Source organism: Kocuria sp. CPCC 204721 (assembly GCF_040980945.1).
Taxonomy (GTDB): Bacteria; Actinomycetota; Actinomycetes; order Actinomycetales; family Micrococcaceae; genus Kocuria; species Kocuria marina.
This window is the reverse complement of sequence record NZ_JAVKPO010000009.1, coordinates 1-57,509: the sequence shown is the minus strand read 5'-3', so window position 1 is coordinate 57,509 and position 57,509 is coordinate 1. Positions and strand designations below refer to the sequence as shown.

At 69.3% G+C, this 57,509-nt stretch carries 54 protein-coding genes (1 of these 54 running past the window's edge); 47 read left to right on the top strand and 7 right to left on the bottom strand.

Going from position 1 to position 57,509, the window contains the following annotated elements; all coding sequences use genetic code 11:
• Positions 1–316 carry the beginning of a 5'-methylthioadenosine/adenosylhomocysteine nucleosidase gene (locus tag RF637_RS09565; protein WP_368844708.1) on the bottom strand. The gene continues 461 nt to the left of window position 1, outside the view, so 316 of the gene's 777 nt are visible here — the first part of the coding sequence; the start codon lies at positions 314–316; the stop codon falls past the left edge of the window.
• The gene (locus RF637_RS09560) at positions 313–771 is read right to left on the bottom strand and encodes an S-ribosylhomocysteine lyase (protein WP_035963447.1); all 459 of its coding nucleotides are present in this window, start codon (positions 769–771) and stop codon (positions 313–315) included. The genes RF637_RS09565 and RF637_RS09560 overlap by 4 nt, the downstream gene beginning before the upstream one ends.
• A gap of 326 nt (positions 772–1,097) precedes the next feature.
• Between RF637_RS09560 and rpsO the strand changes: the two genes are divergently transcribed.
• The 17 genes from rpsO to dapF all read left to right on the top strand — a co-directional run bounded on the left by rpsO (position 1,098) and on the right by dapF (position 20,008).
• A complete protein-coding gene (gene rpsO, locus RF637_RS09555; protein ID WP_035963435.1) occupies positions 1,098–1,367 on the top strand; it encodes a 30S ribosomal protein S15 in 270 nt (89 codons plus the stop codon).
• Between the two features lie 245 nt (positions 1,368–1,612).
• Positions 1,613–3,871 (top strand): polyribonucleotide nucleotidyltransferase, encoded by a 2,259-nt coding sequence (locus tag RF637_RS09550; RefSeq protein WP_368844707.1) that lies wholly within the window; start codon positions 1,613–1,615, stop codon positions 3,869–3,871.
• 21 nt (positions 3,872–3,892) lie between these two features.
• Positions 3,893–5,296: a M16 family metallopeptidase gene (locus RF637_RS09545; RefSeq protein WP_368844706.1), complete on the top strand. Its 1,404-nt coding sequence runs from the start codon at positions 3,893–3,895 to the stop codon at positions 5,294–5,296.
• An 11-nt stretch (positions 5,297–5,307) separates the two neighbouring features.
• Positions 5,308–6,066 carry a 4-hydroxy-tetrahydrodipicolinate reductase gene (gene dapB, locus RF637_RS09540; RefSeq protein WP_368844705.1) on the top strand — a complete coding sequence of 253 codons (759 nt, stop codon included), beginning with the start codon at positions 5,308–5,310 and terminating at the stop codon, positions 6,064–6,066.
• Complete coding sequence (locus tag RF637_RS09535) at positions 6,063–6,698, top strand: hypothetical protein (protein ID WP_368844704.1); 636 nt, start codon at positions 6,063–6,065, stop codon at positions 6,696–6,698. The genes dapB and RF637_RS09535 overlap by 4 nt, the downstream gene beginning before the upstream one ends.
• Positions 6,699–6,707: 9 nt before the next feature.
• Complete coding sequence (gene dapA / locus RF637_RS09530; protein ID WP_167318654.1) at positions 6,708–7,643, top strand: 4-hydroxy-tetrahydrodipicolinate synthase; 936 nt, start codon at positions 6,708–6,710, stop codon at positions 7,641–7,643.
• A 15-nt stretch (positions 7,644–7,658) separates the two neighbouring features.
• On the top strand, positions 7,659–9,353 hold the full coding sequence (locus RF637_RS09525; RefSeq protein ID WP_368844703.1) for a ribonuclease J: 1,695 nt from the start codon (positions 7,659–7,661) through the stop codon (positions 9,351–9,353).
• A gap of 82 nt (positions 9,354–9,435) precedes the next feature.
• Positions 9,436–12,375 carry a DNA translocase FtsK 4TM domain-containing protein gene (locus tag RF637_RS09520; protein ID WP_368844702.1) on the top strand — a complete coding sequence of 980 codons (2,940 nt, stop codon included), beginning with the start codon at positions 9,436–9,438 and terminating at the stop codon, positions 12,373–12,375.
• Positions 12,372–13,004 carry a CDP-diacylglycerol--glycerol-3-phosphate 3-phosphatidyltransferase gene (gene pgsA, locus RF637_RS09515; RefSeq protein ID WP_064845955.1) on the top strand — a complete coding sequence of 211 codons (633 nt, stop codon included), beginning with the start codon at positions 12,372–12,374 and terminating at the stop codon, positions 13,002–13,004. Before RF637_RS09520 ends, pgsA begins: the two co-directional genes overlap by 4 nt.
• Positions 13,001–13,498, top strand: coding sequence for a CinA family protein (locus RF637_RS09510; protein ID WP_064845954.1), 498 nt, complete (start codon positions 13,001–13,003; stop codon positions 13,496–13,498). The genes pgsA and RF637_RS09510 overlap by 4 nt, the downstream gene beginning before the upstream one ends.
• A gap of 149 nt (positions 13,499–13,647) precedes the next feature.
• Positions 13,648–14,073 carry a helix-turn-helix domain-containing protein gene (locus RF637_RS09505; protein ID WP_064845953.1) on the top strand — a complete coding sequence of 142 codons (426 nt, stop codon included), beginning with the start codon at positions 13,648–13,650 and terminating at the stop codon, positions 14,071–14,073.
• 170 nt (positions 14,074–14,243) lie between these two features.
• The gene (locus RF637_RS09500) at positions 14,244–14,465 is read left to right on the top strand and encodes a DUF3046 domain-containing protein (RefSeq protein ID WP_035963868.1); all 222 of its coding nucleotides are present in this window, start codon (positions 14,244–14,246) and stop codon (positions 14,463–14,465) included.
• 167 nt (positions 14,466–14,632) lie between these two features.
• Positions 14,633–15,778: a recombinase RecA gene (recA, locus tag RF637_RS09495; RefSeq protein ID WP_368844701.1), complete on the top strand. Its 1,146-nt coding sequence runs from the start codon at positions 14,633–14,635 to the stop codon at positions 15,776–15,778.
• Positions 15,779–15,795: 17 nt separating this feature from the next.
• Positions 15,796–16,545 (top strand): regulatory protein RecX, encoded by a 750-nt coding sequence (locus RF637_RS09490; RefSeq protein ID WP_167318650.1) that lies wholly within the window; start codon positions 15,796–15,798, stop codon positions 16,543–16,545.
• A 74-nt stretch (positions 16,546–16,619) separates the two neighbouring features.
• Positions 16,620–18,122, top strand: a complete 1,503-nt coding sequence (miaB, locus tag RF637_RS09485; protein ID WP_368844725.1) for a tRNA (N6-isopentenyl adenosine(37)-C2)-methylthiotransferase MiaB — start codon at positions 16,620–16,622, stop codon at positions 18,120–18,122.
• Between the two features lie 7 nt (positions 18,123–18,129).
• Positions 18,130–19,071 carry a tRNA (adenosine(37)-N6)-dimethylallyltransferase MiaA gene (gene miaA, locus RF637_RS09480; protein WP_368844700.1) on the top strand — a complete coding sequence of 314 codons (942 nt, stop codon included), beginning with the start codon at positions 18,130–18,132 and terminating at the stop codon, positions 19,069–19,071.
• Positions 19,064–20,008 (top strand): diaminopimelate epimerase, encoded by a 945-nt coding sequence (gene dapF / locus RF637_RS09475; protein ID WP_260849419.1) that lies wholly within the window; start codon positions 19,064–19,066, stop codon positions 20,006–20,008. The genes miaA and dapF overlap by 8 nt, the downstream gene beginning before the upstream one ends.
• A gap of 208 nt (positions 20,009–20,216) precedes the next feature.
• Here the strand turns inward: dapF and RF637_RS09470 are convergent, their stop codons facing one another.
• Positions 20,217–20,834 (bottom strand): class I SAM-dependent methyltransferase, encoded by a 618-nt coding sequence (locus RF637_RS09470; protein WP_144932636.1) that lies wholly within the window; start codon positions 20,832–20,834, stop codon positions 20,217–20,219.
• An 86-nt stretch (positions 20,835–20,920) separates the two neighbouring features.
• Between RF637_RS09470 and hflX the strand changes: the two genes are divergently transcribed.
• Complete coding sequence (gene hflX / locus RF637_RS09465; RefSeq protein WP_368844699.1) at positions 20,921–22,624, top strand: GTPase HflX; 1,704 nt, start codon at positions 20,921–20,923, stop codon at positions 22,622–22,624.
• Entirely contained in the window at positions 22,621–24,675 is a 2,055-nt protein-coding gene (locus RF637_RS09460; protein WP_368844698.1) for an ATP-dependent DNA helicase, read from the top strand. Before hflX ends, RF637_RS09460 begins: the two co-directional genes overlap by 4 nt.
• Before the next feature lie 237 nt (positions 24,676–24,912).
• Here RF637_RS09460 and lexA read toward each other — a convergent pair whose 3' ends face one another.
• Positions 24,913–25,686 (bottom strand): transcriptional repressor LexA, encoded by a 774-nt coding sequence (gene lexA / locus RF637_RS09455; protein WP_085106694.1) that lies wholly within the window; start codon positions 25,684–25,686, stop codon positions 24,913–24,915.
• Positions 25,687–25,966: 280 nt separating this feature from the next.
• Between lexA and RF637_RS09450 the strand changes: the two genes are divergently transcribed.
• The 7 genes from RF637_RS09450 to RF637_RS09420 all read left to right on the top strand — a co-directional run bounded on the left by RF637_RS09450 (position 25,967) and on the right by RF637_RS09420 (position 31,077).
• Entirely contained in the window at positions 25,967–26,398 is a 432-nt protein-coding gene (locus RF637_RS09450) for a LysM peptidoglycan-binding domain-containing protein (RefSeq protein ID WP_144932640.1), read from the top strand.
• Positions 26,399–26,549: 151 nt separating this feature from the next.
• Positions 26,550–27,653 carry a histidinol-phosphate transaminase gene (locus RF637_RS09445; protein WP_085106696.1) on the top strand — a complete coding sequence of 368 codons (1,104 nt, stop codon included), beginning with the start codon at positions 26,550–26,552 and terminating at the stop codon, positions 27,651–27,653.
• A gap of 156 nt (positions 27,654–27,809) precedes the next feature.
• On the top strand, positions 27,810–28,427 hold the full coding sequence (gene hisB, locus RF637_RS09440; RefSeq protein ID WP_144932642.1) for an imidazoleglycerol-phosphate dehydratase HisB: 618 nt from the start codon (positions 27,810–27,812) through the stop codon (positions 28,425–28,427).
• A gap of 17 nt (positions 28,428–28,444) precedes the next feature.
• Positions 28,445–29,140, top strand: coding sequence for an imidazole glycerol phosphate synthase subunit HisH (gene hisH, locus RF637_RS09435; RefSeq protein WP_144932644.1), 696 nt, complete (start codon positions 28,445–28,447; stop codon positions 29,138–29,140).
• On the top strand, positions 29,137–29,298 hold the full coding sequence (locus RF637_RS09430; RefSeq protein WP_165489804.1) for a hypothetical protein: 162 nt from the start codon (positions 29,137–29,139) through the stop codon (positions 29,296–29,298). Before hisH ends, RF637_RS09430 begins: the two co-directional genes overlap by 4 nt.
• 107 nt (positions 29,299–29,405) lie before the next feature.
• Positions 29,406–30,155, top strand: a complete 750-nt coding sequence (gene priA, locus RF637_RS09425) for a bifunctional 1-(5-phosphoribosyl)-5-((5-phosphoribosylamino)methylideneamino)imidazole-4-carboxamide isomerase/phosphoribosylanthranilate isomerase PriA (RefSeq protein ID WP_085106698.1) — start codon at positions 29,406–29,408, stop codon at positions 30,153–30,155.
• Positions 30,148–31,077 carry an SseB family protein gene (locus RF637_RS09420; RefSeq protein WP_368844697.1) on the top strand — a complete coding sequence of 310 codons (930 nt, stop codon included), beginning with the start codon at positions 30,148–30,150 and terminating at the stop codon, positions 31,075–31,077. Before priA ends, RF637_RS09420 begins: the two co-directional genes overlap by 8 nt.
• A 116-nt stretch (positions 31,078–31,193) precedes the next feature.
• Here RF637_RS09420 and RF637_RS09415 read toward each other — a convergent pair whose 3' ends face one another.
• A complete protein-coding gene (locus tag RF637_RS09415; protein ID WP_131333187.1) occupies positions 31,194–31,664 on the bottom strand; it encodes a DUF1844 domain-containing protein in 471 nt (156 codons plus the stop codon).
• 362 nt (positions 31,665–32,026) lie between these two features.
• Here RF637_RS09415 and infC point away from each other — a divergent pair, with 362 nt between their 5' ends.
• The 8 genes from infC to RF637_RS09375 all read left to right on the top strand — a co-directional run bounded on the left by infC (position 32,027) and on the right by RF637_RS09375 (position 39,638).
• Positions 32,027–32,977, top strand: coding sequence for a translation initiation factor IF-3 (infC, locus tag RF637_RS09410; RefSeq protein ID WP_368844696.1), 951 nt, complete (start codon positions 32,027–32,029; stop codon positions 32,975–32,977).
• 118 nt (positions 32,978–33,095) lie between these two features.
• The gene (gene rpmI, locus RF637_RS09405) at positions 33,096–33,293 is read left to right on the top strand and encodes a 50S ribosomal protein L35 (protein WP_035963278.1); all 198 of its coding nucleotides are present in this window, start codon (positions 33,096–33,098) and stop codon (positions 33,291–33,293) included.
• Positions 33,294–33,385: 92 nt separating this feature from the next.
• Entirely contained in the window at positions 33,386–33,772 is a 387-nt protein-coding gene (gene rplT / locus RF637_RS09400; RefSeq protein WP_035963276.1) for a 50S ribosomal protein L20, read from the top strand.
• A gap of 8 nt (positions 33,773–33,780) precedes the next feature.
• The gene (locus RF637_RS09395) at positions 33,781–34,737 is read left to right on the top strand and encodes an RNA methyltransferase (RefSeq protein ID WP_239318169.1); all 957 of its coding nucleotides are present in this window, start codon (positions 33,781–33,783) and stop codon (positions 34,735–34,737) included.
• A gap of 48 nt (positions 34,738–34,785) precedes the next feature.
• On the top strand, positions 34,786–35,229 hold the full coding sequence (locus RF637_RS09390) for a (deoxy)nucleoside triphosphate pyrophosphohydrolase (protein WP_368844695.1): 444 nt from the start codon (positions 34,786–34,788) through the stop codon (positions 35,227–35,229).
• Between the two features lie 149 nt (positions 35,230–35,378).
• Positions 35,379–36,437: a phenylalanine--tRNA ligase subunit alpha gene (pheS, locus tag RF637_RS09385; RefSeq protein ID WP_064845938.1), complete on the top strand. Its 1,059-nt coding sequence runs from the start codon at positions 35,379–35,381 to the stop codon at positions 36,435–36,437.
• 4 nt (positions 36,438–36,441) lie between these two features.
• Positions 36,442–38,994, top strand: coding sequence for a phenylalanine--tRNA ligase subunit beta (pheT, locus tag RF637_RS09380; protein ID WP_368844694.1), 2,553 nt, complete (start codon positions 36,442–36,444; stop codon positions 38,992–38,994).
• A gap of 32 nt (positions 38,995–39,026) precedes the next feature.
• A complete protein-coding gene (locus tag RF637_RS09375) occupies positions 39,027–39,638 on the top strand; it encodes a hypothetical protein (RefSeq protein ID WP_368844693.1) in 612 nt (203 codons plus the stop codon).
• 69 nt (positions 39,639–39,707) lie between these two features.
• Here RF637_RS09375 and RF637_RS09370 read toward each other — a convergent pair whose 3' ends face one another.
• Entirely contained in the window at positions 39,708–40,685 is a 978-nt protein-coding gene (locus RF637_RS09370) for a quinone oxidoreductase (RefSeq protein ID WP_368844692.1), read from the bottom strand.
• A gap of 192 nt (positions 40,686–40,877) precedes the next feature.
• On the opposite strand from RF637_RS09370, the gene argC reads away from it, so the two are divergent.
• The 6 genes from argC to RF637_RS09340 are packed head-to-tail and all read left to right on the top strand — an operon-like array spanning position 40,878 to position 46,896.
• The gene (gene argC, locus RF637_RS09365; protein ID WP_368844691.1) at positions 40,878–41,927 is read left to right on the top strand and encodes an N-acetyl-gamma-glutamyl-phosphate reductase; all 1,050 of its coding nucleotides are present in this window, start codon (positions 40,878–40,880) and stop codon (positions 41,925–41,927) included.
• A gap of 44 nt (positions 41,928–41,971) precedes the next feature.
• Positions 41,972–43,177 (top strand): bifunctional glutamate N-acetyltransferase/amino-acid acetyltransferase ArgJ, encoded by a 1,206-nt coding sequence (argJ, locus tag RF637_RS09360; RefSeq protein WP_368844690.1) that lies wholly within the window; start codon positions 41,972–41,974, stop codon positions 43,175–43,177.
• A 10-nt stretch (positions 43,178–43,187) separates the two neighbouring features.
• On the top strand, positions 43,188–44,138 hold the full coding sequence (argB, locus tag RF637_RS09355; protein ID WP_368844689.1) for an acetylglutamate kinase: 951 nt from the start codon (positions 43,188–43,190) through the stop codon (positions 44,136–44,138).
• Positions 44,135–45,397 (top strand): acetylornithine transaminase, encoded by a 1,263-nt coding sequence (locus RF637_RS09350; RefSeq protein WP_368844688.1) that lies wholly within the window; start codon positions 44,135–44,137, stop codon positions 45,395–45,397. Before argB ends, RF637_RS09350 begins: the two co-directional genes overlap by 4 nt.
• Before the next feature lie 36 nt (positions 45,398–45,433).
• A complete protein-coding gene (argF, locus tag RF637_RS09345) occupies positions 45,434–46,405 on the top strand; it encodes an ornithine carbamoyltransferase (RefSeq protein ID WP_085106709.1) in 972 nt (323 codons plus the stop codon).
• On the top strand, positions 46,402–46,896 hold the full coding sequence (locus tag RF637_RS09340) for an arginine repressor (protein WP_064845925.1): 495 nt from the start codon (positions 46,402–46,404) through the stop codon (positions 46,894–46,896). Before argF ends, RF637_RS09340 begins: the two co-directional genes overlap by 4 nt.
• 109 nt (positions 46,897–47,005) lie before the next feature.
• On the opposite strand, the gene RF637_RS09335 is transcribed toward RF637_RS09340, so the two are convergent.
• On the bottom strand, positions 47,006–47,437 hold the full coding sequence (locus RF637_RS09335) for an ankyrin repeat domain-containing protein (protein WP_085106711.1): 432 nt from the start codon (positions 47,435–47,437) through the stop codon (positions 47,006–47,008).
• A 199-nt stretch (positions 47,438–47,636) separates the two neighbouring features.
• Between RF637_RS09335 and RF637_RS09330 the strand changes: the two genes are divergently transcribed.
• The 7 genes from RF637_RS09330 (at position 47,637) to tyrS (ending at position 57,010) form a co-directional block, all read left to right on the top strand.
• Positions 47,637–49,151: a long-chain fatty acid--CoA ligase gene (locus tag RF637_RS09330; protein ID WP_144932667.1), complete on the top strand. Its 1,515-nt coding sequence runs from the start codon at positions 47,637–47,639 to the stop codon at positions 49,149–49,151.
• A gap of 86 nt (positions 49,152–49,237) precedes the next feature.
• Positions 49,238–50,443 (top strand): argininosuccinate synthase, encoded by a 1,206-nt coding sequence (locus tag RF637_RS09325; protein WP_368844687.1) that lies wholly within the window; start codon positions 49,238–49,240, stop codon positions 50,441–50,443.
• Between the two features lie 140 nt (positions 50,444–50,583).
• Positions 50,584–52,029 (top strand): argininosuccinate lyase, encoded by a 1,446-nt coding sequence (argH, locus tag RF637_RS09320; RefSeq protein ID WP_368844686.1) that lies wholly within the window; start codon positions 50,584–50,586, stop codon positions 52,027–52,029.
• Positions 52,026–52,736 carry a DNA-3-methyladenine glycosylase gene (locus RF637_RS09315; protein WP_368844685.1) on the top strand — a complete coding sequence of 237 codons (711 nt, stop codon included), beginning with the start codon at positions 52,026–52,028 and terminating at the stop codon, positions 52,734–52,736. Before argH ends, RF637_RS09315 begins: the two co-directional genes overlap by 4 nt.
• A 40-nt stretch (positions 52,737–52,776) precedes the next feature.
• Entirely contained in the window at positions 52,777–53,304 is a 528-nt protein-coding gene (locus tag RF637_RS09310; RefSeq protein WP_064845919.1) for an adenine phosphoribosyltransferase, read from the top strand.
• An 87-nt stretch (positions 53,305–53,391) separates the two neighbouring features.
• Positions 53,392–55,689: an AAA family ATPase gene (locus RF637_RS09305; RefSeq protein WP_368844684.1), complete on the top strand. Its 2,298-nt coding sequence runs from the start codon at positions 53,392–53,394 to the stop codon at positions 55,687–55,689.
• Positions 55,690–55,702: 13 nt separating this feature from the next.
• On the top strand, positions 55,703–57,010 hold the full coding sequence (gene tyrS, locus RF637_RS09300) for a tyrosine--tRNA ligase (protein WP_085106716.1): 1,308 nt from the start codon (positions 55,703–55,705) through the stop codon (positions 57,008–57,010).
• Positions 57,011–57,509: the final 499 nt, after the last annotated feature.

Genomic DNA, 57,509 nt, shown 5'->3' with positions numbered 1-57,509 from the left:
CGATCACCAGGTCACCGACGTTGACGTCCGCGCGCAGGCCCCCGGCGGAACCGGCGGAGATCACGGCGCTCGGTTCGAACCGTTCCAGCATCGCGCTCAGGGTCGACGCGGCATTGACCAATCCGATCCCGGTGCGCACCACGAGCACGGGGCGCCCCGCGGCCTCGACGGCATACAGCTCGGCACCGCCGATCACGTGGGGGTTCTCGCAGCGGGAGTCGGCGTCCGCGAGGAACGGTTCGGCCTCCTCCGCCATGGCGACCACGACGGCCGGCGCGCCCACGCACGCGGCGAACCGTGCGGCGTCGTCCGTCACCGCGTGACCTCGTCCCAGTGCTCGCGCTCGGCCAGGAATCCGCGCACCGCGTCCTGGGCGGCCTCGAGGCTGTGGTTGGCGCCCCAGCCGCACTGCACCTCGTTCGCGGCCGGGACTTCGTCCGCCTCGAGGATGTCCCGGAAGGTGCGCTCGAGCAGGCGCTCGAACTCCTCGGTCTCCACTCCCAGCATGAGCGCGTAGAAACCGGTCTGGCAGCCCATGGGGGAGAAGTCGATCAGGGCGTCCGTGTGATTACGCATGTGCTCCGCGGTGAGGTGCTCGATCGAATGTACCGCCGGCATCTCCAGGTGCGCCTGGTTGGGCTGGGTGAAGCGGACGTCGTACTTCACGAGGGTGTCACCACCCGGCAGTTCCTTCCGATCCGCGATCCGCACGTAGGGAGCGGCCACGCTGCGGTGGTCCAGGTTGAATGATTCGACGTTCATCTTCTGCATGCCCCCATTGTTCCAGGTCGGTCCCGCTTCGCACGTCCGGGGCGCTCCCGCGGGGCGGCGACGTCGCTCCCGTTGGACGGCGCTGGCGCTCCCGCGGGGCGGCGACGGCGCTGCCGCACCGTGTAGGTGCGGGGCCCTGCAGCGGTGCGCCGCGCCGTCGTCCGCCGAGTGGTGACGGCCCTTACGGTGCCCCGGCGGAGGATCGGTTAGGATGGACGCTGGTCTGACTGCGGTCCGTGGCGGTCCGACCCCGGGAGCTCGCTCCCGGACCCCGGGCGAGAATCTCACGCACCGGGCGGTCACGGTACTGACTCGAGGAGTTACACATGGCCCTGGATGCCACGATCAAGAACCAGATCATCACCGAGTACGCGACGCACGAGGGTGACACCGGTTCGCCCGAGGTGCAGATCGCGGTGCTGTCCCGTCGGATCTCCGATCTGACCGAGCACCTGAAGATGCACAAGCACGACCACCACACCCGCCGTGGCCTCATGGCCCTGGTGGGACGGCGTCGTCGCATGCTGGACTACCTGCGTCGCACCGACATCGCCCGCTACCGTGCGCTCATCGAGCGCCTCGGCCTGCGCAAGTGATGTGACCGGTTCCCCGTGCCCCTGTCGGAGCGCGGGGAACCGCCGCAACCGGCGCTGTTCGTGACGAACACCGCCACCCGGACCGCGTGTCCGGACAATCCAACGAGAAATCACGTCATGGCGTGACCGCGCTGCATGTCGCGGTCCTCGACAGTGGCCTTCGCAACGCTCACGCGCTGCGAGCGCCTCGATCGAAGACCGGTGTGTCGCGCGGATCGCGCACCACGAAGAAACGGAGGTGACCCTTGGAGGGTCCCGAAATCCAGAGTGCAGAAGCCGTTATCGACAACGGCTCGTACGGCAAGCGCGTCGTGCGCTTCGAAACCGGCCGACTCGCCCGCCAGGCCGCGGGTTCGGCCATGGTCTACATCGACGAAGAGACCTCCATGCTCTCGGCCACGGCCGTGGGCAAGCACCCGCGGGAGGGCTTCGACTTCTTCCCGCTCACGGTGGACGTCGAGGAGCGGATGTACGCCGCGGGTCGCATCCCCGGTTCGTTCTTCCGCCGTGAGGGTCGCCCGTCCACGGACGCGATCCTGACGTGCCGTCTGATCGACCGCCCGCTGCGTCCCGCGTTCGGCAAGGGCCTGCGCAACGAGGTGCAGGTGGTCGTGACCGTCACGTCCATCGCCCCGGACGAGATCTACAACACCGTGGCGATCAACGCCGCGTCCATGTCCACGACCCTGTCCGGGCTGCCCTTCCAGGGCCCCGTGGGCGGCGTGCGCATGGCGCTCATGGCCCAGGAGAACGGTTCCCATCAGTGGATCGCGTTCCCTAAGCACTCGCAGCTGGAGAACGCCGTGTTCGACATGGCCGTGGCCGGCCGCGTGGTGAGCACCAAGGACGGCGGCTCGGACGTCGCGATCATGATGGTCGAGGCCGAGGCCACCGACAACGCCTGGGAGCTCATCAAGGGCCAGGGCGCGGTCGCACCGACCGAGGAGCTCGTGGCCGAGGGCCTCGAGGCCTCCAAGCCGTTCATTAAGGCCCTGTGCGACGCCCAGGCGGATCTCGCCTCCCGCACCGCCAAGCCCGAGCTGGACCTGCCTCGCTTCGGCGGGTACGGGGACGACGCCGCCGAGGCCGTCAAGGACTTCGTGGGCGAGCGCATGGCGGAGGTCTACTCGATCGCCGGCAAGCAGGAGCGCGAGGCCGCGACCGACGAACTGCACCAGTCCACGCTGGCCGAGCTCACGGGCGAGGGCAAGGCCTTCGAGGGCCGCGCGGACGAGGTCAACGGTGCCTACCAGGCTCTGACCAAGCAGACCGTGCGCCAGCGCATCCTCAAGGACAAGGTGCGCATCGACGGCCGCGGTCTCACGGACATCCGTCAGCTCAGCGCCGAGGTGGACGTGCTCCCGCGCGTGCACGGTTCCGCGCTGTTCGAGCGCGGCGAGACCCAGATCATGGGTGTCACCACGCTGAACATGCTCAAGCTGGAGCAGCAGATCGACTCGCTGTCCCCGGTCAAGCACAAGCGTTACATCCACCACTACAACTTCCCTCCGTACTCCACGGGTGAGACCGGCCGCGTGGGTTCGCCCAAGCGCCGCGAGATCGGTCACGGCGCGCTCGCCGAGCGTGCGATCACGCCCGTGCTGCCCTCCCGGGAGGAGTTCCCGTACGCGATCCGTCAGGTCTCCGAGGCGCTGGGCTCCAACGGCTCCACGTCCATGGGTTCCGTGTGCGCGTCCACGCTGTCGCTGTACAACGCCGGTGTGCCGCTGCGCGCTCCCGTGGCCGGTATCGCCATGGGCCTGGTCTCCGACACCGTCAACGGCGAGGTCCAGTACGCGGCCCTGACCGACATCCTCGGTGCGGAGGACGCGCTGGGTGATATGGATTTCAAGGTCGCCGGTACGTCCGAGTTCGTGACCGCGATCCAGCTGGACACCAAGCTGGACGGTATCCCCGCCTCGGTCCTGGCCTCGGCCCTGACCCAGGCCCGCGAGGCCCGGCTCTACATCCTGGACGTGCTGACCTCCGCGATCGACGCCCCGGACGAGATGAGCGAGTTCGCGCCGCGCGTGATCTCGGTGAACGTGCCCGTGTCCAAGATCGGTGAGGTGATCGGCCCCAAGGGCAAGATGATCAACCAGATCCAGGAGGACACCGGCACCGACATCTCCATCGAGGACGACGGCACCGTGTACATCGGCGCCACGGACGGCCCCTCCGCGGAGGCCGCGCGCTCGGCGATCAACGCGATCGCCAACCCGCAGGTCCCCGAGGTGGGCGAGCGCTACCTGGGCACCGTGGTCAAGACCACCACGTTCGGTGCGTTCGTGTCCCTGACCCCGGGCAAGGATGGTCTGCTCCACATTTCCGAGATGCGCAAGCTCAACGACAGCAAGCGCGTCAACGAGGTCGACGACGTCGTGTCCGTGGGCCAGAAGGTCCAGGTGGAGATCACCAAGGTGGACGACCGCGGCAAGCTGTCCCTCGCGCCCGTCGTGGCCGAGTCCGAGGCCCCGGCCGAGTCCTCCGACGACGAGAACTGAGCAGAGGGTGTTCGTTACTAGATGACAGTTGTTCACCTTCCCCTGAGGGCGGGCGATCCCGCGGAGCACGTCTCCGGCGGGGCCGCCCGCCTTCGGGCCTATTCGGCCACAGCGCAGGCGCCGGGCTTCACCCACGTGGTGCACGACGACGCCGAGGGCGCCGTGATCATGCGCACCGTCCTGCCGTGCGGGACCAGGGTGCTCACCGAGAAGATGCCCGGGCAGCGTTCGGTGTCCGTGGGGTTCTGGGTGAGCCTGGGCTCGCGTGACGAGGCCCCGGGCATGCTCGGTTCCACGCACTTCCTGGAGCACCTGCTGTTCAAGGGCACCTCCCGGCGCAGTTCGCTCGAGATCGCGGAGGCCTTCGACCGCGTGGGCGGGGAGTCCAACGCGTTCACGGCCCACGAACACACGTGCTACCACGCACGGGTGCTCTCCGAGCAGTTGCCCATGGCGGTGGACGTGCTCGCGGACATGTTCACCGGTGCCGTCCTGGACCCCGAGGAGTTCGACCGCGAACGCGGTGTGATCCTCGAGGAGATCGCCATGGACCGGGACGATCCCACGGACTTCGCGTTCGAACAGTTCAACGCCGAGGTGCTCCACGGGTCCGCGCTCGCGCGGCCCATCGCGGGCACCCCCGAGGAGATCCGCTCCGTGACCCGTGACGCGGTGTGGCAGCACTACCGCGGCTCCTACCGCCCCGAGAACCTCGTGGTCACGGTGGCCGGGGGTCTCGACCACGACCGCGTCGTCGAACTCGTGCGCGAGTCCTTGGCCCGCGCGGGCTGGGACCCGGACGCGACCGGTCACGCCGGTGCCCGGCGGGACTCCTCGCCGGCGCAGCTGACGCCCCTGGTGGGGACCCACACGTTCGAGCGCCCGGTCGAGCAGGCCCACGTGGTGCTGGGCGGCGCCGGACTGCAGTCGGGGGACGAGCGTCGCTTCGCGATGACCGTGCTCAACGCCGCCCTGGGTGGCGGGATGTCCTCGCGGTTGTTCCACACCATCCGGGAGCAGAAGGGGCTCGCGTACTCCACGTTCTCCTTCTCGGGCTCCTACTCGAACGCCGGGTTCTTCGGGATGTACGCGGGGTGCACGGGCGAGCGCGTGGACCAGGTCAGCGAGCTCATGCGCGCCGAGCTGGACAGGCTCGCCCAGGACGGGATGGATGCGGCAGAACTCGCGAAGGTCGAGGGCCAACTCAGCGGTGCCACGGTCCTCGCCCTCGAGGACACAGGGTCACGGATGTCCCGGCTGGGGTCCGCGGAACTGAAGACGGGCATCTTCATGGACGTGGACGAGTCCCTGCGGCGCATCCGCGCCGTGACGTCCGAGGACGTGCAGGCACTGGCAGCGCAATTGTCCGCGGACGCCACGGTGCGCACCGTGGTGGGGCCGCACGTCGAGCAGAACCAGGAATGAGGCGGGATCACATGAACGAGCAGATCAAGGTGGCCGTACTGGGCCGCAACGGACGCATGGGCTCCGAGGCAGTGAAGGCCATCACGGACGCCTCGGACATGGAACTCGTCGCGGCGCTCGGTCGCGGTGACGACCTGCAGGAGATCGTGAGCTCCGGCGCCCAGGTGGTCGTGGACCTAACGGTCCCGAGCGCCACGCGGGAGAACGTGCGCTTCGCCGTGGAACACGGTATCCACGCGGTCGTGGGGACCACGGGCTGGGACGACGCCACTCTGGCCGAGCTCGGGTCGTGGCTCGCCGATTCCCCGGACACGGGTGTGCTGATCGCCCCCAATTTCGCGGTGGGTGCGGTGCTCGCCATGAAGTTCTCCGAGATGGCCGCGGCGTTCTTCGAGTCCGTGGAGATCGTGGAGCTGCACCACCCCCAGAAGCTCGACGCCCCGTCCGGTACCGCGGCGCGAACCGCCGCGCTCGTGGCCGCCGCGCGCGAACGGGCCGGTGTGGCGCCGTCGCCGGATGCCACGGAATCCGATCCGCACGGCGCACGCGGTGCGGACCTGGACGGTGTGCACGTGCACTCGGTGCGGTTACGCGGGCTCGTGGCCCACCAGGAGACCCTGCTGGGCAACACGGGGGAGCAGCTGACCGTGCGCCACGATTCCTTCGACCGCGTGTCCTTCATGACGGGTGTGCTGTTGGGCGTGCGCTCGGTCGCGAAGCACCCGGGGCTGACCCACGGCTTGGACGGCTACATGGACCTGGGGCTGTGAGCCGCGCCCGTTCCTTCTCCGGTCTGCGCTGGTGGGCCACGGCCGTGATCGTGCTGCTCGTGATCACGGTGCTTATCCTGCCGATCTCCGTGGGCTCCAAGATCTGGCTCGTCGCCATGCTCGCGTTCGCCGCGGTGTTCACCGTGCTCGAGGTGGGTGCGAAGGGTCGTATCCTGGCCGCGCTCATGATCGGGCTGCTGGCCCTGTACCTCGCCTTGGCCTTCCACCGGGCGGTCCTGTTGCTCGGCGCGGGGGGCTGGCTGCCCACCCTGCTGGGCGTGGCCATGCTCGTGATCCCCGCGGTGGGCACGTGGGCCATGGTGCGCGAGATCGTCTTCGGCGCCCGCACAGAACGCCTCGGCCGGGAACTCGCCGCGCGCGGTGAGCTTCCCGCGGACGATCTGCCGAGGACCCCGTCCGGACGGTACGTGCGGGCCGCCGCGGACGAGCACTTCGACGTCGTGCGCCGCGAGGTCGAGGCGTTCCCCGCAGACTGGGGCGGGTGGTACCGACTGAGCCTCGCGTACTCCGCGAGCGGCGACGGCCGGCGGGCCCGCAGGTCCATGCGCACCGCCATAGCCCTACATCGGGGGACGGATCCGGAAACGGTGCTCGCCCGCTCTGGGCGGTAACCTGTGGATATGACACACGACAGCGCACCTGCGCGGACGCAGCGGTCCGCGCCCATGTTCGGGTCCCTGCTCACCGCCATGGTCACGGTCTTCCACGACGACGGCTCGGTGGATCTCGAGGCCACGGGTCGCCTCGCCGAGCAACTCGTGGACGACGGTTGTGACGGTCTGGTGGTGTGCGGCACCACCGGTGAGTACTCCACTATGACCGACCAGGAGAACCTTTCGGTCTTCCGTGCCGTCAAGGACGCCGTGGGCGGGCGCGTGCCGCTGCTCGCGGGGACCGGTTCGAACGACACCGAGCACTCTCGCTTCCTGTGCCTCGAGGCGCAGAAGATCGGGATGGACGGCCTGCTGATCGTCACCCCGTACTACAACAAGCCCAGCCAGGCGGGGGTCGAGGCGCACTTCCGTTCGCTTGCGGACTCCGTGGACACGCCCGTCATGGTGTACGACATCCCCGGGCGCTCGGGAATCCCGATCGAGCCCGAGACCATGATCTCCCTGGCCTCCCACCCGAACATCGTGGCCGTCAAGGACGCCAAGGCGGACTTCATGGCCGCCGCCCGGGTCATGGCCGAGACAGACCTGCTCTTCTACTCCGGCGACGATGGTCTCACCCTCCCGTGGATCGCGCTCGGCGCGTCCGGGCTCGTGGGTGTGACCACCCACATCGACACCCCGCGCTACCGCCAACTCGTGGACGCCTCCCTGGCGGGGGACCTCGAGACCGCGCAGCGGCTCAACGAGGAGTTGTTGCCGCTCGTGCGTGCCACCATGACCCGGATCCCCGGGGCCGTGGCCGCGAAGACCATTCTTCATTGGCAGGGCCGCCTGCCGAACAACACGGTGCGCTTGCCGCACGTGACACCCACACAGGCCGAACTGGAGCAGATCCGCTCGGACCTGAGCACGTCGGTCATCGCCGACACGCTGACCACCTGAGATGAAAGGGGTCTCATGACCCATTGGAACACCACCGACCTCTCCGAACCGTCGGCACTCGCGAAGGACACCCTGCGAGTCATTCCCCTGGGCGGTCTGGGCGAGGTCGGTCGGAACATGACCGTGTTCGAGATCAACGGGCAGCTGCTCGTGGTCGACTGCGGTGTCCTGTTCCCCGAGGAAACCCAGCCCGGCGTGGACCTGATCCTGCCGGACATCAACCACATCCGTGAGCGCCTCGACGACATCGTCGCGATCGTGCTCACCCACGGGCACGAGGACCACATCGGCGCGGTCCCGTACCTGCTCAAGCGCCGCCCGGACATCCCCATCCTGGGCTCGCAGCTCACGCTCGCGTTGATCGAGGCCAAGCTGCAGGAGCACCGGATCAAGCCCTTCACCATGGCCGTGCGTGAGGGCCAGGTGGAGCGCCTCGGTGAGTTCGAGTGCGAATTCGTGGCCGTGAACCACTCCATCCCGGACGCCCTGGCAGTGTTCCTGCGGACCAAGGCCGGGACCGTGCTGCACACCGGTGACTTCAAGATGGACCAGCTGCCCCTGGACGGGCGGATCACGGACCTGCGTCACTTCGCCCGCCTGGGCGAGGAGGGTGTGGACCTGTTCCTCACGGACTCCACCAACGCCGAGGTTCCCGGGTTCATCTCGTCCGAGAAGGCCATCGGTCCCGTGCTCGCAGACGTGGTCGCCCGCGCCAAGCAGCGCGTGATCGTGGCGTCGTTCTCCTCCCACGTCCACCGCGTGCAGCAGGTGCTCGACGCCGCTGTGGCCAGTGGTCGCAAGGTCGTCCTGATGGGCCGATCCATGATCCGCAACATGGCGATCGCCGAGAAGCTCGGGTACCTGGACGTGCCGCCCAACGTGCTCGTGGACCAGAAGAAGGTGGGCGACTACCGGGACGACCAGATCGTCATCATGTGCACCGGTTCCCAGGGTGAGCCCATGGCCGCGCTGTCCCGCATGGCCAACGGGGACCACAAGGTCCAGGTCAACGCGGGGGACACCGTGATCCTGGCGTCCTCCCTGATCCCGGGCAACGAGAACTCCGTGTTCCGCGTGATCAACGGGCTCATGCGCCTGGGCGCGGAGGTGGTGCACAAGGGCAACGCCAAGGTCCACGTCTCGGGTCACGCCGGGGCGGGCGAGTTGCTGTACTGCTACAACATCGTGGAACCCGAGTACGTCATGCCGGTCCACGGCGAGATCCGGCACCTGATCGCCAACGGCAACCTGGCCCAGGAAACCGGCGTCCCCGCGGACCACGTGCTGCTCGCGGAGAACGGCACCGTGGTGGACATGCATTCCGGCGCGGCCAAGATCACCGGGCAGGTGGAGTGCGGGTTCATCTACGTGGACGGCTCCTCCGTGGGTGAGATCACGGACGCGGACCTCAAGGACCGCATGACCCTCGGTGAGGAGGGCTTCATCTCCGTGATCACCGTGGTCAACCGGGACACCGGCAAGATCGTCTCCGGCCCGGACATCCACGCGCGCGGCGTGGCCGAGGAGGACACCGTGTTCAACGAGATCCGCCCCCGGATCTCCGCGGCCCTTGAGGACGCGCTCGGCGAGAGCGGCAAAAACCACACGACCCACCAGTTGCAGCAGATCGTGCGGCGCACCGTGGGCTCGTGGGTCTCCCGCAAGCTGCGGCGCAAGCCCATGATTGTGCCCGTGGTCGTCGAGGCCTGACGCCCCGAACCACCGCACTGCGCAGCGGCCCGCCCGGATCCGACTCCGGGCGGGCCGCTGCGCGTCCGGGTACCCTGGGGGCATGGCGTCTCGAACTTCCCCCGCGCGCTCCTCGAAGGCCTCCGGCAGGTCCTCGAGTTCCGCGCGTTCCCCTAAGAACGGCAAGAAGGCCCCCGCACGGTCCACATCCGCACGCTCCGGATCCACGGGGCCCTCGGCCGGTTCCACCGCCCTGCACGGGGTGGTCAACGCGTGGTCCGGCGCCGGACACGTGGTGGGGGCCGCGGTGCGCCGCGTGGGGACCGTGCGCACGGACATGGCTCCCGAACAGCGCCGCGACGGTGGTGCGCTCGTGTGGCTCGTGCTCGCCGTCGTGATCGCCGCGGTCGAGTGGTGGAACCTGCGCGGCGTGGACCTCGCGCTCGTGGCGATCCCCGCGTCCTGGGTGCACGCGATCGTGGGCGGGACCTTCGGGTTCATGGCCCTCGTGCTGCCCATCTTCTGCTTCTTCTTCGCGATCCGCGTCTTCCGTCACCCCGAGACCACGCAGGCCAACAACCGCATCGCGATCGGTCTGCTCGCGCTGTCTGTCGCCGGCGCGGGCACCGCGCACCTGCTGGGCGGCGCGCCCGGTCTGGGTGACGGGTTCGACGCCGTGTGGCGCGCGGGTGGTTTCGTGGGCTTCCTGGCCGCGGACCCGTTGGCGTCCCTGATCACCCGATGGGGCGCGCTCGCGGTGTTCGTGCTGCTCGCGGCGTTGGCCGTGCTCGTCATGACCGCCACGCCCGTGGGGGAGATCGGGCCGCGCTTGCGCGAGCTCTACCGCCGTCTCACGGGCCAGTACGAGCCTCGCGCGACCGACGTCACCGATCCCGCGCACGACCGCTCCTACCTCGATCCCACCCGGCCCACACGCGAGAAGCGCTCCCGTCGCTCCGAGCGACGCAAGCAGCGCCACGAGCTGGAACGCTACGACGGTGACGAGGCGTTCGAGCGCGCTGTCGTGGGCGAGGCCAACCGCCGCGAGGCACGGGACGCGGGATCGACGAGCGTGTTCGACGTCGGCTCGCACGCGGAGCGCTCCGCGCGCCGGGGTTCTGCGGGTGGGTCCTCCTCCGTGCGCGACGCCGCGCAGGCGGCGGGCTCCACCGCGGCGTCCGAGGTCCAGGACACCGACGCGATCCCGAACCCGGTGGCCGCCTTGCGCCCCGGCGAGAAGCGTCCCACCAAGTCCCAGCGCGCCGCCCAGAAATTACGCGAGGAGCAGGGGATCGCGCCCGCGGCGGACACCGCGGCGGCGTCGGACGCGCCCGCCCTCAAGGTGGACGATGACGCCCAGCCCCGCACCCACACGCCCGCGACCCCCATCCCGGCCCGCTCCGAGCAGCTCAAGCTGCAGGGCGACGTCGCCTACAGCCTCCCGCCCGTGGCGGACCTCGTGCAGGGCCCGCCCGCCAAGGAACGCTCCGAGGCGAACGACCAGGTGGTCCGGGCGCTCACGAGCGTGCTCGAACAGTTCAAGGTGGACGCCGAGGTCACCGGCTTCTCGCGCGGGCCCACGGTCACGCGCTACGAGATCGAACTGGGCTCCGGGACCAAGGTGGAGCGCGTCACGGCGCTGTCCAAGAACATCGCGTACGCGGTGGCGTCCGCGGACGTGCGGATCCTCTCGCCCATCCCGGGCAAGTCCGCGATCGGCATCGAGATCCCCAACACGGATCGCGAGACCGTGGCGCTGGGGGACGTGCTGCGCTCGCAGAAGGCCCGGGCGTCCGAACACCCCATGATCATGGGCGTGGGCAAGGACGTGGAGGGCGGCTTCGTGCTCGCGAACCTCGCCAAGATGCCGCACATGCTCGTGGCCGGTGCTACCGGTGCGGGTAAGTCCTCGTTCGTGAACTCCATGATCGTCTCGATCCTCATGCGCTCCACCCCGGACGAGGTGCGCCTGGTCATGGTGGACCCCAAGCGTGTGGAACTCACCGCGTACGAGGGCGTGCCGCACCTGATCACCCCGATCATCACCAACCCCAAGAAGGCCGCCGAGGCCCTGCAGTGGGTCGTGCGGGAGATGGACGCGCGCTACGACGACCTCTCCCACTTCGGCTACAAGCACATCGACGACTTCAACAAGGCCGTGCGCAACGGGAAGGTGCAACCCGAACCCGGGTCCAAGCGCACCATCCGCCCCTACCCGTACCTGCTCGTGATCGTGGACGAGCTCGCGGACCTCATGATGGTGGCCCCGCGGGACGTCGAGGACGCGATCGTGCGGATCACCCAGCTCGCGCGTGCCGCTGGCATCCACCTCGTGCTCGCCACGCAGCGGCCCTCGGTGGACGTCGTGACCGGTCTGATCAAGGCCAACGTCCCGTCCCGGATGGCGTTCGCGACGTCCTCGGTCACCGACTCCCGAGTGGTGCTGGACCAGCCCGGGGCGGAAAAGCTAATCGGCCAGGGTGACGCCCTGTTCCTGCCCATGGGCGCGTCCAAGCCCATGCGTGTGCAGGGCGCGTGGGTCTCCGAGTCTGAGATCCACAAGGTCGTGGAGCACGTGAAGTCGCAGATGAGCACGCACTACCGCGACGACGTCGTGCAGGAAGCGCCCAAGAAGACGATCGACGAGGACATCGGGGACGACCTCGACGTCCTGCTGCAGGCCGCCGAGCTGATCATCACCACGCAGTTCGGGTCCACGTCCATGCTCCAGCGCAAGCTGCGCGTGGGTTTCGCGAAGGCCGGGCGGCTCATGGACCTGCTCGAGTCACGCGGCGTGGTCGGGGCGTCCGAGGGGTCCAAGGCACGTGACGTCCTCGTCAAGCCGGATGACCTCGCCGCGACCCTCGCCCTGATCCGCGGCGAGGAACCACCCGCGCAGAGTACACCGGCCGCCGCAGACGGTGCGCTCGCGGCGTCGGCGTCCGGCGAGGACCTCGTGGCGGCGTCGCTGTCGAACGTGGCCCACAACTACCACGACGGGTCCGACCAATCCGAGGATGCATGGGAGTTGACGGGACGATGACGGTTAACGACGGCGCGGCGGCGCCCGGGGCGCCCGCCCCCAACGCCTCCAACTGGAACCTGCCGAATGCCTTGACGGCACTGCGGATCGTGATGGTCCCGTTCTTCGTGTGGTTCCTGGTGGCCGGGGGGACCCACGGCCAGGACTCCATGGGCATGCGCTGGGCCGCCGTGGTCACGTTCGGGCTCGCGATGCTCACGGACAAGCTCGACGGGGACATCGCCCGGGCGCGCAACCTCATCACGAGTTTCGGCAAGATCGCCGATCCCATCGCGGACAAACTGCTCACGGGTGCCGCGTTCGTGGTGCTGTCCATGCTCGGGGAGCTGTGGTGGTGGGTCACGATCGTGATCCTGGTGCGCGAGTGGGGCATCACGCTCATGCGATTCGTGGTGATCCGCTACGGCGTGATGGCCGCGTCCAAGGGCGGCAAGACCAAGACCGTCCTGCAGACCGCGGCGCTGATCGCCCTGCTGCTGCCGCTCACCCCCTTCGTGGGGCAGTGGTGGTTGTGGTTCGCATGGGTGCTCACCGCGCTCGCGTTGCTTGCCACCGTGATCACGGGCATCGACTATGTGATCAAGGCCGTGCAGTTGCGCAACCGGGCCGTGCGCGGGGATGCGGCGTGACAGAGAACCGGCCGGGGTACGACGCCGCGGAGCTCGTGCGCCGCGCCGTCGCTCGCGGGGTCACGGTGGGCACGGCCGAATCTCTCACCGGGGGCGCGCTCGCATCCGCGATCGTGACCGTGTCGGGTGCCTCGGCGTGTTTCGAGGGAGCGGTCGTGAGCTACTCGCACGCCGTCAAGGAACGCGTGCTGGGTGTGTCCCACGAGCTGCTCGAGGAACGCGGCGCGGTGGACCCGCAGGTCGCGGTGGCCATGGCCCGCGGTGCGCGCGAGCGCCTGGGCGTGGACTGGGCCGTGTCCACCACCGGGGTCGCCGGGCCGGAACCGCACGACGGACACCCCGTGGGAACCGTATTCGTGGGGATCGCGGGTCCGGGTGTGGAGCGGGTGGAGCGTTTGGATCTCAGCGGTGACCGGGCCGAGATCCGGCAAGCCACCGTGGGCCGCGCGCTTGACGCATTGACGACTCAAATCTCATTCCCAGCCAACGCCTAGTGTTTTTAGGCCGCCGAGCGGGAACAATCGAACACGTAAGCCCGTTATGGATATCAGAGGTTGAGCCCGATGGGCTCAAGAGGCCTCGACCACTGCGTCGTCAGCGATGCAGAAGGCCCCGTCAATTCGTACGAGGAGAAGCAATTCACATGACGAAGCAACCCGTGTCTGTCAATGGTGTTGTCCGTTGGAAGGACGTGGGTGTGTCCGATGAAGCTCACGGGAAAACCAATGATGTCAAGGTCGGTGTCCTGCGTCAGGAGATAGGCGAGGTGCTGCGCAACGTCCGCCAGCGTCAGGGCCGGACCCTGCGCGAGGTCTCGCACAGTGCCCGCGTCTCGCTGGGGTACCTGAGCGAGGTGGAGCGAGGACAGAAGGAAGCCTCCTCCGAATTGCTCGCGTCCATCTGTGCGGCACTGGACATCCCCATGTCCCAGATGCTGCGCGAGGTCGCGGACCGTCTCGCCTACGCCGAGGGCACGTTCATCCCTGATACCGTGCCGTCCGAGCTCACGGAGGAGTTCACGCGGGAGATGCGTCAGTTGCGCGGTGGCACCGCCGCCGGCGCGCACTGAGTCAGACCCCGCTCGCTGCGGCCGAACCGGCCGCGGTGCACCAGACCAACGAACGGACCCGCCCGGTGGGCGGGTCCGTTGCTCATCGCAGCACCGCGGGGTCCGCACAGCGTGGAGAGTTAGCGGATCTATGCAGCGTCGATACCGTCGATACCGAGGAGAAGTCGTTCATGCGAGTCAGTGCGTTCTGGGACCTGATGTCCCACGAATTCGGGGCGGCGTACAGCCGGGTTCTCGCTCGGGATCTGGTTTTGACCGAGTTGGGTGAGCGCACGGCCGCGGAGGCCCTCGAGTCCGGGACGGACCCCAAGACGGTGTGGTTCGCGGTGTGCCGCGCCCAGGAGATCCCCGAGTCGCGGTGGTGGGGTCCGGATCAACCGCCCCGGCGCTGAGTTCGCCGTGGGCGGCGTGCGCCACGCCGTCTTCGAAGGTATATTCGAATCAGCTCACGCGCGCTCCACAACCCGTCCGGTCGCTTATGGCTGTCGGACCCCCTTTGTACCGTGGAACGCGAAGACATCGACAGGGCCGCCCCGGCCCCCGAGAACCGAGGTGAAACATGGCAGCCAAGTCCAAGGGCGCACCGGCACCCTCTCAGGTGGCCGGATCCGATCGTCAGAAGGCACTGGACACCGTCCTGTCCCAGATCGACAAGAACTACGGCAAGGGATCGGTCATGCGGCTGGGGGATCGCCCCGCCAACAAGACCGAGACCATCCCCACCGGTTCCATCGCGCTGGACGTCGCACTGGGTATCGGCGGGTTCCCCCGCGGCCGTGTCGTGGAGATCTACGGCCCGGAATCCTCGGGTAAGACCACCGTGGCCCTGCACGCCGTGGCCAGCGTCCAGAAGGCCGGCGGGATCGCCGCCTTCATCGACGCCGAGCACGCGCTGGACCCGGTCTACGCCGAGAAGCTCGGTGTGGACACGGACAACCTGCTGGTGTCCCAGCCGGACACCGGTGAGCAGGCGCTCGAGATCATGGACATGCTCGTGGGTTCGGGCTCCATCGACATCATCGTGATCGACTCCGTGGCGGCCCTCGTGCCCAAGGCGGAGATCGAGGGCGAAATGGGCGACAGCCACGTGGGTCTGCAAGCCCGGTTGATGTCCCAGGCTCTGCGTAAGATCACGGGTCGGTTGTCCCACACCAACACCACCGCGATCTTCATCAACCAGCTGCGCGAGAAGATCGGCGTGTTCTTCGGCTCCCCGGAGACCACCACGGGTGGTAAGGCGCTGAAGTTCTACGCCTCCGTACGCGTGGACGTCCGCCGGATCGAGACCCTCAAGGACGGTGCGAACCCCGTGGGTAACCGCACCCGCGCCAAGATCGTCAAGAACAAGATGGCCCCGCCCTTCAAGCAGGCCGAGTTCGACATCCTCTACGGTCAGGGCATCTCCATCGAGGGCGGCCTGATCGACATGGGCGTGGAACACGGCATCGTGAAGAAGTCCGGTGCGTGGTTCACCTACGAGGGGGACCAGCTCGGCCAGGGCAAGGAGAACTCGCGCCGCTTCCTCAAGGACAACCCAGAACTCGCCCAGGAGATCGAACGCAAGATCCTGGTCAAGCTCGGGATCAGCGAGGACCCGGACCAGGCCTCCCAGGACACGGAGGGGTTCGGCGACGATCCCCAGGACCTGGATCCGGATGCCCCGTTCGCACCGGCCAAGGACGAGACCGAACTTCCGGCATTCTGAGCTGACGCCGTCCCTTCATGACTGAGTCCGAACGCTATAGCTCCCGGCGCCGCCGGGCCTCCGATTCCCATTGGGGCCCGGCGGCGCCGCCCGCGTCCGCGGAGTCACCGGGTGAGGCGGAGGCCGATCCCCGCGAGGTCGCCCGCGCGATCGTCCTGCGCCAGTTGAGCGCATCGGCCAAGTCGCGGCGCCAGCTCGAGGACAAACTCGCGGACCGCAACGTCCCCGAGGACGTCGCCCGGGAGGTGCTCGACCGGTTCGAGGAAGTGAACCTCGTGGACGACCGGGCCTACGCGGGGATGTTCGTCAGGTCCCGCGCCGAGACCCGCCGGTTGTCCCGCTCGGCTCTGCGCCGGGAACTCGCGCAGCGCGGGATCACGGGTGAGATCGCGGACGAGGCCCTTGAACAGCGTTCCGACCACGACGAACTGCGGGACGCCCACGTCCTCGTGCGCAAGAAGTTGCCCGCCTCCTTGGACCCGTCGGACCGCAAGGAACGCGACCGGCTGACCCGCAGGCTCGTGAGCATGCTCGGACGCAAGGGGTATCCGCCGGGACTCGCGTTCGCCGTGGTCAAGGAGGAGCTGGGCGCGCTGGAGTCCTCGGCGGAGGAGTTCGAATCGGAGGAGTTCGCCGGTGACGAGTTCTCCGCAGACGGGTTCCCGGGAGACGGGTCCTCGGGAGATGAGTACGCCGCGGGCGGGTCCACAGTGGGCGGGCGCGATCGGCCGGATCCGGACGGCGCCCATGTGTGGGACACGCCCTGATCGGTGCCCCTTTGGCCGTGGACGGCCGAGTTCCAGCAATTTGACCGCGTCCCTAAAATGGTGAGGTGACTCAGATGCCCCATGCCGTGCAGGAACCCGTGATCGCCACCGATGCACCCGCCTACGAAGTGCGCACTCTCGGATGCCAGATGAACGCCCACGACTCCGAGCGCATCACGGGACTGCTCGAGAGCGCCGGATACGTTCCCGCGGTGAACCGTGATCCGGACCTGGTCGTGTTCAACACGTGTGCCGTCCGAGAGAACGCGGACAACAAGCTGTACGGCCAGCTGGGTCAGCTGGCCCCTGTCAAGCGGCGCAACGAACGGTTGCAGATCGCGGTGGGCGGCTGCCTCGCCCAGAAGGACCGCGCCACCATCGTCGATAAGGCCCCGTGGGTGGACGTGGTCTTCGGGACCCACAACATCGGGTCCCTGCCGGTCCTGCTGGAACGCGCCCGGCACAACGAGCAGGCCCAGGTGGAAATCCTGGAAGCCCTCGAGACGTTCCCGTCAGCACTGCCGACCAAGCGGGAACAGGCCTACGCGGGGTGGGTGTCCATCTCGGTGGGGTGCAACAACACGTGCACGTTCTGCATCGTCCCCCAGCTGCGCGGCAAGGAGAAGGACCGCCGTCCCGGGGACATCCTCGCCGAAGTCCAGGCGCTCGTGGACTCCGGTGCGGTGGAAGTGACCCTGCTGGGGCAGAACGTGAACTCGTACGGCGTGGAGTTCGGTGACCGCGGGGCGTTCGCCAAACTGCTGCGCGCCTGCGGGGACATCCAGGGGTTGGAGCGGGTGCGCTTCACGAGTCCGCACCCCGCGGCCTTCACGGACGACGTGATCGATGCCATGGCGGAGACCCCCAACGTGATGCCTCAGTTGCACATGCCGCTGCAGTCCGGTTCGGACCGGATCCTCAAGGACATGCGGCGCTCGTACCGTTCCAAGAAGTTCCTGGGCATCCTGGACCGGGTGCGTGAGCGGATCCCGCACGCCGCGATCACCACCGACATCATCGTGGGCTTCCCAGGGGAGACCGAGCAGGACTTCCAGGACACCCTGGACGTTGTGGAGGCCTCCCGGTTCTCCTCCGCGTTCACGTTCCAGTACTCGGTGCGCCCGGGCACTCCCGCCGGGGAGATGGCGAACCAGGTCCCGGCCCCCGTGGTGCAGGAACGCTTCGAACGGTTGACCGCCCTGCAGGACCGGATCAGCGCGGAAATGAACTGCGAGCTCGTGGGTACGCGCACCGAGGTGCTGGTCAGCGCCCAGTCGGGGCGCAAGTCCGACGCCACTCATCGACTCAGCGGGCGTGGTCCGGACCAGCGGCTCGTGCACTTCAGCGTCCCGGACGGGGCCGAACAGCCGCGTCCGGGTGACTTCGTCACGGTTCCGGTCACCGGGGCCGCCACGTACCACCTGCTCGCGGACCCGCGGGACGCGAGCGAGTACAGCGTGCGGCGCTCCCGCGGCGGGGACGCGTGGGAGGCCGCCCAGGCGGAATCGTGCGGAGCGCCGTCGTCGGGCAGGCCCGCCGCCGTGGGCCTGGGTATGCCGTCGCTGCGGAAGCCCTGAGCGCGGTATGACCCGGGGGACGCAGCGCCCGGTCGTGGCCGTCGTGGGACCCACGGGGACCGGGAAGTCGGACCTCGGGATCGCGATCGCCCGGCGCGTGGGCGGGGAGATCGTCAACGCGGACGCCCTGCAGTTCTACCGGGGCATGGACATCGGGACCGCCAAGCTGACCCGGGAGGAACGCGGGGGAGTACCGCACCACCTGCTCGACATCCTGGACCTGCACGAGGAAGCGTCGGTCGCCGCGTTCCAGACCCGCGCCCGCACCGTCATCACGGAGATCGAAGAGCGCGGCAACGTGCCCGTCCTCGTGGGCGGATCGGGCCTGTACGTGCGCGCGGTGCTCGACGACATCGAATTCCCCGGAACCGATCCGCAGCTGCGAGCGCGGATCGAGGACGAGCTGCGTGAGCACGGGCGCGCCCGCATGCTGCAGCGTCTCGCGGACGTAGATCCCGAATCGGCGGCCGCGGTCAAGGACGACCGCAGACTGGTGCGGGCGCTCGAGGTGCATCGGCTGACCGGGCGGCCCTTCACGTCGTTCATGCCCGAGCGCCGGTACGTGCGGCCCACGGTGCAGATCGGTCTCGCCATGGAGCGGGATGTACTCAACGAGCGGGTGGCCCGCCGCGTGGACACCATGCTCGAGCGGGGCTGGCTGGATGAGGTACGAACGCTCGAGGCCCGGGGGCTGCGCGAAAGTCCCACCGCGGGCAAGGCCCTGGGCTACCCCCAGCTGCTCGCGGTGCTCGACGGCACCAGTACACTCGAGCGCGCCCGGGACGAGACCGTGACCGCCACCCGCAGGTTCGTGAAGCGCCAGCGCACGTGGTTCCGGGCGGATCCTCGCGTGCACTGGTTGCGCGCGGACGACCCCGCGGGACCGTCCGCGTTGACGGAGCGGGCAATGGACGTCGTACGGGCTCAGTATGATGGCGGCGATGACTGACACGACCGAGGGGACGGTAGGCAGCGTGAACTGGCAGGAACTGGCGGGCGTGCGCGTGACCAAGGCGCACGGCACGGGCAACGACTTCGTGGTCTTCACGGACCGGGACGGCACCCTGGACGTCTCACCGGACACGGTCGCGGCGGTGTGCGACCGGCACCTCGGACTGGGCGGTGACGGCCTGATCCGCGCCGTGCGCACCGAACACGTGGCCGATGCCGGCGACCTCGCCGAAGCGCACCCGGACGTCGAGTGGTTCATGGACTACCGCAACGGGGATGGTTCCGTGGCGCAGATGTGCGGTAACGGGGTGCGGGTGTTCGTGGACCACCTCGTGCGTGAGGGCCTCGTGAGCCTCCCGCGCGGTTCCCAACTGCGCATCGGCACGCGCGCGGGGATCCGCACCGTGGCGCGCACGTCCGACGGCTACGCCGTGGACATGGGCCCGTGGAGCTTCGAGGACGGGGACGCCGCTCGCGAGCGCGGTTCCGACTGCATCGTGAACGCGGAGGGGCTCACGGTCCCGCGCCCGGGGGTGTCCATCAGCATGGGCAATCCCCACACGGTCGTGGCCCTGTCCGAGGGCGAGAAGTTGGACGGGCTGGACCTGCACACCGCGCCCGTCGTGGAACCCACCCCGCCCGAGGGGACCAACGTGGAGTTCGTGGTGCCCTCGGACGACGGCGATTCCGAACTCGGTCGCCTCGAGATGCGCGTCCACGAGCGAGGTGTGGGCGAGACGCACTCGTGCGGCACCGGTGCGTGCGCGGCCGCGGCGGCCACCCGGTTCTGGGGCGGCCCCGACTCCCCGGACCGCTGGTTCGTGCGGGTCCCCGGGGGCGTGCTGTCCGTGACGTTCGTACCCGCTCCGGACGGCACCGAGCACGTGGTCCTCGCGGGTCCGGTGCGCGTGGTCGCCACGGCCGAGCTCGTCTGAGTCGGTCGCGTCCGTCCCCGGGGTGGGCTGAGCCGGGAGGGACTCGCCGCGCGGCCCTGTTGCATGCATCGGCCGACGACGACGCTGCGCGCCGGCTCCCGGAGCGGCACCCTTGGCTCCTGTTTTCGACCCAACGCCCGGGGGTATAGGTTCCAACGCCGTACACGCGACCCCGGTTCCCGGCCCGGCATGCGTGCCTCCGCGCGCCTCAGGCGCGCTGGACGGTGATGACGCGGAAGCCCTTGTCGGTTGCGGCCCGGTCCACGCAATACCCCTCACCCAGGGTGGCCGCGAGCCAGCGCTGCAGTGAGTCCCCACCCAGGTTCTTCTGTACCACGAGCCACGCCGTACCACCGGGCGCGAGGCGGGGGAGCCACATCATGAGGATGTCGTGCAGTTCCTGCTTCCCCACGCGGATCGGCGGGTTGGACCAGATGGTGTCGAACGTACGATCCGCGGGTACGTCTTCGGGCCGATGGGTCTCCACGCCCGTGAGACCCAGCTCCCGCGCGTTCGCCGCAGTCAGCCGCAGGCTGCGTTCGTTGATGTCCACCGCGGTGACCGTGGCACTCGGTGCAGCGAGCGCGAGGGCCAGGGTGATCGGCCCCCACCCGCACCCGATGTCGAGCAGGTTCCGCCCGTGCGGATCGGGCACGTTGCGCAGCAGCGCGGCGGTTCCCTTGTCCAGGTCCGAGGGGGAGAAGACCCCCGCTGCCGTCCCCACGTCCACGGTGCGGCCCCGCAGCTCCACGGTGATCCGCCGCGGTTTCTCCGCGACGGACGGGTCGGACACGAAGTAATGCTGGGCGGGATTCTCGGGGGCCATGGCTCCACATGCTAGTGCCCCCGCCCGTCGTGTCAGTGCCCGGCGCTAGACTTGGTCAACCGTCTCCAGCCATAGATCAAGGAAATATGACGCAATCTCACCAGCACCAGAATCCCGCTCCGAAGCAGCCCGGACACTCCGCGGAACTGACCGGACCGGAACTGGAGGACGTCGTCTCGCGTGTCCTGGCCCGTGCGCGCACACGCTCCGAACCCACCCACGTCCACGACGCCGGTCAGGACGTCTTCGACGATGAACGGGGCGTCCACGGCGCCCGCGACCACGACGCGTCGTATGCCGCGGGTGGCGGACACGATTACCTGGGCCGCGCCCGTGAGCTCGCGGACGAGGACCACGTCCACGTCGAATCCGACGGCGATCAGCAGGACCTCGCCGAGCGTCACGCGCTGCGCCGTGTCGCCGGACTGTCCACCGAGCTCGAGGACGTCACCGAGGTCGAGTACCGGCAGCTGCGGCTCGAGCGCGTCGTCCTGGCGGGTCTGTTCTCGAGCGGGACCCTGGCCGATGCGGAGAACTCGCTGCGTGAGCTCGCGGCGCTCGCGGAGACCGCCGGTTCCGAGGTCATGGACGGTCTGCTGCAGCGGCGCGTGACCCCGGACCCCGGCACGTACCTCGGCTCGGGCAAGGCCCTGGAACTCAAGGACGTGGTGGCCGCGACCGGTGCGGACACCGTCATCGTGGATGCCGAGCTCGCGCCGTCGCAGCGTCGTGCTCTCGAGGACGTCGTGAAGGTCAAGGTCATCGACCGCACGGGTCTCATCCTGGACATCTTCGCCCAGCACGCCAAGTCCAAGGAGGGCAAGGCGCAGGTGGAGCTGGCGCAGCTCGAATACATGCTCCCGCGTCTGCGTGGTTGGGGTGAGTCGCTGTCCCGGCAGGCCGGTGGCCGTGCGGCCTCGGGTGAGGGCATCGGTAGCCGTGGTCCCGGTGAGACCAAGATCGAACTGGACCGGCGCCGGATCCGCCAGCGCATGGCCAAGTTGCGTCGGGAGATCGCGGCCATGAAGCCGGCGCGTGAGACCAAGCGACTCAACCGCAAGCGTCATTCCGTGCCCTCGGTCGCGATCGCGGGGTACACCAACGCGGGTAAGTCGTCCCTGCTCAACAGGTTGACGGATGCCGGGGTCCTCGTGGAGAACGCGCTGTTCGCCACGCTGGATCCCACGGTGCGCAAGGCCGAGACCCCGGACGGGATCGGCTACACGCTCGCGGACACCGTGGGCTTCGTGCGCTCGCTGCCCACCCAGTTGGTCGAGGCGTTCCGCTCCACCCTGGAAGAGGTCGCGGACGCAGACGTCATCGTGCACGTGGTGGATGCCTCCCACCCGGATCCGGAGGGTCAGCTCAAGGCCGTGCGGGACGTCCTCACGGACGTGGGGGCCAATGACATCCCGGAGATCGTGGCCCTGAACAAGGCCGACATCGCGGATCCCGTGGTGCTGGGTCGTTTGCGCAATCACGAGCACCCGTCGGTGGCCGTCTCGGCGCGCACGGGAGAGGGCATCGAGGAATTGCAGCGGTTGATCTCCTCCGCCATTCCGCGCCCAGACCACGACATGGAACTGCTCGTGCCCTACGTTCACGGCGAGGTGGTCTCCCGGCTGCACGCCCAGGACGCCGAGATCCTGCGCACGGAACACACTCCCGAGGGTACGCGGTTGCGTGTGCGCGTTCGCGAGGAACTCGTGGGAGAACTCGAGCCCTACCGCGTGGCGGAGCCCGGGAGCCCGGCCGCCGCGCCCACCGCGGAGGATCCCGCCGGAGCATGAGCGCATCGTTCGTCGACGAAGCGGGGCACGACCTCTCGGACGTCCGCCCCGAAACGCTGCCCGGCGCGGTGGACACGCTCGAGCTCCTCGACTCCGCCGTGACCGCGCTGGGCGGGCAGCGCCGGGAGGGGCAGCGGTTCATGGCGGCCAAGGTCGCCGAGGCCCTCGAGACCGGCCGGCATCTGTTGGTCCAGGCAGGGACAGGAACGGGTAAGTCACTCGCGTACCTCGTCCCGGCCCTGCGCCACGCCCGCACCGCGGACAAGCCCGTGGTCGTGGCCACGGCCACGCTGGCCCTGCAGTCCCAGATCACGGGCCGGGACGTTCCCCGCTTGCTCGACGCGCTCGAGGACGAACTGGACGACCGCCCCGTCGTCGCGCTGCTCAAGGGCCGCTCCAACTACGCGTGCCTGCACAAGGTCGAGGGCGGCTACCCGGACGACGACGGCGCCCTGTTCGACGTCCCCGGTTCGGGACCCGCCGCAGGGGGCGCGGATCGCCCCCTCGGTGGCTTGGCCCAGCAGGTGCTGCGGTTGCGGGAATGGGTCGAGACCACCGAGACCGGGGACCGGGACGACGTCCAGCCGGGTGTCACGGACGCCGCGTGGCGGCAGGTCTCCGTGACCGCCAAGGAGTGCCTGGGGCGCAAGTGCCCCCTCGTGGAGGAGTGCTTCGCCGAGCGCGCCCGGGCCGAGGCCGGCGAGGCGGACGTGGTGATCACCAACCACGCGCTGCTCGCGATCAACGCGTTCGAGGGGCTCGCGGTCCTGCCCGAGCACGACGTCGTGATCGTTGACGAGGCCCATGAGCTGCGGGACCGGGTCACGGGTGCCGTGACCGCGTCGCTGTCCGCCGCCGCGGTACGAGCGGCGGCCACGGCCGTGCGCAAGCACACCGCGGCGTCGAGCGATGCACTCGAGAAGGCCGCGCAGGCCTTCGATCTCGCCTTCGATCCCGACCCGTCCGGACTGTTGCCGCGAGGCTTCACCGAGGAGCAGGTCTACGCGGTCGGTGGCGTTCAGGATGCCGCGCGCACGGGGCTCAGTGACACCAAGGGCGATTCCAAGGGCGAGGACGCGGCACGTCACGCGGCCCGCTCACGGTTGTCCGAGCTGCTGGACACCGCCGAGCGCATGCTGTCGGCGGACACCGCCCATGACGTCCTGTGGATTTCCCGCGTGGGTCGCTGGTCGCCCACCGAGGGATACGTGGGAGCGTCCGAAGGGGAACCGGCGACCCTGAACATCGCGCCGCTCAGCGTCGCGGGGCCCCTGCGGGAGGCGTTGTTCGACGGGCGCACGGTCGTGCTGACCTCGGCGACCCTGGCCGTGGGGTCATCGTTCTCGTCCACGGCCGGCGCTCTCGGCCTGCAGGGCCCGGGGTCCCCCGCGTGGCGGGGCGTGGACGTGGGCAGTCCCTTCGACTACCGCCGCCAGGGCATCCTCTACGTGGCCAATCACCTCGCGAAACCCGGCCGTGGCGTCTCGGAGGAGCAACTCGAGGAACTGCTCGGGCTGCTCGAGGCCTCGGGCGGCGGCGCGCTCGGTCTGTTCTCGTCCCGCCGGGCCGCGGAGGACGCGGCGGAGGCGCTGCGCGATCGTACAGAGCTGCCCATCCTGTGCCAGGGGGACGCCTCCCTGCCGTCTCTGGTCAAGGAGTTCACCGACGATCCCTCAGCGAGCCTGTTCGGAACCATGAGCCTGTGGCAGGGAGTGGACGTGCCGGGGCAATCGTGCCGACTGGTCGTGATCGACCGGATCCCGTTCCCGCGCCCGGACGATCCCCTGGGCACCGCCCGCACACGCGCGGCCGAACGGGCAGGCGGCAACGGGTTCATGTCGGTCTCGGCCACCCACGCCGCGGTGCGCCTGGCGCAGGGCGCCGGCCGACTGATCCGTGCGAGCGGGGACAAGGGCGTCGTCGCCGTGCTGGACTCGCGGCTCGCCACGGCGCGCTACGGGTCCTTCCTGGCCCAGTCCCTCCCGCCGCTGTGGCCCACCACGGACCGCTCGACCGTTCTTGGGGCGTTAGAGCGATTGGCGCGCTCCTGAGCGTTCGACGTCGCTGTGCTCACGTCCGTGGTGCCGTCTAGGGAGACGCGCGTTGAGTGCCTCCGTGCTCCCCGCCGGATCATGCGTGGGTCGGCGCACGGTGTTACGGCGCGCGCCGCAGTCCTGTGAGCGCGGGCCCGTGGTCCGGAGCGCGAGCACGGGCGGTTCCGAGGCGGTGCACGCCGCCGGGTCCCGCGTGACGCGACGCGCGGTTCCCGGAACCGTTCGGAGGGCGAGCTACAGGGAGCGGAAGACCGAGACGACCTTTCCCATCACGGTCGCGTGATCACCCAGGATGGGTTCGTAGCGGGTGTTCTGGGGCAGCAGCCACGTGTGGCCGTCGCGCTGGCGGAAGGTCTTGACGGTCGCTTCGTCGTCCAGCAGGGCAGCCACGACGTCCCCGTTCTGCGCGGAGTTCTGTTGCCGCACCACGACCCAGTCGCCGTCGCAGATGGCTGCGTCGATCATGGAGTCCCCGGAGACCTTGAGCATGAACAACTGGCCGTGACCCACGAACTGCCGTGGCAGGGAGTAGACCTCCTCGACCGATTGTTCGGCGGTGATGGGGCCACCGGCGGCGATGCGCCCCACGAGCGGTACGGGGACCATGGCGTCGTCGTCATCCGCGGCGGGCAGGTCGCCCATGGTGTGCACCGCGGGGGACGCGGCGCCCGATGCGCGGGTCGCCAAGGACTCCACGGAACCCGCGGGCTCGTCGGCCGGCCCCAGGTGGCGGTCGAGTTCCTCCGCGCTCAACGGGCGCAGGACCTCCATGGCGCGGGGTCGGCGCGGATCCCGGCGCAGGTAGCCCCACTTCTCGAGCTGGCCGAGCTGATGGGTCACGCTGGACAGGGACGCCAGGCCCACGGTGTCACCGATCTCACGCATGGACGGCGGGTAGCCGCGCGTGGTGATGCAGCGCTGCACGGCACCGAGGATTCGTGCTTGTCGAGGGGTGAGCGTGCGCGGGCGTCGGTCGGACGCCTGCTGATTCGGGGAAGAAGTGCTCACGTGCGGGGTCCTTTCACCGTCCACGCTGTGCACACCCTGCGGTGGGCCGCGGAGGCCGCTTATGCGTGTCGGAGACGTGGGGTCAACTAACTCCTGTGTGACCTCGAGCTTAACCCGCGCGTGTCCCCGGGTTCAAATATGTGTTCGAAAAGGTCCTCGACAGCATTCGTACACCCGTGCTAGAACTGTGGGTACAGATTCGAAAATGTGTTCTAAATACGCTTCGCGTTCGAACACCGCCACCTTCGGGTGGATCCGGTCAGATCACCAGGAGGTAGCCATGACCGCTCTCACCTTGTCGCGATCCGTTCGTTCCGCCACGGCTGCGTCCTCCGCCGCCGTGCGCGCTCGTACGTCGGCCCGTGCCGCGTCCGTCCAGGCCGCCCCGCGCGCCGCTCACTCGCCGCTGCAGCTCACCCGCCGCGGCCGGTTCTTCCTGATCGGACTGCCCTTCGTCACGGGAGCGGCGGCCCTGTTGGTGGTCGCCGCCGTCTTCCTGCTGCCGCCCACGGTCAAGGCATCCACGGAACCGGCGGGGGCGCCCGTGACCCACGGTGTCACGGTGCAGGCGGACCAGACCCTGTGGGAGATCGCCGCCGTCGCGGACCCGCAGCGGGACACCCGCGAGGTCATGAACGACATCGCCGAGCTCAACGGTCTGACGTCCTCCACCCTGCACACCGGTCAGGTCCTGGAGGTCCCGTCCCGCTGACGGTGACCCGTCGGTGACGTGATCCGTCGGTGCCAAGTGAGCGACTCCTGGTGCGCCGACGAGCTCCGGGCGGTGTCACGACTGGTCCGGGAATCGACACACCGTGAGACGTCGTGTGACCGGATATGCGCCGAGTCCATAGACTGGTCTGGTGAATTCTCGTGATGATTCCCTCGAAGCCCTTCCGCTGCGCGACGACCTGCGGGGCCTGTCTCCCTACGGTGCTCCCCAGCTGGAAGTCCGTGTCGCACTGAACACCAACGAGAACACCCATCCGGTTCCCGAGCCCGTGGTTCGGGCCGTCACGCGGCGCGTCACCGATACCGCGGCGTCCCTGAACCGCTACCCGGACCGGGACTTCACCAATCTGCGGACCGCCCTAGCGTCCTATCTGGGTCACGAGCTGACCGAGGACAATCTGTGGGCCGCCAACGGGTCCAACGAGATCCTGCAGCAGATCCTGCAGGCCTTCGGTGGGCCGGAGCGCTCCGTGCTGAGCTTCGTCCCCACGTACTCGATGTACCCGTTGCTCGCCCTCGGGACCGGCACGCGGTTCATCGCCGGGGAGAGGGCCGCGGACTTCTCCCTGTCCGCGGAGTCGGCGGCTCGCCAGGTGGGCGAGCACGCCCCGAACATCGTGTTCCTGTGCTCGCCCAACAACCCCACCGGGACCGCGCTCGGACTGGACGTCGTCGAGGCCGTGTACGAGGCGGGGGAGGACCGCAACACCATCGTCGTCGTGGACGAGGCCTACGCCGAGTTCGCGCGTTTCGGAACCCCCTCGGCGCTAACCCTGCTTCCCGGCCGTCCCCGGCTCATCGTCACGCGCACCATGAGCAAGGCGTTCGCGTTAGCGGGTGCACGGCTCGGGTACTTCGCCGCGGACCGCTCCGTCGCGGACGCTATCCGCCTCGTGCGTTTGCCGTACCACCTGTCCTCGGTGACCCAGGCGACCGCACTAGCCGCACTCGAACACCACGAGACACTGCTCGGCACGGTCGAGGACATCAAACTGCAGCGCGACCGGATCGTGGACGAGCTCAAGCGACTGGGCCTGACCCCCGCCGAATCCGATTCCAACTTCGTGTTCTTCGAGTGCGGCGGGGATGCCCACGCCATGTGGCAGGGTCTGCTCGACCAGGGCGTCCTCGTGCGGGACGTGGGGATCCCCGGCCACCTACGGGTCACCGCCGGGACGGAAGCGGAGACCACCGCGTTCCTCGAGGCCGTGGAGTCCTACCTCGCCCGGTCCTGAGCCGGACCGTCCGGACCAAGATTCTGAGCCGGCCCGGCTCGTCTCGAACCGTGGGACCGGTCGGGCCGCGGCCCCATGGTCCCACCCCAGCCATCTAGACTGGACCCGCCCGCCGAGCCGTCGCCGGGCGCCGTCCCCGAGGAGATGTCGTCTTTCATGAGCGCAGTCGAGAACCACCGCACCGCCACGGTGGAACGCGTGACCAGTGAATCCACCGTGCGCGTGAGCCTGGACCTGGACGGGACGGGTACGTCCTCGATCGAGACCACGGTGCCGTTCTACAACCACATGCTCACGGCACTGTCCAAGCACTCCCTGATCGACCTGGACATCCAGGCCCACGGGGACACGGACATCGACGTCCACCACACGGTCGAGGACACAGCGATCGTCCTGGGTGATGCGCTGCGCCAGGGACTCGGGGACAAGCGGGGGATCCGCCGTTTCGGGCAGGCCACCGTGCCGCTCGACGAGGCACTCGCGTCCGCCGTGGTGGACGTGTCCGGGCGGCCCTACGTGGTGCACACGGGTGAACCGGAGGGCCAGCAATACCACTTGATCGGTGGTCACTTCACCGGGTCGATGACCCGCCACGTCTTCGAGTCCCTGGCCTACCACGCCCAGTTGTGCCTGCACGTGGAAGTGATCCGCGGCCGCGATCCGCACCACATCGCCGAGGCCCAGTTCAAGGCGCTTGCGCGGGCGTTACGCGAAGCCGTGGAGCCCGACGCCCGCATGGCCGGCGTGGTCCCGTCCACCAAGGGCGCACTGTGAACGGGGCGGAGCAGAACATGACGGAGGCGCCGAGCGTTGTCGTCCTGGACTACGGCGCGGGCAATGTGCGATCTGCCGTGCGCGCCCTCGAGGAGGCCGGCGCGCGGGTGGTGCTGAGCGCCGATCCGCGCGACGTCATGGACGCGGACGGTCTCGTGGTCCCGGGCGTGGGAGCCTTCGCGGCCGTCATGGAGGGATTGCGCGCGGTGGACGCCCCGCGGCTCATCGATCGCCGGTTGAGCGGTGGCCGTCCGGTGCTGGGGATCTGCGTGGGCCTACAGGTCATGTTCGACCGCGGCGTGGAACACGGTCACGAGTCCGAGGGACTGGCACAGTGGCCCGGGACCGTGGAACGCCTCGACGCTCCGGTGGTCCCGCACATGGGCTGGAATGAGGTGCGCCCGCCGGAGGGCTCGGTACTGTTCCGCGGCATTGAGGACGAGCGGTTCTACTTTGTGCACTCCTACGGGGTGCGGGAGTGGGAATTCGACCAGAGCATCGAGCACATGGCGCCCCCGGGCGTCACCTGGTCCGAGCACGGGACGCCCTTCGTGGCCGCCGTGGAGAACGGTCCGTTGAGCGCCACGCAGTTCCACCCCGAGAAGTCCTCCGCGGCGGGGATCGCCCTGCTGCGCAACTGGCTGTCCACGCTGCCGCGCACCGGACGCATGGCCGGGCGCATCCCCGCACCGGGTTCGGGGGTCCCGGCATGACCGCATCGGTGCTTCTGCTCGTGGCGGGGGCGTTCTTCGTGGGCGGGGCGATCTCCTTCCATCAGCAGCGCAAGCCGCTGTGGAGCGTGGTGTTGCTCGCGTTTGTGGCCCTCGTGTTGATCGGCTACGGGGGCTACTCGTGGTTCACGAGCGTGTGAACCGGGCGTAGTGCCGTCGTCAACGGGTACGGGGCGCGCGCCGCACCGGACAATCCAATCAACCACCGGACCACCACGGCGCCCGCGGGCGTCACGTGAGGAGAGACATGACCGAGACCACCGAACGCCGTTTGGAACTGCTGCCCGCGGTGGACGTACAAGGGGGCCAGGCCGTGCGCCTGGTCCAGGGGGAGGCCGGCTCCGAGACCGGCTACGGCGATCCGCTCGAGGCCGCCCTCGCGTGGCAGGACGCGGGCGCCGAATGGCTGCACCTCGTGGACCTCGACGCCGCTTTCGGTCGCGGTGACAACATCGAGGTCCTGCGCCGCGTGGCCGCGAACCTCGACCTCAGGATCGAGATGTCCGGCGGGATCCGGGACGACGAATCCCTCGAGCGCGTCCTGACCCTGGACCCCGCGCGCATTAACCTGGGCACGGCGGCGCTCGAGAACCCCGAGTGGACGCATCGCGTGATCGCCGAGCACGGGGACAGGATCGCCGTGGGTCTGGACGTGCGCGGCACCACGCTCGCCGCGCGCGGCTGGACCAAGGACGGCGGCGACCTGTGGGAGGTGCTGGAGCGCCTTGAGGCCGACGGCTGCGCGCGGTACGTGGTCACCGACGTGACCAAGGACGGCACGCTGCGCGGACCCAACACCGAGCTGCTGGCCGAGGTCGCCCGCCGCACGGACAAGCCCGTGGTGGCCTCGGGCGGAATTTCGTCTCTCGAGGACCTCGCCGCGCTGCGCGAGCTCGTCCCCGCCGGCATCGAGGGCGCGATCGTGGGCAAGGCGCTCTACGCCGGCAAGTTCACGCTGGCCGAAGCCCTGGACGTCGCCGGTCGCCCGAGTGCCTGAGCACCGCGCGGATCGCGGGCCCGGACGCGAAGCGCACCCGCCCTCCGGGCGCGGTGACCACGCCGTTTCCGGCCCCAGCGCACGCGTCCTTCCCGCGCACATCGCCGCTCAGCTGCGCTCGGCCGGTGGTCCCACAGACACCGGCGGTCAGTCGTGGGAGGGTCGCAATTTGGGGGAGGGTACGAGCCACACCCACCAGTTTCCCGACGACCCCGGCACCGCGGATCCGAATGTCGCCTGCGCACTTGACGCATGGCGCGCGGGGACAGTGGGCGAGGAGGAGGTCGTGGCCGCGCTCGCCGGGATCCGGGTGTTCGTGCCCATCGTGGCGCAGGTATCCCAGTCCCACATCACCGAGGACGGCCTGGTCTCCGACAAGGAAGCGGACATGGCCCTCGTGAGCTTGCAGGCCGCCGACGGCCGCAAAGCCCTGCCGGTGTTCACGTCCACCAGTGCACTGACCGCATGGAACGCCCGGGCCCGACCGGTCGCCGCGGACATCCGCCGCGCCGCGCTGTCCGCGGTGCAAGACGGCTCCGCGTTGCTTGTCGTGGATCCGGGGACGGATCCAGCCTTCGTGGTCCGGCGCCCCGCCCTGTGGGCCGTGGCGCAGGGACACGAGTGGACGCCGTCGTACCGGGATGTCGCGGTGGACGACGCCGTCACGCGCGCGGCACTCGGGCGCTCGGAGATCGTGGCGGCGCTCGCCGGCCCGGGTCGCGGTGTGAATGCCGCGCGGTCCGACGGCGCCACGTTACGCGGTGGGGGCGAGGGCCCGGAGCTCACGGTCACCCTGCAGCTGCGGGTGGGGCTGTCCGCCGACGAGGTGCAGGCAGCAGTGGGGCATTACCAGCAGCAGCTCGCGGCCCAGCCCGTCATGGCGGAGGCGGTGGATTCGATCGAGGTCCGGCTCACCGCGTGAGGTCACTGCATGAGATCACAGCGTGACGTCGCCGTCTGACGTCACTAAGAGGAACGCGGCGCACGACCACCGGTCGCGCGCCGCGTTCCTTAAAAGGGCTTCAACGGGATTGACGCTCAGCCGTAGACCGGGCCCGTGAACTTCTCGCCGGGTCCCGCGCCGGGGGCGTCGGGGAACGGGGAGGCCTCGCGGAACGCGAGCTGCAACGACTTGAGGCCGTCGCGTAACGGGCCCGCGTGCTGGGAGCCGATCTCGGGAGCGGCAGCGGTGATCAGACCCGCCAGGGCGATGATGAGCTTGCGCGCCTCGTCCAGGTCCTTGAGTTCCTCGGCGTTCTCCTCGGCGGCCAGACCGCACTTCACGGCGGCGGCGCTCATTAGATGGACCGCGGCGGTCGTGATGACCTCGACCGCGGGGACCTCGGCGATGTCACGCATCTGGTTGTTCACCTCGGCGAGGGTCTCGTCGGGCAGCGCACCGGGATCGGAGGCGCCGTGGTCGTGGGCGGCGTCGTGAGCGTGGGCGGGACCCTGGGACGATGCGGTGTCGGTGAATTCGAAGCGCTCGGAGCGCGGCTGCTCGGACATGGGACCACTGTAGAACAGCGACCTCGCCCGGCGTGGGGCCGTCCCTCGACTGGCCCCGACGCCCCCGCATGCGTTATATTAGTGGATAGTGTGCAAGCGGAGATGACTCCCACCCGCCGCCGCCCGCCGAGTGACGCGATCACACGGCACAAGGTGCCCGGGTTCGTGACCGAACGACCACGCCGTTTTCAGAACGGTCGTGTCATCTCGGTCTTTGTGTGGTTCTTACCTCCGCTCGCGCGTGCCGCAGCGGAGGTTTTTCGTTGTGGTCCAGGACCCAACCACGGGGAAACCCACGAACTCAGGAGCTTGGCATTAGCGATCCACGTATCAATGACAGAATCCGTGTCCCGGAAGTCCGCTTGGTCGGACCTGGCGGCGAGCAGGTCGGCATCGTTCGCGTGCAGGACGCGCTGCGGCTGGCCCGAGAATCGGATCTCGATCTGGTCGAGGTCGCACCCAACGCCAAGCCCCCCGTGGCCAAGCTCATGGACTTCGGCAAGTACAAGTACGAAGCTGCGGTCAAGGCTCGTGAGGCGCGCAAGAACCAGGCCAACACGGTGCTCAAGGAAGTGCGTTTCCGGTTGAAGATCGACACGCACGACTACGAGACCAAGGTGGGTCACGCCAAGCGCTTCCTCTCCGCGGGGGACAAGGTCAAGGCCATGATCCAGTTCCGCGGTCGTGAGCAGCAGCGCCCCGCGATGGGTGTGCGCCTGCTCGAGCGGCTCGCGGAAGACGTCGCCGAGGTCGGTGTCGTGGAGACCGCGCCCCGCGTGGACGGTCGCAACATGGTCATGGTCATCGGTCCGCTCAAGAACAAAGCGGAGGCTCGGGCCGAGGCCCGCAAGCAGAAGCAGCGGGAAACGTCGCAGTCCGAGAACCAGCGCAAGCAGCGGGTGGACACCTCTACTGCCGAGTCCGTGACCCAGTCCATCGGGGACGCGTTCCCGGCGGAACTGCGCCAGGCGGCCACCGTGCAGGCGGAGAGCTCGCAGAGCGCTCCCATCGCGGCGGAGGACAAGGTCCAGGAGACCGTGGCGCCGGCGTCCGGTACCGAAGCCACCCAGGCTCCGGCGCAGCCCGAGGCTTCTGCACAGCAGGCCACCGCGGACGCCAAGGTCGCAGCGGCCAAGCCGGCGGCGGCGCAGGCGGGTACCGCATCGACGTCGTCACCCAAGCCCGCAGCGAGCCCCAAGCCCGCTGCAAGCGCGAAGCCGAGCGCGAAGCCCGCACCCGCGACGCCGAGCGCGGCGGCCAAGCCCGCGGCACCGAAACCCGGGGCGTTCAAGCCCGGGCCCGCCAAGAAGTAACCGCGGCACAGGAATTGACAGCGTCGGGCGTGTGATCGCCCGACACCAGCGTGGTCGCGGCCGTGTGTCGCGACCCACCGGTGTGCCCCACCGGTCGATGTAAAAGGAGACGGTCACCATGCCGAAGATGAAGACCCACAGCGGTGCCAAGAAGCGTTTCAAGCTCACCGGTTCGGGCAAGGTCAAGCGCCAGCAGGCCAACCGCCGCCACTACCTGGAACACAAGTCCTCGCGTCTGACCCGCCGTCTCGCGGGCGACCAGATCGTCTCCACCCCGGGTGAGGCCAAGGCCATCAAGCGGATGCTGGCCAAGTAGGCCCTTCCTCTTCCATTTCGTCAGCGTCGCGTTTGCGCGGCGGGTAGTCATGTTCCGGCAGGGGTCGGAACCGAATCGTTAGGAGTACGCACGTGGCACGTGTGAAGCGGGCGGTCAATGCCCACAAGAAGCGTCGTGAAGTTCTGGAGAAGGCCTCGGGCTACCGCGGTCAGCGGTCCCGGTTGTACCGCAAGGCCAAGGAGCAGATGCTCCACTCGTACACCTACTCCTACAACGACCGTCGCAAGAAGAAGGGCGACTTCCGTCGGCTGTGGATCCAGCGCATCAACGCCGCCGCCCGCGCGAATGGTCTGACCTACAACCGCTTCATCCAGGGCCTGAAGGCCGCTGAGGTCGAGGTGGACCGTCGCATGCTGGCCGAGCTGGCCGTGAGCGACGAGAACGCGTTCGCGACCCTGGTCCGCGTGGCCAAGGACGCCCTGCCGGAGGACACCTCCGCGCCCCGCACCGCCGCCTGAGTGCCGCTGTGACGTTCGTCGAGCGCCTGGAGGACCGGTTGCTGTCCAACCCCCGAGCCGATCGGGTCAAGGACGTGGCCGCGTTGACCAGGCGCTCGATGCGTTCCAAGCGCGGATTGTTCCGCGCCGAGGGCCCGCAGAACGTGCGCGAGGCGGTCCGTCTCGCGCTCGCGGATTCTCCCGCTCCCGGGTTGCCGCGGCTCGATGCCGTGTACGTGACCCTGCAGGAGCTCGACCGGCATCCGGGGATCGCTGCGGATCTTGCCGCGGTCGCCGACCGCGGTGACGCGTTCGTCCGGGCGGTCACCCCGGAGGTACTCGCGGCCATGACCGATGCGGTCACGCCGCAGGGGATGCTGGCGGTGTGCCGCTTCCCTTCCTCTGCTTTGGACGCGTCTGAGGCATCGGGCTCCTCTGACGACGCCGCTCGCGCCCTCGGTGCCGCACGCCTGGTGGGCATGCTGGTCCGGGTGCAGGACCCGGGTAACGCCGGCACCGTGATCCGTACCGCGGACGCCGCCGGCGCAGATGCCGTGCTGTGCACTCCCGGCACCGTGGACCCGTTCAACCCGAAATCCGTGCGCTCCTCTGCGGGGTCGCTGTTTCACGTCCCGGTGTTCACGGGCATGGAACTCGCCGCGGTCGTCGCGGCGGCTCGTGAGCACGGCATGGGTGTGCTCGCCGCGGATGGTTATGCCTCCATGACGGTCTCCGAGCTGGCCGACGCCGCGATGCTGCGCGCCGCGGGCATTTCTTCGGGGGACGTGGCGTATCCCCTCGAGCAGCCCACCGCGTGGCTGTTCGGTAATGAGGCGCAGGGACTGTCGGAAGCGGAGGTCGCGGCCGCGGATCTGTCTGTGGCGGTGCCGCTGTACGGGGCCGCCGAATCGCTCAACGTGGCCACCGCCGCGACCGTGTGTCTGTATGCATCGGCGCAAGCCCAGCGCCGGATTTTCGATCGCTGACGCTTCTCTCTCCGCGCTGTCCGAATTGTCGGTGACACACTGAACACCATGACTTCCGATCTGCCCGCGCGCTTCCGGACCCAGGTGGTCGGGGTGGCCCTGCTCGACGACGCACATCACCCCACCGCGTTCCTCGCCGCCCAGCGCGCCTACCCCGAGACATTGCGCGGGCTGTGGGAGTTCCCGGGCGGCAAGCAGGAACCGGAGGAGAGCGCCGAGGACGCACTCGTGCGCGAATGCGCGGAGGAGCTGTCGGTGCGGGTGGAGCTTCTGGCTGAAATCTCAGGCCCCCATGCTCAGGGATGGCCACTGTCCGAGAAGGCCGCGATGCGAGTGTGGACCGGAACCACTGCGGATACACCCGTGGTGGGCACCGATCACCTGGCCGTGCGGTGGGTTCCGTCGAGCGACCCCTACGCCGTACTGGCCTTGCCGTGGATCCCGGCGGACCTTCCGATCGTGCGGGCACTGCTGGGACAGCTCGCCCCATGACCCCGCCGGGTCAGCGGACGCCATGGGTCCTCCACTAGACTGACCCTGCCCGCACCGGCCACGCTGCGGGCATTTGCACGAACAGCGGCTCACCCACCGGGGGAGCGAGCTCGTGAGAACACCGTCCGCCAGTAGGAACGCGAGAAACCATGTCCGAGACCACACCGTCCGCCGCGGTGGACCCCACCGACGAGGCCGGGGTGACGGCCGCCCTCGAGCACGCACTGCGTGAGATCGAGGCCGCCGCCGACCTCTCCGAGCTGAAGACCGTTCGCCTGGCCCACACGGGGGAGAAATCCCCGCTGGCGCTGGCCAACCGTGCGATCGGTGGGCTGGACAAGGCCGCCAAGGCCACCGCGGGCAAGCTGGTGGGGCAGGCCCGCGGACGCGTGAACAAGGCGCTCGCGGCACGCGCCACCGTGCTCGAGGAGGAGAGGGATGCCCGCATCCTTGTGGAGGAAGCGGTGGACGTCACGGCGGCCACGCGGCGTCGTCGGCTGGGCGGACGGCACCCCTTGACCAACCTGATGGACCACATCGGGGACATCTTCGTGGGTATGGGTTGGGAGGTCGCGGAGGGACCGGAGCTCGAGCACGAGTGGTTCAACTTCGACTCGCTGAACTTCAAGCCGGACCACCCGGCGCGGCAGATGCAGGACACGTTCTTCGTGGACCCGCCGTCGTCACACCTGGTGCTGCGCACCCACACCTCGCCGGTGCAGATGCGCTCGCTGCTGGAGCGCGAGCTGCCGGTGTATGTGGTGTGCCCGGGCAAGACCTACCGCACGGACGAACTGGACGCGACCCACACCCCCGTGTTCCACCAGGTGGAGGGCATCGCCGTGGACGAAGGGCTGTCCATGGCGGACCTCAAGGGCACCCTCACCCACTTCGCGCGCACCATGTTCGGCCCGGAGGCCGCGATCCGGTTGCGGCCCAACTACTTCCCCTTTACCGAACCCTCCGCGGAGCTGGACGTGTGGCACCCCACAGCCAAGGGCGGACCGCGGTGGATTGAGTGGGGTGGCTGCGGCATGATGCACCCCAACGTGCTGCGGGCCGCGGGGATCGACCCCGAGCGCTACTCGGGGTTCGCGTTCGGCATGGGCATCGAGCGGACCCTGATGTTCCGCAACAACGTCCCGGACATGCACGACATGGTCGAGGGCGACGTCCGCTTCAGCGAACACTTCGGGATGGAGATCTAGAGCAATGCGAGTTCCTTTGTCATGGCTGCGTGAGTACGCGCCCGTTCCCGAGGACGCCACCGCGGAGGACGTCCTGGCCACCCTCGTGAAGGTGGGTCTTGAGGAGGAGGACGTCCACCGCCCCTCCGACTCCCTCTCCGGTCCGATCGTGGTGGGCCAGGTGCTCTCCATGGAGCCCGAGACCCACTCCAACGGGAAGACCGTGAACTGGTGCTCCGTGCGCGTGGTGCCGGAGGGCCATGAGCAGACGCTGACGGGCAAGGGCATCGACCCCTCGGGCGTCCAGGGAATCATCTGCGGTGCCCACAACTTCTCGGTAGGTGACAAGGTGGTCGTCGCCCTTCCGGGTGCGGTGCTGCCGGGTGACTTCCGGATCTCCGCGCGCAAGACCTACGGCCACATCTCGGCAGGCATGATCGCCTCCGTGCGCGAGCTCGGCATTGGCGACGACCACGACGGCATCCTGGTGCTGTCTCGGATCGGGCTGGACCCCGAGATCGGCTCCGACGCCCTGGAGCTGCTGGGTCTCTACGACTCGGCGGCAGAGGTCAACGTGACCCCGGACCGCGGGTACGCGTTCTCGATCCGCGGGATCGCCCGCGAGTACTGCCACGCGGTGCGCGCACCGTTCACGGATCCCGTGGCGGAGCTCGCGCCGCGGGTGCCCGCGTCCACCGAGGACGGGTTCCCCGTGACCGTGTCCGACGACGCCCCGATCCATGGCCGCGCCGGGTGCAACCGCTTCGCGGTGCGCATCGTGGAGAACGTGGATCCATCCATCCCGTCCCCGCAGTGGCTCGTGTCGCGGTTGCGCCTGGCCGGGATCCGCTCCCTGAGCCTGCCCGTGGACATCTCCAACTACGTGATGCTCGAGTACGGCCAGCCGATCCATAACTACGACGCGGACACCCTGCAGGGCGGGATTACCGTGCGCCGTGCGCGGGCCGGCGAGAAGCTGACCACGCTGGACGACAAGTCCCGTGAGCTGAACACCGAGGACCTCGTGATCGCGGACGAGTCCGGTCCCGTGGGCCTCGCCGGCGTCATGGGCGGTGCCGCGACCGAGGTCGGGGAGAACACCACGCGCGTGCTCGTGGAGGCCGCGCGCTTCGACGAGGTCTCGATCGCCCGCACCGCCCGCCGACACAAGCTTCCCTCGGAGGCGTCCAAGCGATACGAGCGCGGCGTGGACCCGCAGCTCGCACCGGTTGCTGCGCAGCGCGTCGTCGACCTCCTCGTGGAGCTGGCCGGCGGCACGGACTCCGGGCGGGTCACGGACGTGGACCACACGGACCGCCCCGCCGCGATCGAGCTGCCCGCGGGCTACCCTGCGGCGCGCGTTGGAGTGGACTACTCTCCAGAGGTCGTCGAGCGCAGCCTCGTGGCCATCGGCGCCGAGGTCACGGAGACCGCGGACGGCTGGACCGTGGTCCCGCCGTCGTGGCGCCCGGATCTGCTCGAGAAGGAGGACCTCGTCGAGGAGGTCGCGCGTCTGGACGGCTACGACAAGATCCCCGATCGCCTCCCCGTGGCGCCTCCCGGGCGCGGCTTCACGCGCTCGCAGGCCGCGCGACGCCGCGTGGCCAACACGCTCGCGGCCGCCGGGCTCACCGAGGTGCTCAGCTACCCGTTCGTGTCCCAGGCGGACAACGACCTGTGGGGCAGCGCGGACGGTGAGCACGTGGCGTCGATCAAGCTCGCGAACCCCATCAGCGAGGCCCAGTCCCTGCTGCGGGTGAGCATCCTGCCCGGGCTGCTCGGGGTGCTCAAGCGCAACCACTCGCGCGGACTGCGGGACCTGGCCCTCTACGAGATGGGCCACGTGTTCCTCGCGGACGGCTACACCCCGGACACCCAGCCCATCCCGCCGCTCGGCGTGCGCCCGGCCGCTCCGGAGCTCGAACGGCTCGACGCCGCCGTCCCCGACCAGCCGCGCAGGCTCGCCGCGGTGCTCACGGGGCACGACGCCGCTGCAGGCCCGTGGGTTGCGCCGCGCACCCTGGACTGGCAGGACGCGCTCGACGTCGCCGTGCTCGCCGCACGCAGCGTGGGCGTGGAGCTGAGGGTCACCCAGGGCTCGCATCACGCGTTCCACCCCGGGCGCACCGCGCAGCTGAGCACTCAGGACGGCGCCGTGATCGGTATGGCGGGAGAGCTGCACCCCAAGCTCGTCGCGGCCCAGGGGTTGCCCGAGCGCACGTGCGCCGTGGAACTCGACCTGTCCGCGCTGCTCGATCGTGAGGCCTCGGCGGTCACCGCCCAGGTGATCTCGGGCTACCCCGCGGCCACCCAGGATGTCGCACTCGTGGTGGACGCGAGCGTCCCCGCGGCGGACCTGCTGACCACGGTGCGTCGGGGAGCGGGCGAGTTGCTCGAAGCCGCCGAGGTCTTCGACGTGTATGCGGGCAAGGGCATCCCCGAGGGCAAGAAGTCCGTGGCGATCGCCCTGCGGTTCCGGGCCGCGGACCGTACCCTCACCGCGGACGAGGCCTCCCACGCCCGTGAGAACGCGGTGGATGCGGCCCACAGGGAGCACGGCGCTGAGATCCGAAGCTGATCACCCCCCCACCAGCCAGGAGAAGTCATACCGTGAGCCACGACACCCAGGAACTCATCGATTTCGACGAGCACGACCAGGAGACACGACCCGGTGGTGCCCGAGGATGGTGGATCGTCCTCATCGTGCTGCTGGGGGCAGTCGTGACCCTGGCGCTGGGGTTGGCCTCGGCGTTGTCCTTCGACAAGGCCTCCCGGCTGGAGGAGTGGGCGGGGGAGTCGATGGTCGTCTCCGGGACGTACCAGACGCTCACCAAGGACCTCGTGACCCAGGACTACAACGGGATCTACGCGGGCATCATGCCCAAGAACGAGCTGACCGAACGCTACCCGTTCGACAACCGGCTCGACGATCCCGTCAAGAAGACCGAGGGGAACCAGATCACGTTCCGCGGCACCCAGACGGGTGTCCAGGACTCCGACTTCCTGCGGGAGGTGGACGCCCTGCTCGCGGAGCAGAACGGTCACCTGACGGTCGTGGAGACGGGCGAACCCGGCTCCTACGGGGACAGCGGGGTGACGGACTCGATGGTCACCGGCCAGCGGGTCCGCGCCGCGGCACTCGGGGTGGGCGCGCTGTTCTGCATCGGCCTCACGGCCTGGGGTGCGCGCCGCGTGCACCGCGGGGTGCGGGCAGGCACCTAGATCTCCGCTCCGGCGCAAGCCTGTGGCGCACCGCCCCGTGGGCTCCCGGACCCACGGGGCGGTGTCGTCTCACGGCAACAGCAGGAGCTTCCCCTGCGTGCCGCGGGATTCGAGGTCGCGGTGCGCGGCGGCGGCGTCGCCGAGCGGGTAGGTGGCGCCCACCCGGACCTCGAGGCCCCCGGAGGTCACGGCGTCCATGAGCTCGCCCCAGCGCCACGTGCGCTCGTCCCGGTCCCGCGTGTAGTAAGCCAGGGACGGGCGGGTCACGTAGAGCGCCCCGGAGCTGTTGAGCCGCTGCAGGTCCAGCGGGGGCACCTGGCCGGAGGAGCCCCCGAAGAGCACGGTGGTCCCGCGCACGCGGGTGGCCGCGAGGGATTCGTCGAAGGTCGTACGGCCCACAGAGTCATAGACCACGTCCGCGCCCAGGCCGTCCGTGAGCTCGCGCACGCGCTCGGCGAAGCCCTCGTAGCCGAGCACGTGGTCCGCGCCGAGGCGCTTGGCCGTCGCGGCCTTATCCGGGGTGGAGGTCAGCGCGATCACGGTGGCGCCGATGCGCTTGAGCAGCTGGATGGCCAGCCCGCCCACACCGCCGGAGGCCGCCGTGACCACCGCGGTCTGCCCGGGCTGCACGGGGAACGTGGACCGCACCAGGTAGTGCGCCGTGAGTCCCTGCAGGGGCAGCGCACCGGCGGTCTGAGGGTCCATGCCGTCCGGCACGGGTAGCGCCTTGTCCTCCTCCACCGTGAAGAACTGCGCGTACGTGCGGGTGGCCTCGGAGGTTGCCACGCGCTGACCGGTCCGCACGGTGGTGACCTCTGAGCCCACAGCCACGACCTCGCCGGTGCCCTCTGAGCCTGCCGTGAACGGGAAGTCCACGGGGTACACGCCGGAGCGCTGGTAGGTCTCGATGAAGTTCACACCGGTGGCCTCGGTCCGCACGAGGACCTCCCGGGGGCCGGGCTTGGGGACGGGCACCTCGGCCGGGCGCAGCACCTCCGGGCCACCGGGCTCGTGCGCGACGATCGCCTGCATCGTGGTCTCGCTCATGGTCAGTTCCTCCTCGCAGCGGGGTGCCGTGCTCGCAGAGGGGCACGACGGCGTCCCCGTCAGTCTCGCGCTGCGGCACCTCCCGGCACAAGGCAGTGCACGTCGGGGCGGGCGGTCACCCGCGCGGAGATTTGGAACGCGTTATGCATAAATATTGAGTGGAGTGTATAGGAATACGGTATGGTGGAGCCCATGACCTACACCGCTGCAGTCTCAGGCGCCACCGGCTACGCGGGGGGAGAGGTGCTCCGTCTGCTGTGCGGGCACCCGGACATCGAGATCGCCACCGTGGCGGCCCACTCCTCCGCCGGGCAGAAGCTCGGGGCGCTCCAGCCGCACCTGCACGCGCTCGCGGACAGGGATGTCGTCGAGTCCACCGCGCAGAACCTCACGGGTCACGACGTCGTGTTCCTGGCCCTGCCCCACGGTCAGTCCGCGGCGCTGGCCGAGCAGCTGCCCGCAGGCACGGTCGTGATCGACGCCGGGGCGGACCACCGGCTCGAGTCCGCCGAAGCGTGGGGAGCGTTCTACGGATCAGACCACGCCGGCACGTGGCCCTACGGGCTGCCCGAGCTGCTCGTGGACCCGAACGGCCGCAAGCAGCGAGAGAACCTGCCCGGCGCCACCCGGATCGCCGTCCCTGGCTGCTACCCCACGGGATCGCTGCTCGCGCTGGCACCCGCGCTGGCGGCGGGACTGGTGTCTCCCCAGGACATCGTGATCGTGTCCGCGTCCGGGACCTCGGGCGCGGGCAAGGCCCTGAAACCTCACCTGCTCGGTGCCGAGACGATGGGGGGGATGTCCCCGTACGGCGTCGGCGGCGGGCATCGGCACACCCCGGAGATCGAACAGGGGCTGGGATGGGCGGCAGGCGAAGGCGTGCGGATCTCGTTCACCCCCACCCTGGCCCCCATGCCCCGCGGCATCCTCACCACGGCCACCGCCGCGCTGCGCCCGGGCACGACCGAGGAAGCTGTGCGGGAAGCCTACCGCGCCGCGTACGACGGCGAGCCGTTCGTCCACCTGTTGCCCGAGGGGCAGTGGCCCACCACCAAGTCGGTGCAAGCCTCGAACCACATGGCGCTGCAGCTGGCCGTGGACCCGCACGCCGGGCGGCTCGTGGTGAGCGCGGCCATCGACAACCTGACCAAGGGGACGGCAGGAGCCGCCGTGCAGTCCCTCAACCTGGCCCTCGGCCTCCCCGAGACCTCGGGCCTCGCCGCGCAGGGCGTGGCACCGTGAATCCCGGGTCCCCGCTCGACCGCCCGTCCGAACCAGGAGCTGCGATGTCCTCGCACAACCCCTTTCCCGACGTCCCCGTGAGCACCGACTCCGGCGTGTGCGCCGCGGCCGGTTTCAGCGCCGCTGGCGTGGTGGCCGGCTTCAAGAAGTCGGGTGGCCGTGACCTCGCCTTGGTGGTCAACACCGGGCCCGACGACGCCGCGGCCGCCCAATTCACCAGCAATCGCGTGGCCGCCGCCCCCGTCCACTGGTCCCGCGAGGTGATCCGGCAGGGCCGTGCCCGCGCGGTGGTGCTCAACTCGGGCGGGGCGAACGCGTGCACCGGCCCGCAGGGCTTCCAGAACACCCACGAGACCGCCGAGCTGGTGGGTGAGCAGCTGGGCATCGGCGCAGGGGACGTTCTGGTGTGCTCCACCGGGCTGATCGGGGAGCAGCTGCCGATGGACGTCGTGCGCGGCGGGGTCCCGGCCGTCGTGGCCGCGCTCGCACCCGGGCAGCGTGCCGCGGCGGAGGCCGCGGAGGCCATCATGACCACGGACACCGTCCCCAAGCAGGCCTGCGTGAGCGGCGCAGGGTGGAGCGTGGGCGGCATGGCCAAGGGGGCGGGCATGCTCGCACCGGGGCTGGCCACCATGCTCGTGGTCCTCACGACCGACGCCGTCCTGAGCGCGGAGGAGCTCTCGCTCGCTCTGAAGGAGGCGTGCCGTGTCACGTTCAACCGCGCGGACTCGGACGGGTGCATGTCCACCAACGACACCGTGGTCCTGATGTCCTCCGGTGCCTCGGCGCAGCGCCCGGACCAGGGGGAGTTCACGCACGCACTGACCGCGGTGTGCCACAGCCTCGCGCAGCAGCTGATCACGGACGCGGAGGGTGCCTCCCACGACATCGCGATCACCACGGTGGGCGCGGCCACAGAGACCGAGGCGGAGGACGTCTCCCGCACGGTGGCCCGCTCCAACCTGTTCAAGACAGCGGTGTTCGGTAACGACCCCAACTGGGGGCGTGTGCTCTCGGCGGTGGGCACCACGGACGCCCAGTTCGACCCCGACCGGATCGACGTCACCATCAACGGCGTGACGGTGTGCCGCAACGGCGCAATCGGTGATCCGCGCGAGGGCGTGGACCTCGCGGCGTCGCGCGCTGTGGACGTCCTCATTGACCTCAAGGCCGGGGACGCGAGCGCGACCGTGTGGACCAACGACCTCACCCATAACTACGTCGAGGAGAACAGCGCCTACTCCAGCTAGCGCGCCCACCATGTCACGACTCAGCGATAACACCAGGTACGAGACGGCCCGCTCGAAGGCGGAGACTCTCATGGAGGCCCTGCCGTGGATCCAGCGCTACGCGGGATCCACCATGGTCTTCAAGTACGGCGGCAACGCCATGATCAACGACGACCTGCGGCGCGCCTTCGCGGAGGACATGGTTTTCCTGCGCCACGTGAGCATCCGCCCGGTCGTGGTCCACGGCGGCGGCCCGCAGATCAGCGCGATGCTCGAGTCCCTGAACATCCCGTCCGAGTTCAAGGACGGTCTGCGCGTGACCACGCCCGAGGCCATGTCGGTCATCCGCATGGTCCTCACCGGGCAGGTGGGGCGGGAACTCGTGGGCCTGATCAACGCCCACGGCCCGTACGCGGTGGGCATGTCCGGCGAGGACGCGGGGCTGCTGCAGGCGCGCCGCGTGCGCACCGGGTCCGACGGCGCGCCCCTGGACCTCGGTCTCGTCGGTACCGTCACGCGCGTCAACACGGTTGCGGTCGAGCAGCTGCTGGACATCGGCAAGATCCCGGTCATCGCCTCGATCGCCCCGGAGCTCGCGGATTCGGACGACGACGCCGCGGGGCGGGGTGCGCTCACGGGGCAAGTCCTCAACGTCAATGCGGACACGGCGGCCGCCGAGGTCGCCGTGGCCCTGGGCGCGGAGAAGTTCGTGGCCCTCACAGACGTCGAGGGGCTCTACGCGGACTGGCCGGATCGCTCGTCGCTGATCTCGTCCCTATCCGCGGCGGAACTGCGTGAGATGCTGCCGGAGCTCGAATCGGGGATGATCCCCAAGATGCGGGCGGCTCTGCGAGCGGTGGACGGCGGTGTGCCGCGCGCGAGCATCGTGGACGGGCGCACGGAGCACTCGTCCCTGTTGGAGATCTTCACGGACACGGGTATCGGCACAGAGGTCACACCGGACGGAGTTGAGCACTCATGAGCAACCAGGACGAACTGCTGGGGGAGTACAAGGAACACCTTCTGGGAGTGTTCGGGGATCCATCACTCGTGCTCGTGTCGGGCGAGGGCGTGCACGTCACCGATGCCAACGGCAAGCGGTACCTCGACCTGCTCGCGGGGATCGCGGTGAACGCCCTGGGTCACGCGCACCCCGCGTGGGTGCGGGCGGTCTCGGAGCAAGCGAGAACCCTTGCGCACATCTCCAACCTATTCACGTCCCCGGGCAGTATCCACCTGGCCGAGAAACTGCTCAAGGTCACTGGGGCGCCCGAGGGCTCCCACGTGTTCTTTGCGAACTCGGGCTCGGAGGCGAACGAGGCCGCGTTCAAGCTCGCGCGCCGCCACGGCCGCGCGCACCCGGACGCGCAGGGTCGGCCCCGGACGCGTGTGCTCGCACTCGAGAACTCGTTCCACGGCCGGACCATGGGATCCCTGTCACTTACGGCCAAGGCGGCCTACCGCGAACCGTTCGAACCGCTGCCCGCCGGGGTCACCCACATCCCGGCCACGGCGGAGGCCCTCGAGCGCGAACTCGACGACACCGTGAGTGCGGTGATCGTGGAACCCGTCCAGGGTGAGGCCGGCGTGCACGGGCTACCCGAGGGGTTCCTGGCACTGGCCCGCAGGCTCACGCGCGAGCACGGTGCACTGCTGATCGTGGACGAGGTGCAGTCCGGGATGGGCCGCACCGGCGCGTGGCTCGCCGCCACCGCCCAGCTGCCCCGGGGTGAGTTCCCGGATGCTGTGACGTTCGCCAAGGGGCTCGGTGGCGGGTTCCCCGTGGGGGCCATGCTCACGGCGGGACCGGAGGTCTCGGCCCTACTGGGAGCGGGTCAGCACGGCACCACGTTCGGGGGCAACCCCCTGGCGATGGCCGCGGGACTCGCGACTATCACGACCCTCGAGAACGAGAACCTGCTCGACAACGCCCGGGACGTGGGAGCCCACCTCGCGCAACGGCTGCGGGAGGTCCCCGGGGTGGGGGAGGTCCGCCAGTACGGTCTGTTGGTCGGCGTGGACCTCGTCGCGGAGAACACCGAGGACGCGGAGAACGCCGGGACTACCGGGGGCCCCATGGCCCAGCGCGTCGTCGCCGCCGCGCGCGAGGCGGGATTCATCCTCAACGCCACCGGACCCACCACGCTGCGTCTGGCGCCGCCTCTCATCATCACCGCAGAGCAGGCGGACACGTTCGTCGAGGCCCTGCCGCAATTGCTCGAGACCGTCCGCGCCCGCTGAGCCCCGGACAGCACCACACCCGAAGGAGAATCCCCCGTGCCCCGTCACTTCCTGGTCGACACCGATCTCACCCCCGAGGAACAGTCCGGGGTCCTGGACCTTGCCGCCGCGCTCAAGGCGGACCGGTTCTCCCGCCGCCCGCTCGCGGGTCCGCAGACCGTGGGGATCATCTTCGACAAGACCTCCACCCGCACCCGCGTCTCGTTCGCGGCCGGGGTGAGCGACCTGGGCGGCAACCCGCTGATCATCAACCCGGGGGAGTCCCAGCTGGGCCACAAGGAAACCGTCGCGGACAGCGCCCGCGTGCTCTCCCGGATGCTCGCGGCGATCGTGTGGCGCACGTACGCGCAGTCCGGGCTCGAGGAGATGGCCGAGTTCAGCGACGTCCCGGTGATCAATGCCCTGTCCGACGACTACCACCCGTGCCAGATCCTCGCGGACCTGCTGACGCTGCGCGAGGAGTTCGGGGACGTGGCCGGGCGCACCCTGGTTTACCTGGGGGACGCCGCCAACAACATGGCGAACTCCTACCTGCTCGGCTGCGCCACGGCCGGCATGCACGTGCGCGTGGCCGGACCGGAAGGCTACCTGCCGCGCGAGGACGTCGTCGCCGCGGCCCGCGAACGCGCCGAGCTCACCGGCGGCTCGGTGCTCGTGACCACGGACGCGAGAGAGGCGCTGAAGGACGCGGACGCCGTTGTCACCGACACGTGGGTGTCCATGGGCCAGGAGAGCGAGAAAACCGAGCGCGCGCAGATCTTCACGCCGTACTCCGTGACCTCCGAGGCCATGGCGCTCGCGGCCGACGACGCCGTGTTCCTGCACTGCCTGCCCGCCTACCGCGGCTTCGAGGTCGCCGCGGACGTGATCGACGGCCCCGCGTCCCGGGTGTGGGACGAGGCCGAGAACCGGGTGCACGCGCAGAAGGCCCTGCTCACGTTCCTGCTGGATTCCTCGGGACTGGCCGCGGACCTGCCCGCCGCCCTGCGCCGCGAGGAGGCACGGTGAGCATCCCCACGACCAAGACGGCGCGCCAGGCCCGGATCCTCGAACTTGTGACCGGAGGAGACGTCCACTCGCAGGCCGAACTGGCCGAACTGCTCGCGGCGGACGGCATCCAGGTGACCCAGGCGACCCTGTCCCGGGACCTCGTGGAACTCGAGGCGGTGCGCGTGCGCTCCGCGAGCGGGGGCATGGTCTACGCGGTTCCCCAGGCGGGGGTGGACCGGTCCCCGACCAGCGGCGTCACCCGCGAGAGCACCGACGCCAAGCTCGCCGCACTGTGCCGCGAGCTGCTCGTGACGGCCGAGGGCAGCGCCAACCTCGTGATCCTGCGCACCCCGCCCGGGGCCGCGCAGTACTTCGCCTCGGCGATCGACCACTCGCTGCTCCCCGAGGTGCTCGGCACCATTGCCGGGGACGACACCATCATGGTAGTCAGCCGGGATCCCCAGGGCGGGGAGCAGCTCGCGCGGAAGTTCCTGGACCTCGCCCGCTGAGCGCGCCCACCAGGCACGCGGACGACGCCGCCCGCGCGCCGTCCGCGCCCGTGCCACCTCCCGGCGGTGGGCCCCCAGCCCCTGGAAGAGCAGGTGCCGTCCGCCCGGTTCAGGCCTCGCGCGTCTCGTAGCTCTCCAGCAGCGGCAGCAGGTGCTCCTGGCCGAAGACGCGGGCCACGTCCTGTGCGTGCTGGTGACCCGTGGCCTGGCCCGCCCCCGCCTCGAGCAGCGCGCGGGCAATGGGCTCGTTGCCGCGGAACACCGCACAGACCAGGGCAGTGAAGCCCATGTCGCTCACGCGCTCGGTGTCCGCGCCGCGGGCGAGCAGCATGGCCACCGTCTCCTCGCGCTCCAGGTACGCCGCCAGGTTCAGCAGGGTGTCCCCCTTGCTGTTCGTGAGGTTGACCGGCACCCCGGCGTCGAGCGCAGAGCTCAGCAGCTGGGTGTCGCCGTTGCGGGCGGCATCGAACAGGGATGAGACGTAGGCCAGCTCCGCCTCGGTGAATTGGGGGCTCTGCGCGTTGCTGTGCTGGTCGGTCACGGGGGATCCTCCTGTGCGGGGGCCACGGCCCGTGGCCCGGGAACGAATTGACGGGATTGCGGAGAGCGGCGGCCGGGGCTCGTCGCGTGCGGCGCTGTCTAGTGTCGCACGCGGAATCCGGGCGGGGTCGACGTTTGACTCGAATATCCGATACGGGCAGTATCACGTGTTAGAACTCACACCGTCTTCTGGAGGACCCATGACCAACCTGGCCACCCTGCTCACCACCTCGGCCGCCCAGTACACGTCCGATCCCGCGATCATTCTCGACGAGCTGCACATGACCTACGGGCAGCTGGACGATCTCTCCGCCCGCGGCGCGGCGCTGCTCAAGGCCAACGGCATCCGACCGGGGGACCGCGTGGCCCTCGTGCTGCCCAACGTGCCGCACATGGCCGTGCTGTACTACGCGATCCTGCGCGCCGGCGGCATCGTAGTCCCCCTCAACCCCCTGCTCACGCCCCGAGAGCTCACCTACCACTTCCAGGACTCCGGGTGCTCCTTCGTGCTCGCGTGGGAGGACATGGCGCAGGCCAGCCAGAAGGCGGCCGAGGAGATCGAGGGCCTCAACGTGCTGCCCATCAGCGCCCGCGGAACGGTGGAGCGCCTCCAGGGTGTGGATCCCGACCGTGACGTCGTGGAGCGTCAGGACTCGGACACGGCCGTGCTGCTCTACACGTCCGGGACCACCGGCCGCCCCAAGGGGGCGGAGCTGACCCACCACAACCTGCTCACCAACGCCGAGGTCTCCGGCGAGGTGTTCAACCTGCACCACGGGGACGTGATGTTCGGTGGGCTGCCCTTCTTCCACGTGTTCGGCCAGACGGTGGCGCTCAACGGCGTGATCTGCAGCGGTGCGGCCGTGACTCTGCTGCCCCGCTTCCACCCGGGCAAGGCCCTGGAGATCCTGCGCCGCGACGGTGTCACGATCTTCGCGGGGGTCCCCACCATGTACGTGGCCCTGCTGCACCAGGCCAACCAGGACCCGCAGGCCGTCGAGGGCGTGGACCTGCGTGCCGGCGTGTCCGGAGGGTCCCCCATGCCTGTGGAGGTCATGGTCAAGTTCGAGAAGGTCTTCAACACCACCGTGTTCGAGGGGTACGGGCTGTCCGAGACCTCGCCGGTGGTGTGCTTCAACCAGCCGGGCAACGAGCGCAAGCCGGGCTCCATCGGCACGGCCGTGCGCGGTGCGGAGCTGCGCGTGGTGGACGGGGACGACCAGCAGGTCCCCACCAACGAGGTCGGTGAGCTCGTGGTGCGCGGGCAGTACGTGATGAAGGGCTACTGGAACAAGCCCGAAGCCACCGAGAACGCGATGCGCGGCGGCTGGTTCCACACCGGTGACATGGCCCGCGAGGACGAGGACGGCGCGTTCTTCATCGTGGACCGTAAGAAGGACATGATCCTGCGCGGCGGTTACAACGTGTACCCGCGCGAGGTCGAGGAGGCCATCTACCAGTTCCCCGGCGTGGTGGAGGCCGCGGTGCTGGGGGTCCCGAGCGAGAAGCACGGCGAGGAGGTCGGGGCCGTGGTGGTCTTCGAGTCCGGGGTGCTCGAGTCCAAGGGCCGCGAGGCGCTCACGCAAGAGCTGGACGCGTTCGTGCAGGAACGGGTGGCCAAGTACAAGTACCCCCGCATCTACCGCGTCACGGACGAGCTGCCCAAAGGCCCGACGGGCAAGATCCTCAAGCGCGAACTGACCCTCGATGCATAAATACTGATTGCTGTGTATAGTCATGCATGAGCCGCGGGGCACTCCCGCGTAGTCGGCGTCGTCGAGCAGTTGTGGAGGAAAGCACCGTGAGTGATCGCGTGGTATTGGCCTACTCGGGCGGATTGGACACGTCCGTGGCCATCGGGTGGATCGGTGAGGCCACCGGTGCCGAGGTCATCGCCATGGCCGTGGATGTCGGGCAGGGTGGCGAGGACCTCGAGACCGTGCGTCAGCGCGCCCTGAACTGCGGTGCCGTGGAGGCGTACGTCGCGGACGCCCGTGACGAGTTCGCGAGCGAGTACTGCATGCCCGCGTTGAAGGCCAACGGTCTCTACATGGACTCCTACCCCCTGGTCTCGGCCGTCTCCCGCCCAGTGATCGTCAAGCACCTCGTGAAGGCCGCGAAGCAGTTCGGTGCCACCACGGTGGCCCACGGCTGCACGGGCAAGGGCAACGACCAGGTGCGCTTCGAGGTGGGCATCCAGACCCTGGGTCCCGAACTCAAGTGCATCGCGCCGGTACGTGACCTCGCGTTGACCCGTGAGAAGGCCATCACGTACGCGGAGAACAACAACCTGCCGATCGCCACGACCAAGAAGAACCCCTTCTCGATCGACCAGAACGTGTGGGGCCGCGCGGTGGAGACCGGGTTCCTCGAGGACATCTGGAACGCGCCCACCAAGGACGTCTACGACTACACGGACGATCCCACGTTCCCGCCCGCCGCGGACGAGGTCGTGATCACGTTCGAGCAGGGCGTGCCCGTGGCGCTCGACGGCAAGCCCGTCACGCCGCTGCAGGCCATCCAGGAGCTCAACCGCCGCGCGGGTGCCCAGGGTGTGGGGCGGATCGACATCGTTGAGGACCGGCTCGTGGGCATCAAGTCCCGCGAGATCTACGAGGCCCCGGGTGCCATGGCGTTGATCGCCGCGCACAAGGAACTCGAGAACGTCACGATCGAGCGCGAGCAGGCCCGCTTCAAGAAGACCGTGGGCCAGCGCTGGACCGAGCTCGTCTACGACGGCCAGTGGTTCTCCCCGTTGAAGAAGTCCTTGGACGTGTTCATCGAGGACACCCAGAAGTACGTCAACGGTGACATCCGCATGGAGTTGCACGCGGGCCGGGCTACCGTGACCGGGCGGCGTTCGTCCACGGGTCTCTACGACTTCAACCTGGCCACGTACGACGAGGGTGACTCCTTCGACCAGTCCAACGCCCGCGGGTTCATCGAACTGTTCGGGATGTCCTCCAAGGTGGCCTCCCGCCGCGAGCAGGGCCTCGCCGAGGGCTGACATCCGTCTCCCGCGCCCCGGTGCGCGGGTGATCACCACATCATCGCGAACGGCCGGGCTCCTAGACTGGAGCCCGGCCGTTCCCCGCGCCGGGTGAGTGCCCGGCAATCCACGGTCCCACGACGTCCACGAGGAGCATCATGGCCCAGCACGAGCAGCACGGAACCAACGAGGGCGCCCTGTGGGGCGGTCGATTCGCGGGCGGGCCCGCGGACGCCCTCGCCGCGCTGAGCAAGTCCACCGATTTCGATTGGCGTCTGGCGCCGTACGACATCGCGGGGTCCCGCGCCCACGCCCGCGTGCTGCACACGGCCGGCCTGTTGAGCGAGGACGAGTTGAGCGGCATGCTGGACGCACTCGACCGGCTCGAGGCGGACGTGCGCAGCGGGGCGTACGCGCCGTCGCCGTCGGACGAGGACGTCCACGGGTGCCTCGAGCGCGGGCTCATCGAACGCGCCGGGGCGAACCTGGGCGGCAAGCTGCGCGCGGGTCGCTCCCGCAACGACCAGATCGCGACCCTGGGTCGGATGTACCTGCGCGACCACGCCTCGATCATCGCGCGCAACCTGCTGGAGCTCGTGCGAGCCCTCGTGGAGCAGGCGCGGCGCCACCCGTACGCCCCCATGCCCGGGCGCACCCACCTGCAGCACGCCCAGCCCGTGCTGCTGTCCCACCACCTGCTCGCCCACGCGTGGGCGGTACTGCGGGACGTCCAGCGGCTTGCCGACTGGGACAACCGTGCGGCGGTGTCCCCGTACGGTTCGGGCGCGCTCGCGGGATCGTCGCTGGGCCTGGACCCCAATGCCGTGGCGGCCGAGCTCGGCTTCGACTCCGCGGTGTTCAACTCGATCGACGGCACCGCGTCGCGGGACGTCTACGCGGAGTTCGCGTGGGTGTGCGCCATGGCCGCCGTGGACGTCTCCCGGATGAGCGAGGAGGTGACCACGTGGGCCACCAAGGAGTTCTCGTTCGTGACCCTGGACGACGCCTATTCGACCGGCTCATCGATCATGCCGCAGAAGAAGAACCCGGACGTCGCGGAACTCGCGCGCGGTAAGGCCGGGCGGTTGATCGGTGACCTCGCGGGTCTGCTCGCGACCCTCAAGGGGTTGCCGCTCGCGTACAACCGGGATCTGCAAGAGGACAAGGAACCCGTCTTCGACGCGATCGACCAGCTCGAGGTGCTGTTGCCCGCCGTCACGGGCATGATGGCGACCCTCGAGTTCCACACGCAGCGCCTCGCCGAGCTCGCCCCGCAGGGTTTCGCGCTCGCGACCGACGTCGCCGAGTGGCTCGTGCGCCAGGGCGTCCCGTTCCGCGAGGCGCACGAGATCTCCGGGGAGGCCGTGCGCGTGTGCGAGGACGAGAGCATCGAGCTGTGGGACCTGACCGACGAGCAGTTCACTGCGATCTCCCCGCACCTCACGCCCGGGGTCCGCGAGGTGCTCACGGTCGAGGGCTCCCTGTCCTCGCGCAACTCCCAGGGCGGCACCGCGCCGGACGCGGTCGCCCAACAGCTCACCGAGCTCGAACGGCAGCTCGCGGAGCTGGACGCCTTCGCCGCGCGCGAGCCCGTCGTCTCGTGACGGCCGGACTGCACGAGCTTCTCCTCGCCCCGGCCCCCGACGTCGCTCCCCGGCTGCTCGGCGCCGTCCTCGTGTGCGCGCGCCCCGGGGGCACGGTGGGGCTGCGGCTGACCGAGGTCGAGGCCTATGGCGGCCCGCAGGACTCGGACCTGCCGGATCCCGGGGCACACACCTACCGGGGTCGCACGGCGCGCAACGCCTCGATGTTCGGCCCGCCCGGGCACGTCTACGTGTACTTCACGTACGGGCTGCATCACGCGGTGAACTTCGTGTGCCGGCCCGAGGGCGTCGGTGGCGGTGTCCTGATCCGCTCGGGCGAGGTCGTGCTGGGCACCGAGGTGGCCACGCAGCGCAGGCTCGCGAACCGCAGTTCCGAACCGGCCTTCGCCTCGCTCGCGCGCGGGCCCGGCAACGTGGCGCAAGCCCTCGCACTGACCCGCGACGACGACGGCGCCGCGCTCGCCGATCTCGGCATCGCCCCCGATCCCGTGGCCCGGGCGCGCGAGGAGGTCGAACGGCGCGGTGACGACACGTGGGCCGGACTGGTCCTGGCGCAACGCCCCGCGAGCGACGTCGTCGTGACGGCCCGGACGGGCGTGTCCGGGGAGGGCGGGACGGACGCGTACCCGTGGCGCTACGCACTGCCGGGCGAGCCCACGGTCTCCCCGTACCGCAAGGCCACCGTCAAACGCCGCCGCACGCGCTAGCGCACCGCCCGCCGCGCGGTGCGCCGGATACGATGGAGCGGTGACTGAATCCGTGGAACAGATGATCGACCGGTTGTGCGCCAAGATCCCCGACCATCCCGAGCCGGGGGTGCTCTTCCGCGATCTCACGCCCCTGTTCGCGGACGGGGACGGTTTCCAGCGCACCGTGGACGCGCTCGTGGACGCCTTCCGCGGCCAGTACGACTGCGTGGCCGGTGTGGAGGCGCGCGGATTCATGATCGCCGCGGCCGTGGCGTACGCGTCCGGGGTGGGGATCATCCCGGTGCGCAAGGCGGGCAAGCTCCCGCGGGAGACCATCTCCCAGGCCTACGACCTCGAGTATGGCACGGGCACCCTGGAGATCCACACCGACGACGCTCCCCGCGGTTCGCGCGTCCTGGTCCTGGACGACGTCCTCGCCACGGGCGGGACCCTGGGTGCCACGGCGTCGTTGTTGACGCGCGGCGGGTACAACGTCGCGGGTTTCGGCGTGATCATGGAGCTGACTGCGCTGCGCGGCCGGGCCCAACTGGGTGGGCATCGCGTGCGCGCACTGTTGCGCGTGTGACGGGGGAGTCGCGCGGATCGAGCGGTAGGATAGACGATCGCCGGTTGAGCGACCGGACCCGTCGGCAGTGTGCGTGAGGTGAAGTGCGTGGAGGAATCCGCATCCGTGGAGGTGTCCCGGCAACTGGGGGAGGAACGGCGCTACGTCGCCGAGGCCTACGCCCGGTTGGACGAGTTGCGGCAACTCAATGCGGACGAGTTGCGCCGCGTCCGGACCACGAACTTCGGCGGGGGACACCAGGCGCGCTCCGAACGTGACGCATTCGCCACGCATTACGAGGACCGCCTCACCCAACTCAACTCGGTGGATGAACGTTTGGTCTTCGGTCGCCTGGACACCACCGAGGGGGAGCGGCACTACGTGGGCCGGCTCGGACTAGCCACGGAGGACCACCGCCGGCTCGTACTGGACTGGCGGGCCCGCGAGGCCGGGGCCTTCTACCAGGCCACCGCCGCCAACCCCATGGACCTGGTGCGTCGACGCCACCTCATCATGGACGGGCGGGACGTCACCGCCCTCGAGGACGACGTCCTGGATCCGGGTGCCGTCTCCGACGCCGAGGTTGTGCACGGCGAGGGCGCGCTCATCGCGGCCCTGAACTCCGAGCGCACGGGCCGTATGACGGACATCGTCGCCACCATCCAGGCCGAACAAGACCGCATCATTCGCGCCCCGCTGTCCGGGGTGCGCGTGGTCCAGGGTGGCCCGGGTACCGGCAAGACCGCCGTGGCCCTGCACCGTGCCGCGTACTTGTTATACGAACACCGGGAGCGGCTCGCCAAGTCGGGTGTGCTGATCGTGGGTCCGTCGTCGTCGTTCCTGTGGTACATCGAACGCGTGCTTCCGGCGCTCGGGGAGACCGGCGTGGTGATGTCGTCCCTCGCGGACCTCTATCCGGGTGTGCACGGCACGGTCGAGACCGACCCCTGGGTGACCCGTTGGAAGTCCGGGCTGCACATGGTGGACGTCATCAAGCGCGCCGTTGCTGACCGGGAGAAGGTTCCCGAGCGCACGCAGTGGCTCACCGTGGACGGCCACCGCGTGCGGCTCGAACCCTCGCTCGTGCGCCGGGCCCGGGAGCGTGCGCGCGCCACGGGCAAGCCGCACAACGAGGCCCGCGAGACGTTCGTGAAGGTCATCGTCAAGGAGCTCGCCCAGAACCTCGGGGACGAGCTCAACGAGAAGGCCGGGACCACGATGGACCGCTCGTACCTCAAGGAGGACCTGCGACAGTCCCGAGAGGTACGCATCGCGCTCAACCTGCTGTGGTTGCCCTTGACACCCCAGCAACTCGTGGCTCAGTTGTTCGCCAAGGAGCACTACCTGCGCTCCGCCGCCCCGCGGCTCTCGGACGCCCAGGTCTCGCGCCTGTTGCGGCCCGTCGACGCGCCGTTGACCGTACCCGACGTCGCCCTGCTGGACGAGGCCGCGGAACTGTTGGGCGACTTCGAGTCCGCCGGTATCAAGGTGCGCGGAGACCGTTCGCTCGAGGAGCGCAAGGCCCAGGAATCGGCGCAGAAGGCGCTCGAGGCCATGGCGGAGGGTTTCGAGGACATCGGTGCCCAGGGCGTCGTCACGGTCGAACAGCTCACGTCTTTCAACGCTGAGGCGCCGCACCGGATGACGGCGGCCGAAGCGGCGTCGTCGGACCGTACGTGGGCGTACGGGCACGTAGTCGTGGACGAGGCGCAGGAACTCTCGCCCATGCAGTGGCGCGTGCTCATGCGCCGGTGCCCCCTGAAGTCCTTCACGGTGGTCGGGGACATCGCCCAGGCGGGGAACGCGGCGGCGGCTCGGACCTGGGACGAGGCGCTCGAGCCGTTCGTGGGGGAGCGCTTCACGCTCGAGGAACTCACGGTCAACTACCGCACCCCGCAACCGATCGCCAACGCCGCGGTGCGGGTCGCGCAGGCTACGGGGATCGCGGTCTCCGATCCCACGGCGGTGCGCGGCGGCGATCCGCCCGTGATCGTGCCGGTGGCCGTCGAGGCGGAGCTGGCCGCGGAGATCGTGGCGCAGGTGCGGCGCGAACTGGAGCGGCTCGCCGGGGGTCTCGTGGGAGTGGTGTGTCCCGGGGGACGTTTGGCCGCGGTGGGTAAGGCCCTGGACGAGGCCTTCCCGGGGCTCGTGGCCGCGGGCATGCGCAGCCTGGACCGGCGGATCATGGTGCTCACCCCGTGGGATGCCAAGGGCCTCGAGTTCGATTCCGTGGTGGTCGTGGAACCCACGGAGATCGCGGACGACCCCGCCGGGGGCCCGGGAAATCTGTACGTGGCCATGACCCGTCCCACCCAGCGGTTGTACCTCGTGGCGGCCCACGGACTGCCCGACGGGATCACCCCGCAACCCGGGGAACCGGGCGCCGGGGACCCCACGGCGGCCTGATAACTTAGTCCACGTGTCAACCACCGATCTCAGCACCCAGCACAACGATCCGTCCTTCTCCTCCCTGTGGGAGGAGCTGAACTGGCGCGGACTCGTGCAGGTCTCCACGGATGCGGAGGCCCTGCAGGAAACGCTCGACGGTGGTCCCATCACGTATTACTGCGGGTTCGACCCCACGGCGTCCTCCCTGCACCTGGGACACCTGGTGCAGTTGTTGCTGCTTCGGCGACTCCAACTCGCGGGACACCACCCGATCGGTCTGGTCGGCGGATCCACCGGGCTGATCGGTGATCCGCGGCAGACCTCGGAACGCGTCCTCAACTCGCGCGAGACCGTGGCCGAATGGGTAAACCTGCTGCGCGAACAGGTCCAACGGTTCCTGTCCTTCGAGGGGGACAATCCCGCGCGCATGGTCAACAACCTGGACTGGACGTCCCAGCTGTCCGCGATCGATTTCCTGCGGGACATCGGCAAGAACTTCCGCGTGGGCACCATGATCAAGAAGGACATCGTGGCCAAGCGGTTGAACTCGGAAGAGGGGATCTCCTACACCGAGTTCAGCTACCAGATCCTGCAGGGACTGGACTTCCTCAACCTGTACCGGCAGTACGACTGCGTCCTGCAGACCGGCGGTTCCGACCAGTGGGGCAACCTCACCTCCGGCACCGACCTGGTGCGCAAGGCTGAGGGTGCCACGGTGCACGCGATCGGCACGCCGCTAATCACCAACTCGGACGGCACCAAGTTCGGGAAGTCGGAGGGCAATGCCATCTGGCTGGATCCGGAACTGACCTCGCCCTACGCCTTCTACCAGTTCTGGCTCAACACCGCGGACGCGGACGTGGCGGATCGACTCAAGGTCTTCACCTTCCGCACCCGCGAGGAGATCGCGGAACTGCAGCGTCTCACCGAGGAGGAACCCTTCCGGCGTGAGGCCCAGAAGGTCCTAGCCTCGGACATCAACACCCTGGTGCACGGGCCCGAGGCCACGCGCAAGGCGATCGAGGCGTCCGCCGCCGTGTTCGGCAAGGGTTCTTTCGAGGACCTGGACGAAGACACGCTCGCGGCGGTCGCGGCAGAGCTGCCCCACGCGGAGGTCGCACCGGGTGAGCACGCCGTGGTGGATCTGCTCGTGGCCACGGGCCTGGCGGAATCCAAGTCCGCCGCGCGGCGCACGCTCAAGGAGGGCGGTGCTTCCGTCAACAACCGCAAGCTCTCGGGGGAGGACGCCACCCTGACCGCGGACGACCTGTTGCACGGTCGGTTCGCGCTGCTGCGCCGGGGCAAGAAGAACCTGGCAGCCGTCACGGTCGGGAGCTGATCGTCGGGCACCGGGTCCCCGTCGGGCCCCTGGTCACGTACCCCGGGCATGGACGCCCGGAACCGCCGCACGGCGGAGCACCCGCGAGCCGGGGCCAGCGTTTTGCGCCGGTCCCGGCTCGTGTGTAATGTATTCCGAGTCGCCGCGGCGAGGAACCGAGAAGGAACCGGAGCCGCGGGGTGACCAGCAAAGATCAGCCCGACATGTCGGACCTCGTTCATGCTATGGTTACCTGGCATTCGGCAGCGCGAAGCGAATCGGCTTGAACAGTCAAGTTGACACGCCGAGCAACGCGGAACTAAGCTTGATGAGTCGCTTCGCGGCGGACCGAAGAGGTTCGATCCGAGAGGCAGCTACCAAAATCGTCGATCGGCCCCGAGCGGCTCGATTGCGCAACCGACCGTTGTGGCCCTGGTGAGGGGTCTGGTGGTGTGGTTTGTTGTTTGTCAACTCAATAGTGTGTCTAGTTTGTTGATACCAAAGTTTTTTGTTTTTGGTT

What these genes read in the sequence shown, in the direction of transcription:
- RF637_RS09350 (WP_368844688.1), top strand. Translation starts at nt 44,135, where the DNA reads ATGAGCAACCAGGACGAACTGCTGGGGGAGTACAAGGAACACCTTCTG.
- hisB (WP_144932642.1), top strand. Translation starts at nt 27,810, where the DNA reads ATGAGCGCAGTCGAGAACCACCGCACCGCCACGGTGGAACGCGTGACC.
- RF637_RS09450 (WP_144932640.1), top strand. Translation starts at nt 25,967, where the DNA reads ATGACCGCTCTCACCTTGTCGCGATCCGTTCGTTCCGCCACGGCTGCG.
- recA (WP_368844701.1), top strand. Translation starts at nt 14,633, where the DNA reads ATGGCAGCCAAGTCCAAGGGCGCACCGGCACCCTCTCAGGTGGCCGGA.
- priA (WP_085106698.1), top strand. Translation starts at nt 29,406, where the DNA reads ATGACCGAGACCACCGAACGCCGTTTGGAACTGCTGCCCGCGGTGGAC.
- RF637_RS09505 (WP_064845953.1), top strand. Translation starts at nt 13,648, where the DNA reads ATGACGAAGCAACCCGTGTCTGTCAATGGTGTTGTCCGTTGGAAGGAC.
- RF637_RS09460 (WP_368844698.1), top strand. Translation starts at nt 22,621, where the DNA reads ATGAGCGCATCGTTCGTCGACGAAGCGGGGCACGACCTCTCGGACGTC.
- argC (WP_368844691.1), top strand. Translation starts at nt 40,878, where the DNA reads ATGACCTACACCGCTGCAGTCTCAGGCGCCACCGGCTACGCGGGGGGA.
- miaB (WP_368844725.1), top strand. Translation starts at nt 16,620, where the DNA reads ATGCCCCATGCCGTGCAGGAACCCGTGATCGCCACCGATGCACCCGCC.
- dapB (WP_368844705.1), top strand. Translation starts at nt 5,308, where the DNA reads ATGAACGAGCAGATCAAGGTGGCCGTACTGGGCCGCAACGGACGCATG.
- dapA (WP_167318654.1), top strand. Translation starts at nt 6,708, where the DNA reads ATGACACACGACAGCGCACCTGCGCGGACGCAGCGGTCCGCGCCCATG.
- RF637_RS09330 (WP_144932667.1), top strand. Translation starts at nt 47,637, where the DNA reads ATGACCAACCTGGCCACCCTGCTCACCACCTCGGCCGCCCAGTACACG.
- argB (WP_368844689.1), top strand. Translation starts at nt 43,188, where the DNA reads ATGTCACGACTCAGCGATAACACCAGGTACGAGACGGCCCGCTCGAAG.
- RF637_RS09490 (WP_167318650.1), top strand. Translation starts at nt 15,796, where the DNA reads ATGACTGAGTCCGAACGCTATAGCTCCCGGCGCCGCCGGGCCTCCGAT.
- argH (WP_368844686.1), top strand. Translation starts at nt 50,584, where the DNA reads ATGGCCCAGCACGAGCAGCACGGAACCAACGAGGGCGCCCTGTGGGGC.
- pheS (WP_064845938.1), top strand. Translation starts at nt 35,379, where the DNA reads ATGTCCGAGACCACACCGTCCGCCGCGGTGGACCCCACCGACGAGGCC.
- RF637_RS09545 (WP_368844706.1), top strand. Translation starts at nt 3,893, where the DNA reads ATGACAGTTGTTCACCTTCCCCTGAGGGCGGGCGATCCCGCGGAGCAC.
- RF637_RS09560 (WP_035963447.1), bottom strand. Translation starts at nt 771, where the DNA reads ATGCAGAAGATGAACGTCGAATCATTCAACCTGGACCACCGCAGCGTG.
- hisH (WP_144932644.1), top strand. Translation starts at nt 28,445, where the DNA reads ATGACGGAGGCGCCGAGCGTTGTCGTCCTGGACTACGGCGCGGGCAAT.
- RF637_RS09520 (WP_368844702.1), top strand. Translation starts at nt 9,436, where the DNA reads ATGGCGTCTCGAACTTCCCCCGCGCGCTCCTCGAAGGCCTCCGGCAGG.
- RF637_RS09470 (WP_144932636.1), bottom strand. Translation starts at nt 20,834, where the DNA reads ATGGCCCCCGAGAATCCCGCCCAGCATTACTTCGTGTCCGACCCGTCC.
- RF637_RS09370 (WP_368844692.1), bottom strand. Translation starts at nt 40,685, where the DNA reads ATGAGCGAGACCACGATGCAGGCGATCGTCGCGCACGAGCCCGGTGGC.
- pheT (WP_368844694.1), top strand. Translation starts at nt 36,442, where the DNA reads ATGCGAGTTCCTTTGTCATGGCTGCGTGAGTACGCGCCCGTTCCCGAG.
- RF637_RS09500 (WP_035963868.1), top strand. Translation starts at nt 14,244, where the DNA reads ATGCGAGTCAGTGCGTTCTGGGACCTGATGTCCCACGAATTCGGGGCG.
- dapF (WP_260849419.1), top strand. Translation starts at nt 19,064, where the DNA reads ATGACTGACACGACCGAGGGGACGGTAGGCAGCGTGAACTGGCAGGAA.
- rpsO (WP_035963435.1), top strand. Translation starts at nt 1,098, where the DNA reads ATGGCCCTGGATGCCACGATCAAGAACCAGATCATCACCGAGTACGCG.
- RF637_RS09430 (WP_165489804.1), top strand. Translation starts at nt 29,137, where the DNA reads ATGACCGCATCGGTGCTTCTGCTCGTGGCGGGGGCGTTCTTCGTGGGC.
- RF637_RS09525 (WP_368844703.1), top strand. Translation starts at nt 7,659, where the DNA reads ATGACCCATTGGAACACCACCGACCTCTCCGAACCGTCGGCACTCGCG.
- hflX (WP_368844699.1), top strand. Translation starts at nt 20,921, where the DNA reads ATGACGCAATCTCACCAGCACCAGAATCCCGCTCCGAAGCAGCCCGGA.
- rpmI (WP_035963278.1), top strand. Translation starts at nt 33,096, where the DNA reads ATGCCGAAGATGAAGACCCACAGCGGTGCCAAGAAGCGTTTCAAGCTC.
- argJ (WP_368844690.1), top strand. Translation starts at nt 41,972, where the DNA reads ATGTCCTCGCACAACCCCTTTCCCGACGTCCCCGTGAGCACCGACTCC.
- RF637_RS09390 (WP_368844695.1), top strand. Translation starts at nt 34,786, where the DNA reads ATGACTTCCGATCTGCCCGCGCGCTTCCGGACCCAGGTGGTCGGGGTG.
- pgsA (WP_064845955.1), top strand. Translation starts at nt 12,372, where the DNA reads ATGACGGTTAACGACGGCGCGGCGGCGCCCGGGGCGCCCGCCCCCAAC.
- miaA (WP_368844700.1), top strand. Translation starts at nt 18,130, where the DNA reads ATGACCCGGGGGACGCAGCGCCCGGTCGTGGCCGTCGTGGGACCCACG.
- RF637_RS09415 (WP_131333187.1), bottom strand. Translation starts at nt 31,664, where the DNA reads ATGTCCGAGCAGCCGCGCTCCGAGCGCTTCGAATTCACCGACACCGCA.